This is a genomic window from Streptomyces sp. NPDC091412 (assembly GCF_044756885.1).
GTDB lineage: Bacteria > Actinomycetota > Actinomycetes > Streptomycetales > Streptomycetaceae > Streptomyces.
In genome coordinates, this window is record NZ_JBIVTV010000004.1 from 209050 (window position 1) to 251829 (window position 42780).

The 42780-nt window shown below is 72.5% G+C and carries 39 protein-coding genes, 3 tRNA genes and 2 pseudogenes (1 of these 44 only partly in view); 17 read left to right on the plus strand and 27 right to left on the minus strand.

The window, feature by feature from the left end; all coding sequences use genetic code 11:
- From ACIQMV_RS12265 to ACIQMV_RS12275, 3 genes are all read left to right on the plus strand, one after another.
- Window positions 1-1104, plus strand: the 3' portion of a protein-coding gene (locus ACIQMV_RS12265; protein WP_402592593.1) for an SPFH domain-containing protein. It extends 42 nt beyond the left edge of the window; 1104 of the gene's 1146 nt are visible here — the last part of the coding sequence; the start codon falls outside the window, past its left edge; its stop codon occupies window positions 1102-1104.
- 133 nt (window positions 1105-1237) lie between these two features.
- Window positions 1238-1843, plus strand: a complete 606-nt coding sequence (locus ACIQMV_RS12270) for a lytic polysaccharide monooxygenase (RefSeq protein WP_402592594.1) — start codon at window positions 1238-1240, stop codon at window positions 1841-1843.
- Window positions 1844-1941: 98 nt separating this feature from the next.
- Entirely contained in the window at window positions 1942-2403 is a 462-nt protein-coding gene (locus ACIQMV_RS12275; protein ID WP_402592595.1) for a DUF3592 domain-containing protein, read from the plus strand.
- 43 nt (window positions 2404-2446) lie between these two features.
- Here ACIQMV_RS12275 and ACIQMV_RS12280 read toward each other — a convergent pair.
- The 5 genes from ACIQMV_RS12280 to ehuB all read right to left on the minus strand — a co-directional run bounded on the left by ACIQMV_RS12280 (window position 2447) and on the right by ehuB (window position 5775).
- Window positions 2447-2520: transfer RNA gene (locus tag ACIQMV_RS12280), tRNA-Lys, on the minus strand.
- 132 nt (window positions 2521-2652) lie between these two features.
- On the minus strand, window positions 2653-3486 hold the full coding sequence (gene ehuA / locus ACIQMV_RS12285; protein WP_402592596.1) for an ectoine/hydroxyectoine ABC transporter ATP-binding protein EhuA: 834 nt from the start codon (window positions 3484-3486) through the stop codon (window positions 2653-2655).
- Window positions 3476-4120 (minus strand): ectoine/hydroxyectoine ABC transporter permease subunit EhuD, encoded by a 645-nt coding sequence (gene ehuD / locus ACIQMV_RS12290; protein WP_361415419.1) that lies wholly within the window; start codon window positions 4118-4120, stop codon window positions 3476-3478. The genes ehuA and ehuD overlap by 11 nt, the downstream gene beginning before the upstream one ends.
- On the minus strand, window positions 4117-4860 hold the full coding sequence (gene ehuC / locus ACIQMV_RS12295) for an ectoine/hydroxyectoine ABC transporter permease subunit EhuC (protein WP_402592597.1): 744 nt from the start codon (window positions 4858-4860) through the stop codon (window positions 4117-4119). The genes ehuD and ehuC overlap by 4 nt, the downstream gene beginning before the upstream one ends.
- A gap of 15 nt (window positions 4861-4875) precedes the next feature.
- On the minus strand, window positions 4876-5775 hold the full coding sequence (gene ehuB / locus ACIQMV_RS12300; RefSeq protein WP_402592598.1) for an ectoine/hydroxyectoine ABC transporter substrate-binding protein EhuB: 900 nt from the start codon (window positions 5773-5775) through the stop codon (window positions 4876-4878).
- Window positions 5776-5991: 216 nt separating this feature from the next.
- Here ehuB and ACIQMV_RS12305 point away from each other — a divergent pair, with 216 nt between their 5' ends.
- On the plus strand, window positions 5992-6486 hold the full coding sequence (locus tag ACIQMV_RS12305) for a DUF3830 family protein (protein WP_141360628.1): 495 nt from the start codon (window positions 5992-5994) through the stop codon (window positions 6484-6486).
- Here the strand turns inward: ACIQMV_RS12305 and ACIQMV_RS12310 are convergent.
- The gene (locus tag ACIQMV_RS12310) at window positions 6467-7870 is read right to left on the minus strand and encodes an amidase (RefSeq protein ID WP_402592599.1); all 1404 of its coding nucleotides are present in this window, start codon (window positions 7868-7870) and stop codon (window positions 6467-6469) included. The two genes, ACIQMV_RS12305 and ACIQMV_RS12310, sit on opposite strands and share 20 nt — an antisense overlap.
- 18 nt (window positions 7871-7888) lie before the next feature.
- Window positions 7889-8836, minus strand: a complete 948-nt coding sequence (locus ACIQMV_RS12315; protein ID WP_402592600.1) for a D-2-hydroxyacid dehydrogenase — start codon at window positions 8834-8836, stop codon at window positions 7889-7891.
- 209 nt (window positions 8837-9045) lie between these two features.
- On the opposite strand from ACIQMV_RS12315, the gene ACIQMV_RS12320 reads away from it, so the two are divergent.
- From ACIQMV_RS12320 to ACIQMV_RS12335, 4 genes are all read left to right on the plus strand, one after another.
- A complete protein-coding gene (locus ACIQMV_RS12320) occupies window positions 9046-9864 on the plus strand; it encodes a decarboxylase (protein ID WP_402592904.1) in 819 nt (272 codons plus the stop codon).
- Window positions 9861-10592 carry an aspartate/glutamate racemase family protein gene (locus ACIQMV_RS12325; RefSeq protein WP_141360631.1) on the plus strand — a complete coding sequence of 244 codons (732 nt, stop codon included), beginning with the start codon at window positions 9861-9863 and terminating at the stop codon, window positions 10590-10592. The genes ACIQMV_RS12320 and ACIQMV_RS12325 overlap by 4 nt, the downstream gene beginning before the upstream one ends.
- Before the next feature lie 186 nt (window positions 10593-10778).
- On the plus strand, window positions 10779-11933 hold the full coding sequence (locus tag ACIQMV_RS12330; protein WP_141366611.1) for a glutathione-independent formaldehyde dehydrogenase: 1155 nt from the start codon (window positions 10779-10781) through the stop codon (window positions 11931-11933).
- 196 nt (window positions 11934-12129) lie between these two features.
- Complete coding sequence (locus ACIQMV_RS12335) at window positions 12130-13239, plus strand: LLM class flavin-dependent oxidoreductase (protein WP_402592601.1); 1110 nt, start codon at window positions 12130-12132, stop codon at window positions 13237-13239.
- A 150-nt stretch (window positions 13240-13389) separates the two neighbouring features.
- On the opposite strand, the gene ACIQMV_RS12340 is transcribed toward ACIQMV_RS12335, so the two are convergent.
- On the minus strand, window positions 13390-15411 hold the full coding sequence (locus tag ACIQMV_RS12340) for an EAL domain-containing protein (protein ID WP_402592602.1): 2022 nt from the start codon (window positions 15409-15411) through the stop codon (window positions 13390-13392).
- Between the two features lie 595 nt (window positions 15412-16006).
- Here ACIQMV_RS12340 and ACIQMV_RS12345 point away from each other — a divergent pair.
- A complete protein-coding gene (locus tag ACIQMV_RS12345; protein ID WP_402592603.1) occupies window positions 16007-17326 on the plus strand; it encodes a M6 family metalloprotease domain-containing protein in 1320 nt (439 codons plus the stop codon).
- Window positions 17327-17396: 70 nt separating this feature from the next.
- On the opposite strand, the gene ACIQMV_RS12350 is transcribed toward ACIQMV_RS12345, so the two are convergent.
- The 7 genes from ACIQMV_RS12350 to ACIQMV_RS12380 form a co-directional block, all read right to left on the minus strand.
- A tRNA-Lys gene (locus ACIQMV_RS12350) sits at window positions 17397-17470 on the minus strand.
- A complete protein-coding gene (locus ACIQMV_RS12355) occupies window positions 17461-18099 on the minus strand; it encodes a bifunctional DNA primase/polymerase (RefSeq protein WP_402592604.1) in 639 nt (212 codons plus the stop codon). Before ACIQMV_RS12355 ends, ACIQMV_RS12350 begins: the two co-directional genes overlap by 10 nt.
- A gap of 132 nt (window positions 18100-18231) precedes the next feature.
- The gene (locus tag ACIQMV_RS12360; protein WP_141360635.1) at window positions 18232-18606 is read right to left on the minus strand and encodes a hypothetical protein; all 375 of its coding nucleotides are present in this window, start codon (window positions 18604-18606) and stop codon (window positions 18232-18234) included.
- Between the two features lie 426 nt (window positions 18607-19032).
- Complete coding sequence (locus tag ACIQMV_RS12365; RefSeq protein ID WP_402592605.1) at window positions 19033-20409, minus strand: AAA domain-containing protein; 1377 nt, start codon at window positions 20407-20409, stop codon at window positions 19033-19035.
- Window positions 20406-22010, minus strand: a complete 1605-nt coding sequence (locus ACIQMV_RS12370) for a hypothetical protein (protein WP_402592606.1) — start codon at window positions 22008-22010, stop codon at window positions 20406-20408. The genes ACIQMV_RS12365 and ACIQMV_RS12370 overlap by 4 nt, the downstream gene beginning before the upstream one ends.
- On the minus strand, window positions 22001-23173 hold the full coding sequence (locus ACIQMV_RS12375; protein WP_402592607.1) for a hypothetical protein: 1173 nt from the start codon (window positions 23171-23173) through the stop codon (window positions 22001-22003). Before ACIQMV_RS12375 ends, ACIQMV_RS12370 begins: the two co-directional genes overlap by 10 nt.
- Window positions 23085-24083 (minus strand): phosphatase PAP2 family protein, encoded by a 999-nt coding sequence (locus ACIQMV_RS12380; RefSeq protein WP_402592608.1) that lies wholly within the window; start codon window positions 24081-24083, stop codon window positions 23085-23087. The genes ACIQMV_RS12375 and ACIQMV_RS12380 overlap by 89 nt, the downstream gene beginning before the upstream one ends.
- A 200-nt stretch (window positions 24084-24283) precedes the next feature.
- Between ACIQMV_RS12380 and ACIQMV_RS12385 the strand changes: the two genes are divergently transcribed.
- Window positions 24284-24877, plus strand: a complete 594-nt coding sequence (locus ACIQMV_RS12385; protein WP_141360638.1) for a histidine phosphatase family protein — start codon at window positions 24284-24286, stop codon at window positions 24875-24877.
- Between the two features lie 321 nt (window positions 24878-25198).
- On the opposite strand, the gene ACIQMV_RS12390 is transcribed toward ACIQMV_RS12385, so the two are convergent.
- Window positions 25199-26632 (minus strand): hypothetical protein, encoded by a 1434-nt coding sequence (locus tag ACIQMV_RS12390; RefSeq protein WP_402592609.1) that lies wholly within the window; start codon window positions 26630-26632, stop codon window positions 25199-25201.
- A 340-nt stretch (window positions 26633-26972) separates the two neighbouring features.
- Between ACIQMV_RS12390 and ACIQMV_RS12395 the strand changes: the two genes are divergently transcribed.
- Entirely contained in the window at window positions 26973-27353 is a 381-nt protein-coding gene (locus tag ACIQMV_RS12395; protein WP_172632958.1) for a hypothetical protein, read from the plus strand.
- Window positions 27354-27438: 85 nt separating this feature from the next.
- Window positions 27439-28308, plus strand: a complete 870-nt coding sequence (locus ACIQMV_RS12400; RefSeq protein ID WP_402592610.1) for a spermidine synthase — start codon at window positions 27439-27441, stop codon at window positions 28306-28308.
- Between the two features lie 120 nt (window positions 28309-28428).
- Here ACIQMV_RS12400 and ACIQMV_RS12405 read toward each other — a convergent pair whose 3' ends face one another.
- Window positions 28429-28959 carry a hypothetical protein gene (locus ACIQMV_RS12405; protein WP_402592611.1) on the minus strand — a complete coding sequence of 177 codons (531 nt, stop codon included), beginning with the start codon at window positions 28957-28959 and terminating at the stop codon, window positions 28429-28431.
- A gap of 139 nt (window positions 28960-29098) precedes the next feature.
- Here ACIQMV_RS12405 and ACIQMV_RS12410 point away from each other — a divergent pair, with 139 nt between their 5' ends.
- Both ACIQMV_RS12410 and ACIQMV_RS12415 read left to right on the plus strand, forming a co-directional pair.
- Window positions 29099-29803, plus strand: a complete 705-nt coding sequence (locus ACIQMV_RS12410; protein WP_402592612.1) for a response regulator transcription factor — start codon at window positions 29099-29101, stop codon at window positions 29801-29803.
- Complete coding sequence (locus ACIQMV_RS12415; RefSeq protein WP_402592613.1) at window positions 29800-31203, plus strand: sensor histidine kinase; 1404 nt, start codon at window positions 29800-29802, stop codon at window positions 31201-31203. The genes ACIQMV_RS12410 and ACIQMV_RS12415 overlap by 4 nt, the downstream gene beginning before the upstream one ends.
- Before the next feature lie 81 nt (window positions 31204-31284).
- On the opposite strand, the gene ACIQMV_RS12420 is transcribed toward ACIQMV_RS12415, so the two are convergent.
- From ACIQMV_RS12420 to ACIQMV_RS12435, 4 genes are all read right to left on the minus strand, one after another.
- Entirely contained in the window at window positions 31285-32721 is a 1437-nt protein-coding gene (locus ACIQMV_RS12420; RefSeq protein WP_141360644.1) for a GH1 family beta-glucosidase, read from the minus strand.
- A 172-nt stretch (window positions 32722-32893) separates the two neighbouring features.
- Window positions 32894-33799: a carbohydrate ABC transporter permease gene (locus tag ACIQMV_RS12425; RefSeq protein ID WP_365427377.1), complete on the minus strand. Its 906-nt coding sequence runs from the start codon at window positions 33797-33799 to the stop codon at window positions 32894-32896.
- 11 nt (window positions 33800-33810) lie between these two features.
- Complete coding sequence (locus ACIQMV_RS12430) at window positions 33811-34821, minus strand: sugar ABC transporter permease (RefSeq protein WP_365427380.1); 1011 nt, start codon at window positions 34819-34821, stop codon at window positions 33811-33813.
- Window positions 34822-34826: 5 nt separating this feature from the next.
- The gene (locus ACIQMV_RS12435; protein ID WP_402592614.1) at window positions 34827-36194 is read right to left on the minus strand and encodes an ABC transporter substrate-binding protein; all 1368 of its coding nucleotides are present in this window, start codon (window positions 36192-36194) and stop codon (window positions 34827-34829) included.
- A gap of 369 nt (window positions 36195-36563) precedes the next feature.
- Between ACIQMV_RS12435 and ACIQMV_RS12440 the strand changes: the two genes are divergently transcribed.
- On the plus strand, window positions 36564-37619 hold the full coding sequence (locus ACIQMV_RS12440) for a LacI family DNA-binding transcriptional regulator (RefSeq protein WP_401774873.1): 1056 nt from the start codon (window positions 36564-36566) through the stop codon (window positions 37617-37619).
- On the opposite strand, the gene ACIQMV_RS12445 is transcribed toward ACIQMV_RS12440, so the two are convergent.
- Both ACIQMV_RS12445 and ACIQMV_RS12450 read right to left on the minus strand, forming a co-directional pair.
- Window positions 37588-38052 (minus strand): ankyrin repeat domain-containing protein, encoded by a 465-nt coding sequence (locus ACIQMV_RS12445; RefSeq protein ID WP_402592615.1) that lies wholly within the window; start codon window positions 38050-38052, stop codon window positions 37588-37590. The genes ACIQMV_RS12440 and ACIQMV_RS12445 overlap by 32 nt on opposite strands.
- Before the next feature lie 41 nt (window positions 38053-38093).
- Window positions 38094-38617, minus strand: a pseudogene (locus ACIQMV_RS12450) (CGNR zinc finger domain-containing protein).
- On the opposite strand from ACIQMV_RS12450, the pseudogene ACIQMV_RS12455 reads away from it, so the two are divergent.
- Window positions 38601-38724 (plus strand): annotated as a pseudogene (locus tag ACIQMV_RS12455) (phosphodiesterase); the annotation flags it as partial. The pseudogenes ACIQMV_RS12450 and ACIQMV_RS12455 sit on opposite strands and share 17 nt — an antisense overlap.
- A gap of 94 nt (window positions 38725-38818) precedes the next feature.
- Here ACIQMV_RS12455 and ACIQMV_RS12460 read toward each other — a convergent pair.
- From ACIQMV_RS12460 to ACIQMV_RS12475, 4 genes are all read right to left on the minus strand, one after another.
- Window positions 38819-38891: transfer RNA gene (locus ACIQMV_RS12460), tRNA-His, on the minus strand.
- A gap of 111 nt (window positions 38892-39002) precedes the next feature.
- The gene (orn, locus tag ACIQMV_RS12465) at window positions 39003-39611 is read right to left on the minus strand and encodes an oligoribonuclease (RefSeq protein WP_401774882.1); all 609 of its coding nucleotides are present in this window, start codon (window positions 39609-39611) and stop codon (window positions 39003-39005) included.
- Window positions 39612-39747: 136 nt separating this feature from the next.
- The gene (locus ACIQMV_RS12470; RefSeq protein ID WP_402592616.1) at window positions 39748-40965 is read right to left on the minus strand and encodes a helix-turn-helix domain-containing protein; all 1218 of its coding nucleotides are present in this window, start codon (window positions 40963-40965) and stop codon (window positions 39748-39750) included.
- A 378-nt stretch (window positions 40966-41343) separates the two neighbouring features.
- A complete protein-coding gene (locus ACIQMV_RS12475; protein WP_402592617.1) occupies window positions 41344-41730 on the minus strand; it encodes a hypothetical protein in 387 nt (128 codons plus the stop codon).
- A gap of 374 nt (window positions 41731-42104) precedes the next feature.
- Between ACIQMV_RS12475 and ACIQMV_RS12480 the strand changes: the two genes are divergently transcribed.
- Window positions 42105-42632, plus strand: coding sequence for a universal stress protein (locus tag ACIQMV_RS12480; RefSeq protein WP_141360652.1), 528 nt, complete (start codon window positions 42105-42107; stop codon window positions 42630-42632).
- Window positions 42633-42780 lie beyond the last annotated feature (148 nt).

Consider the following 42780-nt stretch of genomic DNA (forward strand, 5'->3'; position numbering starts at 1 on the left):
GAGGCGATGATGGCCCCGGACGGCTGGGCGGGCCGCTGCGTCCCCCGGCTCATCCACAACGAGGGGACCACGGAGATCCCCGTCCATCTGCTGTTCCGCGACGACGCCGACACGATCCCGCTGCCGGTCACACCCGCGGTGGTGGGCAGCAGGAAGGGCAGCGGTGAGCAGCCGCGGCTGGGGCACGGGCGCCGGGCGCCCGCGCCGGCCCGCTCGGTGCCGGAGATCGACTCCGACCTGGTGGAGCGCCCGGCGGTGGTGCTGCCCGGGGCGGCCGGGGTGCTGGCCGGGGCCTGCGGGGCGGCGGGCTGTGTGTTCACCTCGTGGTGGGCCGGGGTGCTGCCGGGCATCGCGGCGCACGTGCTGGGGCTGCCGGCGTCCGCGGGGGCCGGACTCGGCGGACCGCAGTGGGCCGCGTACGCCGGGGCGGGGGCGCTCGCCCTGTTCGGCTTCGGCGGGCTGGCCCGGGGCCGGACCGGGCGGGCCTGGGTGCTCGGCCTGTTCGGCCGCTACCGGGGGACCGTCCGGCGCACCGGGCTGCTGTGGCTCAATCCGCTGATGCCGCGCCGCCGGATCGACGTCCGGCTGCGGCACTGGCGCAGCGAGCCGATGCCGGCCGCCGACGCCGGCGGGGTCGCGCTGCGGGTGGTGGCGCTGGTGGTGTGGCGGGTGCGGGACACCGCGCGGGCCGCGCTCGGGATCGACGACCACGAGACGTACCTGCGCGAGTGCGTCGAGGCGGCGCTGGCCCGGGTTCCGATGGACCCGCCGGGCGGCGCGCGGGGGACGGCGGCCACCGCGGACACGCTGACCCGGCTGGTGAAGCGGGAGGTGGCGCCGGTCGGTCTGGAGGTGTTCTCGGTCCAGCCGGTCCGGGTCGAGTACGCGCCGGAGATCGCCGCCGCCATGCACCGGCGCAGCGTCGCCGCACTGGACGCCCGGCACCGGGCGAACGTGCTCACCTCGGTGGTGGACTCGGTGGAGGACACGGTGACCCGGCTGACCACCAGGGGTCTTGTCGACCTCGACGACTACGAACGCAAGCTGCTGGTACGGGACTTGACGGTGGCGTTCTGCGCGGGAGGCCGGGAGCCGGGGTCGTGACGGGGACGGCGTTACGGGGGGTGGGGGAGGCCGTGTCTTTGGTATGGACATGTTCAAGTAACGGCAATAGCCTGAACTTGGTCTAGACCTGCACAGCTCACTGAACCTCCCCCACGTCTCCAGGAGCGGCAGTATGCGCACCAAGGCCAAGATCTCCGCAGCCGTGCTCGGCCTCGCGACCGCCGGAGCCTTCGTGCTCTCCACCGGCGGCGCCAGCGGCCACGGCTACACCGACCTGCCCATCAGCCGGCAGAAGCTCTGCAACAACGGAACCGTCGCCAACTGCGGCGACATCCAGTGGGAGCCGCAGAGCGTCGAGGGCCCGAAGGGCTTCCCGGCCTCCGGGGCGGCCGACGGACAGCTCTGTTCCGGGAACAACACCCGGTTCAGCCAGCTCGACAGCCCCAAGACCCCCTCGGGCGGCGCCTGGCCGACCACCAAGGTCAACGGCGGCCAGAGCTACACCTTCCGCTGGCAGTTCACGGCCATGCACGCCACGACGGACTTCAAGTACTACGTGACCAAGCAGGGCTGGAACCAGAACCACGCCCTGGCCCGCGCCGACCTGAACACGACCCCGTTCCTGACGGTGCCCTACAACGGACAGCGTCCGCCGTCCACTCTCAGCCACAGCGGCACCCTGCCCTCCGGACTGAGCGGCCACCACGTCATCCTCGCGGTCTGGACGATCGCCGACACGGGCAACGCGTTCTACGCCTGCTCCGACGTCACGTTCTGAGCGCGGATCTGAGCATTCCCTGAGCCGCCGGGCCGGCCGGCGTGGGTAGATTCCCCCACGCCGGCCGATCACGGCGGCACCGGAGTTCGGGGGATCTCATGGAAGTGCTGTTCTACGTCGTGCCGCTGCTCATGATCGGCACCGCGGTCTTCCTGCTGACCAGAGTCGTCCGCCGTGCCCGGGAGGTGCGCAGCGCGTGGGGCAGCGGGCTCACGGCCGAGGCGCGGTGTCTGCGGACGTACACCACGACCAGCGGCGGCGGGGAGACCATGGTGAGCACGACGCTGCACCACGTCTACGAGTTCACCACGCGTGACGGCCGCAGCGTCCGGTTCGAGGAGAGCAACGGACCCGCGACGGTCGTCGAGGGCGACATCGTGACCGTGCACTACGTGGCGGAGCGGCCGGAGCGGGCGACGGCCCACGCCCCGGCACGCGGGAAGCTCGCGGCGGAATCGGGCTGCCTGGTGGCTTTCCTGGGCGTGTTCATCACCGGCTGCGTGATCTTCATGGTCGTCGTCCACGTCTTCTTCTCGACGGCGGACGCCTTCTTTCCGTGATCACGAGAAGGGCCCCTCGTGATCACGAGGGGCCCTTCATCCGTGCGCCGCCAGGGACTCGAACCCCGGACCCGCTGATTAAGAGTCAGCTGCTCTAACCAACTGAGCTAGCGGCGCATGACTCCCGCCGTCCGCTTCCCGCGGCCGGCGACGAAGAAAATACTACCTGGTCCTCGGGGGTGCTACGACCACCCCGGAGGCCGGAGGCGCCGGGAGGGCCCGAAGGCCGCCGGCGCCCCGGAGCGGCCCCTACCGCACGGCGCTCAGGAACTCCCGGGTGCGCTCGTGGTCGGGGTCGCCGAAGAGCTTCTCCGGCGGCCCGGACTCGATCACCCGGCCCGAGTCGAACATCAGCACCTGGTCGGAGATGTCCCGGGCGAAGTTCATCTCGTGGGTCACGCACAGCATGGTGATGTCGGTGGTGTGCGCGATCTCCCTGAGCAGGTCCAGCACACCGGCCACCAGCTCCGGGTCCAGGGCCGAGGTCACCTCGTCGAGGAGCAGGATCTCCGGCCGCATGGCGAGCGCCCGGGCGATCGCCACCCGCTGCTGCTGCCCGCCGGACAGCTGCGACGGATGGGCGTCGGTCTTGTCCGCCAGCCCGACGAGGTCGAGGAGTTCACGGGCCCGCTCCTCCGCCTCCTCGCGGCCGAGCCCGAGCACGTTGACGGGCGCCTCCGTGATGTTCTGGAGCACCCTCATGTTCGGGAACAGGTTGAACTGCTGGAAGACCATCCCGATCTTCCTGCGGATCCGGCGCAGGTGCTTCTCGTCCGCCGGGCGCAGGGTTCCGTCCGGGCCGGGCATGTGGGACAGCGGTTCGCCGTCCACGTGGATCACGCCGTCGCTGACGCGCTCGAGCGTCATCAGCAGCCGCAGGATGGTCGTCTTCCCCGAGCCGCTCGGCCCGATCAGCGTCACGTGCTCACCGCGCCGGACGGCGAAATCCAGCCGGTCGAGCACGACGTGATCGCCGAAGCGCTTGACCACCTGGTCGAAGCGGACCAGATCCGCGTGCGGCACGTCCGGAGTCGCGTTCTCGGGCGCCTGCGGCGGCGTCTTCTGCAAAGGGTCAGTGGCCAAGGCGCTTCTCCAGCTTTCTCATCAGAAGCGAGGTCGGGTAGCTTGCCGCCAGGAAGAACAGGCCCGCGAGGGTGAATGTCTCGGCGTAGGTGAAGTGGTCCGCGCCGTACTCACGGGCCTTGGCGACCATCTCCTGGACCGTGATGACGGCCAGGAACGGGGTCTCCTTGAACATCGAGATGCCGTAGTTGCCGAGCGCCGGCAGCACCTTGCGCACCGCCTGCGGCAGGATCACCGCCTGCCAGGTGCGGCGCGGCGACATGGACAGCGCCCGGCACGCCTCCCACTGACCCTTCGGCACGGCGTCGATGCCCGCCCGGTACACCTCCGACAGGTAGGAGGCGTAGTGGATGCCGAGCACCGCGACGCCGATGGTCAGCGGGTCCACCGTGTTGAAGACCGCGTAGGCGCCGACCAGCTGCACCAGCAGCGGGGTGGACCGGACGAACTCGGTGACCGTCCGCACCGGCACGGTGACCAGCCGGCTCGGCACCCGTCCGGCCACGGCCACGAGCAGGCCGAGGACGGCGGCCACCGCGGTGCCGAGGACCGTGGCCAGCAGCGTGGTCAGAAAGCCGTGCCACAGCAGCGGCAGCGAGTCGCGGACCGCGCCCCAGTCCCATGCGTAGCTCACGACGCACCTCCCGCCATCCCGGGCTCGCGCGCCGACTCGGCGCCGCGGCGGCGCAGCAGGGCACGGCGGCCCGTGTGCAGGCCGAGCCGGGACTTGGCGCGCCGTTCCAGGGCGTTCATCAGCAGGGTCAGCGCGTAGGCGAGGACGAAGTAGATCACCAGCAGAGTCAGATAGGCCCACGTGGTCGCGCCGGTGCGGTCACGCATCTGCTGGACCACCGTCGTCAGGTCGGCCGCGGAGATCAGCCACAGCAGCGGGGTGCACTTCAGCAGCTGGATCAGCAGGTTCGTGAACGAGGGGATCATCTGCACCCACGCCTGCGGCAGGATCACCCGGCGCATGCGCTGCGACGGCGTCATGTTCAGCGCGACGGCGGCCTCCCACTGCGCCCTGGGCACGGCGTTCAGCGCGCCGCGCACCACCTCGGAGCCGTAGGCGCCGTAGTTCATGCCGAACGCCACCACACCGCAGAACAACGGCGACAGTTCGTACCCGGACAGCAGCGGGAACGCGTAGTACAGCCAGAACAGCTGGACGTACAACGAGGTGCCGCGGAGGAACTCCACGACCACCCGGGAGACGCCGCGCGCGAGCAGGAGTCCGCTGCGTGCCGCGAAGCCGAACACGAAGGACAGGGCGAGCGCGACGGCCGAGCCGAGGACCGTGGCCTCGACCGTCACCAGGAGCCCCGACCACACGCTGGAGATGTGGTCGAAGAAGTACGTGTAGAAGTCATCCATGGACAGGCGTCCCCGTCAGCCCTTGCACAGGTCGGCGGTCTTCAGGCCCGCCGGCGGGATCGTGTCCCTGCCGAACCCGTACTCCCCGACGAGCCGCACGTACCGGTCAGGATCCGAGGTGATCTTCTTCAGCTGCTCGTCGAAGGCGTCCCGGAGCTCCTCGCTGCCCTGGCGGAAGACGGCGCCGCCCGGGCTGTACTGCTTCACACCGTCGACCACCGGCACGAACGAGTCGGTGACCTCCACCTTCGGGTTGGTCCTGGCCAGCCAGCGCAGCGAGATGCCCGTCAGCACGAAGGCGTCGATCCTGCCCTGCGCGACCGCGTCCGCGCCGTCCTGCGGCTTCTGCAGCGTCCGTATGCCGCTCCCGGAGATCCCGGCGGCGGTGACGTAGCCCTTCTCCACCGCGCCCGACATCACGCCGATGGTCGCCCCGGCCGACTTGGCGGAGGCGAGGTCGGTCAGGTTCTTCGGGTTGCCCTTCTTCACCATCATCGCGGTGGGCGAGACGAACTCGGGCTCGGAGAACAGGGCCTTTCGGCAGCGCTCCGGGATGATGGCCATGCCCGCACTGATCACGTCGTACTTGCCGGCCTGGAGTCCGGGGATCAGACCGTCCCACTCGGAGAAGGCCGGCTTCAGCTCGTCCACTCCCAGGGCCTTGAAGATCTCTCTGTGCAGCGTCGGCGCCTCGCCCTTGAGCTGCCCGCCCTCCTCGAAGCCGTACGGGGCCTCGTTGGCGTAGGCCACCTTCACATAGCCCTGCTTCCTCAGCTGTTCCAGCTTCGAGCCCTTGCCGTCGCCGCTGTCCGTCTTGCTGCACGCGGCCAGCAGCCCGGGGACGGTGAGCATGCCGCCCACGGCCGCCGTCCTGGTCAGAAAGCCCCGGCGGGACAGGTTCGGGAACTCGGACATGGACACTCACCCTCCAGGAGGGCCTCGTCGGCTCGGGCCCTTCGCAGACAGTGGTGGCGCCTGCCCGCTCTCCGTGGTCCATGCGAGTGGACTTGGGGATGTGATCCAAAGGTGTCCGGGGGGATACCGTTCCGTGTCCGGGCGCGAAGGTGCGGGGCGGGTGTGAACTCCAGCGCCTTCGGGCAGACGGCCCCTCAGAGGCCGCGAGGAGGCGCCATGGCGGAACGCCACGTCGAAGTCGCGCTGGAGAAGCGCGGAGTCCGCTGCACGGCACGGCTGCTGGACGACCGGGCACCGCGCACCTGCGCCGCGGTCTGGGACGCGCTCCCGCTGAGCGGGGACGTCTACCACGCGAAGTACGCGCGCAACGAGATCTACGCGCTCTTCGCGCCGTTCGCCCGGGCGGAGCCACCGCTGGAGAATCCGACGGTCACTCCGATCCCGGGCGATCTGTGCTACTTCTCGTTCGCCGGCACCGAACTGGGCACGCAGGCCTACGGCTACGACCGCGTACCCGCCGCCGGGCCGACGGTCGTGGACCTCGCCCTGTTCTACGAGCGCAACAACCTCCTGCTCAACGGTGACGTCGGCTGGGTGCCCGGCATCGTCTGGGGCCGGGTCACCGAGGGCCTGGACGCCATGGCCCAGGCCTGCAACGACCTGTGGCGCTCCGGCGCGGCGGGGGAGACCCTCAGCTTCCGGCGGGCGTGAGCCGGGTCGCCACCCCCGCGTCGTACAGGGCGTGGGCCGCCCGCAGCACCAGGTCGTCGCGGTGCCGCGCGGCCACGATCTGGAGGCCGACCGGCAGACCGTCCTCGTCCCTGCCCACGGGCACGGACGCCGCCGGCTGCTGGGTCATGTTGAACGGGTACGTGAACGGAGTCCACCCGGTCCAGCGCCGGTGCCCCGAACCCTTCGGCACCTCCGCGCCCGCCTCGAACGCCGTGATCGGCAGGGTCGGCGTGACCAGCAGGTCGTAGCTCCGGTGGAAGTGGCCCATGACACGGCCGAGTTCCATGCGGACGTCCACGGCGGCCAGGTAGTCCAGCGCCGACAGCCGGGCGCCGGCCGCGCAGATCTCCCGCAGCCCCGGGTCGAGCAACTCCCGCCGGTGGGGCCCCAGACGCTGGACGACACGGGCGGCGCCGCTGAACCACAGGGTGTGGAAGGCCTCCACCGGGTCGGCGAAGTCGGGGTCGCTCTCGGTGACGTACGCGCCGAGGTCCGCCAGCTCCGCCACCGCACGGCGCACCGCCCTGGCGACCGCCGGGCGCACCGGCACCTGGCCGCCCAGGGACGGCGAGTAGGCGACCCGCAGCCCCCGTACCCCGCCGGCCAGTGCCTCCGTGAACGATCCCGGGGGCGGGCCGAGCGCCGACCAGTCCCGCGCGTCGGGCACACCGATCACGTCGAGCAGCAGCGCCGCGTCCGCCGCGTCCCGGGTCATCGGACCCACGTGCGACAGCGTGCCGAAGGCGCTGGGCGGATACAGCGGGACCCGGCCGTACGTCGGCTTCAGGCCGAAGATCCCGCACATCGCGGCCGGGATGCGCACACTGCCGCCGCCGTCCGTGCCCAGCGACAGGGGGCCCGCGCCGAGCGCCACGGCCGCCGCGCTGCCGCCGCTGGACCCGCCGGCGGTGCGGGCCGGGTCGAGGGGGTTGCGGGTGACGCCGGTCAGCGGGGAGTCCGTGACGCCCTTCCAGCCGAACTCGGGGGTCGTGGTCTTGCCGAGGAAGACCGCGCCGTGCTCGCGCAGCCGGGCCACCGAGGGGGCGTCCTCGTCCCAACGGCCCTCCTCCGCCACGGTCCTGGAACCGCGCAGGGTCGGGTGGCCGCGCAGCAGCAGGATGTCCTTGACGGTGACCGGCACCCCGTCCAGCAGCCCCGACGGCCTTCCGCGCCGCCACCGGTCCTCCGACTCCCGGGCCCGCGCCAGGGCGTCCTCGGCGGTGATCCGGACGAACGCGTTCACCTCCGGCTGGATCCGCTCGGCCCGTTCCAGGGCCGCCCGGGTGGCCTCCACGGGGCTGAACTCGCCCTTGCGGTAACCGTCGAGCAGTTCTCCCGCGGTCAGCTCGGTGAGCTCGGTCATCGCGCCTCCAGACAGGGGTCAGTGTCCCGGTACGTATCCGCGCCGTTTGTCGACGACGTTCGGCAGCGGCTCGCCCGCCTCCCAGCGGCCGTACAGATCGACGAACTGGGCCGCCAGTTCGTCCCGCCAGCCGACCGTGTCACCGCTCATGTGCGGGGACACGACCAGGCCCGGCACCCGCCACAACGGGCTGTCGGGGGTGAGGGGTTCGTCCTGGAAGACATCCAGGGCGGCGCCCGCGATCCAGCGGTCCGTGAGCGCCCGGACGAGCGCCACCTCGTCGACGAGCTGCCCCCGGCCGACGTTGACGAAGCGCGCCGAGGGCTGCATGAGGCCGAACCGGCGGGCGTCGAACATGCCGCGGGTCTCCTCGGTCAGCGGGGCCGCCGCGATCACCCAGTCGGCGCGGGCGACGAGCCGGTCCAGGTCCTCCGGGCCGTGCACTCCGGCGCGCGCGGTGCGGCCGACGACCGCCGCCCGCACGCCCAGCGCGCCGAGCGTGCGGGCGATCGCCCGGCCGATCGGCCCGGAGCCCACGACACACGCGCGCGTACCGGCCACCCGCTGCGACTCGCGGTGCCGCCACCGCCCCTCGCGCTGGAAGTCCAGGGTCCGCGGCAGGTCCTTGGCCAGGGCGAGGACGAGCGCGGCGACGTACTCGGCGATCGGTTCGTCGAACACGCCCCGCGCATTGGTCACCACCGTGCCGGACGCCGCGATCTCGGGACACATCAGATGGTCCACGCCCGCGCTCGCCGTGTGCACCCAGCGGGGCCGCGGCCCCTCGCCCGGCCAGACCTCCCGCACCGCGGTGGAGGTGAAGTCCCACACGAGCAGCACGTCCGCCTCGGGAAGCCGTGCGGCCAGCCCGGCCGCGTCCGTGCGCACGATCCGGGCGCGGCCGGTGAGCCGGCCCAGACGCGGCGGCGGATCGGCGTCCAGGACGAGCAGGACGGGGACACTCATGGCGAGCCGTTTCTCGTAAGGGGCGGCCGTCTGACGTGCACGGATTGACCACGCTCGCACCCGAACCTACCTTCGTCAACACGGGCGCCCGTACGGACGGTTGCTCTCTGCTGCCCCACCGTGTCGTTCACCTGCCGTCAGTGCCGCCCTCCCGTCTCCCTCACGTGAGGCAGGTGTCTGCCATGGACGCCACGCACGACATGAACGGCATGGGGATCTCCTTCCTCGGCGGCCCGTGCCCGCAGCGCGGAGTCGGGGTCGTCGCCCCCTTCGACTTCGCGCTGGACCGCGAGCTGTGGCGGTGGGTGCCGGACGAGGTCTCGCTGCACCTGACCCGGACGCCGTTCGTGCCGGTGGAGGTGAGCCTGGACCTGGCGCGGCTGGTCAGCGAGCACCAGACGCTCGACGCCGCGGTGCGCACCCTGACCGCCGTCGCGCCCGAGGTCGTCGCCTACGCCTGCGCCTCGGGCAGCTTCGTCGGCGGGATCGCCGGCGAGCGCGCGATGTGCGCGGCGATGACACAGGCGGGCGCGGTGGCCGCGGTGACCACGTCCGGGGCACTGCTGGAGGCGCTCGCGGAGCTCGGCACCCGGCGGGTGGCACTGGTGACCCCGTACACGGTGTCCTTGACGCGATCACTCCAGGACTACCTGGCCGAGGCCGGCGTCACCGTCACCGGGTGCGCGTACATGGGGCTGACCCGGCACATCTGGAAGGTGCCGTACCGCGGGGTGGTCGACATGGCCCGCCGGGCCGCGCGCCGCAACCGCCCGCAGGCGCTGTTCCTGTCCTGTACGAACCTGCCGACCTACGACGTGATCCCGCAGCTGGAGGCCGAACTGCGCATACCGGTGATCTCGGCCAACCAGGTCACGATGTGGGCTGCGCTGCGCCGGCTGGGTACCCGAGCGGTGGGGCCCTACCAGGCGCTGCCGGCCGGTGTGCCTCCCGCGCCGCCCAGGCCGCGGCACGGTGACGGCGGCGCCTGGCCCGTACTGTCCGACGAACAGCAGGAAGGCAGGCCATGACCGCACTCGGATTCCTCTACCCGGGCCACTCCGCAGAGGACGACTATCCGCGCATCGAGCAGCTCCTGGGCAGCGACATCCGGGTGGACCTGGTCCACACCGACATCGGCGAGGACGCGCACCGGGCGGACGCGCTCTACGAGATGGGCTCGCCCGAGCGGCTCGCACAGGGCGTGGAGGGGCTGCGGCTGGCAGGCGTCGAGGCGGTGGTGTGGGCGTGCACCAGCGGCAGCTTCGTACGCGGCTGGCAGGGCGCGCACGAGCAGGTCCGCGCGCTGGCCCGGACGGCGGGCATGCCGGCCTCCTCCACCTCCTTCGCCTTCGTGCACGCGGCGGCCGAGATCGGCGCCCACCGGGTCGCGGTCGCCGCGACCTACCCGAAGGACGTCACCGGCCTGTTCACGGACTTCCTGCGCGCCGGGAAGGTGGAGGTGGCCGCCGCCCGCAGCGCCGGGATCATCACCGCGGCCGAGGTGGGCACCTGGGGCGAGGCGGAGATCCTGGCCCTGGCGCGGGAGGCGGACGTCCCCGAGGCGGACGCGGTCCTGCTGCCCGACACCGCCCTGCACACGGCGTCCCACCTGCCCGCCCTGGAGAGGCACCTCGGCAAGCCCGTCCTCACGGCGAACCAGGTGACCGTCTGGGAGGCGCTGCGGCTCACCGACCGCCGGGTCAACGCGCCCGCTCTGGGCGCGCTGTTCACGCGCGAGCCGATCGTCCAGATGTGACACCGGCGCGGTTGCGGTCCCCGTTGCGCGGGCGGAGGCTGGAAGTGTCCGGCGGTGCAGCGAGAACGCCCGGGGCCCGGGACGACCGACGCCCCCGCCTTCCTGTGTCATCCCCCTGGTTGGTGTCCCCCGGCAACGGCCCGTGGTCGCCGCCGTCGTCCAGCGTTCGACGCGGAGGTGACCCAGGTGAAAGCCGTCGTCTACGAAAAGCCCTTCAACGTCACGGTGAGGGACGTCGACGATCCCCGGATCCAGCACCCGAACGACGTGATCGTACGGGTCACGTCCACCGCGATCTGCGGTTCCGACCTGCACATGTACGAGGGCCGCACGGCCGCCAAGGCGGGAATCGTCTTCGGCCACGAGAACCTCGGCGTCGTCGAGGAGATCGGCGACGGCGTGACGTCGCTGTCCCAGGGCGACCGGGTCGTGATGCCGTTCAACGTGGCCTGCGGGTTCTGCAAGAACTGTCTCGCCGGGAAGACCGGGTTCTGTCTGACGGTGAACCCCGGCTTCGCGGGGGGCGCCTACGGATACGTGGCGATGGGCCCCTACACCGGTGGTCAGGCCGAGCGGCTGAGGGTGCCGTTCGCCGACTTCAACTGTCTGAAGCTGCCGCCGGGCGACGAGTTCGAGACCGACTTCGTGCTGCTCGCCGACATCTTCCCGACCGGCTACCACGGCTGCGAGCTCGCCAAGGTGTCGCCCGGTGAGTCCGTCGCCGTCTTCGGCGCCGGACCGGTGGGCCTGATGGCCGCCTACTCGGCGCTGCTGCGCGGCGCGTCGAAGGTGTTCACGGTCGACCGGGTGCCCGAGCGGCTCGCCAAGGCGGAGGAGATCGGGGCCATCCCCATCGACTTCACCAAGGGCGACCCGGCCGAACAGATCATGGAGATGACCAACGGCGAGGGCACCGACAAGGGTGTGGACGCCGTCGGCTACCAGGCCCAGTCGCACAAGGACGTCAGCCACGAGGAGCCCGCCGTCGTCCTCAACACGCTCGTCGAGACGGTACGGCCCACCGGCCTGCTCGGCATACCGGGGCTGTACGTGCCCTCCGACCCGGGCGGACCCGACGAGCACGCCAAGCACGGCCAGCTGCTGGTCTCCATCGGCAAGATGTTCGAGAAGGGCCAGCAGATGGGCACGGGCCAGTGCAACGTGAAGCAGTACAACCGGCAGCTGCGCGATCTGATCATCGCCGGGCGCGCCAAGCCCAGCTTCGTGGTCTCCCACGAGCTGCCGCTGGACCAGGCGCCCCAGGCGTACGAGAAGTTCGACAAGCGGATCGAGGGCTACACGAAGGTGGTCCTGCACCCGGGTCACGCGCTCGCGGCGTGAACGCGGGCTGAGACGAGCCGCCGCGGCCGGGGCCTTCCGCCCCGGGCCCCGTCCCCTCCCCCGGGGGCCGGGGCGGAGTCCCGCGGCGGCTCCTCTCGTGCAAGCGGGACGGGCGGGGGCGGGAAAGGAACAAACGGCAGCGGTGCCCTGTTGACGCCGGTCAGGAAAGTGAACGGTCAACCAGCAGGAGGCACCCGTGGCGGGAGACGAGATCAGGGGCACGGCACTCGGGACCGCCCCGGTACCCCTGTCCGTACTGGACCTGGTGACCGTGGGCGCGGGGCACACCGCCACCGAGGCGCTGCGCACCAGCGCCGCCCTGACGAGGACCGCGGAGTCCCGCGGCTACCACCGCTACTGGGTCGCCGAGCACCACTCGATGCCGGGCGTCGCGTCCTCCTCCCCGGCCGTGATCCTCGCCCACCTCGCCGCCCACACCGACCGGATCCGCCTCGGCTCCGGCGGCGTCATGCTGCCCAACCACGCCCCGCTGGTCATCGCGGAGCAGTTCGGCACCCTGGAGGCCCTGGCACCCGGCCGTGTCGACCTGGGTCTCGGCCGCGCCCCCGGCACGGACGGCGCCACCGCCGCCGCCCTGCGCCGCACCGACCACCTCGACCGGGGCGCCGACGACTTCCCGCAGCAGCTCGCCGAGCTGATCCGCTTCCTCGACGACGACTTCCCCGACGGCCACCCCTACCGCCGCGTCCACGCCGTGCCCGGCCCGGTCCAGGCGACCTCCCCGGGTGGCGTGCAGTCCCCGCACCGCCCGCCGGTCTGGCTGCTCGGCTCCTCCGGCTTCAGCGCCCGCCTGGCCGGCACGCTCGGCCTGCCGTTCGCCTTCGCCCACCACTTCTCCGCGCAGAACACCGTCCCGGCCCTCGACCTCTACCGCGATTCGTTCCGCCCGAGCGCGGTGCTGGACGCCCCGTACGCCCTCATCGGCGTCGCGGCCCTCGCCACCGAGGAGGAGCGCGAGGCGCGCCGCCAGGTGCTGGCCGCCGCCCTGAACATGGTCCGGCTGCGCACCGGCCGCCCCGGCCTCGTGCCCACCCCGGAGGAGGCGGAGGCGTACGAATTCAGCTCGATGGAGCGGGAGTTCGTCGACTCCTGGAACGCCAACGTGGTCCACGGCACCCCCGACGAGGTCCGCTCCGGCCTCGACGACCTGCAAAAGCGCACCGGCGCCGACGAGTTGATGATCACGAGCAACGCCCACAGCGGCGCCGTACGCCTGCGCAGCTACGAACTCATCGCGGACGCCTACGGACTGCCGGCGGACGTCCGGTCGCTGTCCGGCGACTGAACGGGCCCGGTACCGGCCGGTCGAACGGGCTTGGTTCCGGCTTCGGGCGTGGTCGCTCGAACGGGCTTGGTTCCGGCTTCGGGCGTGGTCGCTCGAACGGGCTTGGTTCCGGCTTCGGGCGCGGTCGGTCGAACGGGCTCGGTTCCGGCTTCAGACGCGGCCGTCCAGCAGCTCGGAGATGCGGTCGGGCGACACCGGCCGGGAGTACAGCCACCCCTGTCCGGTGTCGCAGCCGATCCGGCGCAGCCTGCTCGCCTGGTCCGTCGTCTCCACGCACTCGGCGGTGACGGTCAGCCCCAGCCGGTGGGCGAGCTGGATCATCGCCTCCACGATGACCTCGTCCGCGGGGCTCGGCCGGCTCGCCGCGCCCTCCGGCTCCTCGTGCTGGAACCCCCGTACGAAGGAGCCGTCCAGCTTCAGCGCCGACACCGGCAGGCGGCTCAGGTAGGCGAGGTTGGAGTATCCGGTGCCGAAGTCGTCGATGGCGATGTGCACGCCCATGTCGTTCAGGGACCGCAGGGCCTCGAGCGGCCGCCCGGCCGAGCCCATCACGGCCGACTCGGTCAGCTCCAGCTGGAGCAGGTGCGGCGCCAGCCCGGTCCGGGCGAGCACCTCGGCCACGTCCGCGACCAGGTCGGAGTCCCACACCTGCCGGACGGCCACGTTGACGCTGACGAAGATCGGCGGCTCGTCCGGGTGGTCCAGCTGCCAGCGGCGGGCCTGGTGGCAGGCGGTGGCCAGGATCCAGCGGCCCAGCGGCACGATCGAGCCGTCCTCCTCCGCCAGCGCGATGAACCGATTCGGCGTCAGCGTGCCGAACTCAGGGTGCCGCCAGCGGACGAGGGCCTCGACCCCGCGCAGCCGCCCGTCCTCCATGCCGACCAGCGGCTGGTACTCCAGGGCGAACTCGCCGCGTTCGACGGCCGCGCGCAGCGTGGAGACCAGGGCCTGACGGGTCATGCGGTGCGCGTTGCGCTCGGGGTCGAACAGTGTCCAGCGGGCCTTGCCGTCGGCCTTCGCCCAGTACAGCGTCGTGTCGGCGGCCTGCATCAGCGCGGTGGCCGACGATCCGGCCGCGTGCCGCTCGACCACGCCGATGGACGCCGACACCGACAACAGTCGGCCGGCGACCTCGAAGGGTTCCTGGAGGGCCGAGAGCACCGACTCGGCCAGCTCCGCGAGCTGCTCGGTGCCGGTCGAGTCCTCGACGAGCAGCGCGAACTCGTCGCCGCCCAGCCTGGCCACCAGCGGTGTGCTCGTCCGACCATGGCCGGCCTCGTCGGCGCACCGGGTCAGCCGTTCGGCCACCGCGGCGAGCAGCCGGTCGCCGACGCGGTGGCCGAGGGTGTCGTTGACCGCCTTGAAGCCGTCGAGGTCCAGGTAGCACAGGCCGACCCGGCCGCTTCCGCCACGCTCGTACGACTCCGTCTCCAGCGCGGCCGACAGGCGCTCGAAGAACAGGGTGCGGTTGGGCAGCCGGGTCACCGGGTCGTGGTTCTTCAAGTGCCGCAGCCGGGCCTGGAGTTCGCGCCGGGCGCTGATGTCGGCCACGGACAGCAGCACGCCCGGGGAGCCGGGGGTCAGGGGCGCGACCGTGACCTGGACCCACAGCCGGTGGCCGTCGGGGTGCTTGAGCCGGCGGGCGCAGCGCAGCCGGGCCTGCCGGCCGCGCAGCACCTCGCCGTAGGCGTGCCGGGTGCGGGCGTCGGAGGCCAGGTCCACCAGATCGGCGGCGGGCTGACCGGCCAGCTCGTCGGGGCCGGCGCCGAGGAGCGCGCCGAAGGTCTCGTTGGCGCTGACGACCAGGCCCTCGTGGTCGACGACGGCCATCGCCAGCGGCGCCGCGGAGAACGCGGACCGGAAGGGGCGCTCGGCGCCGGTGTCCGGGCCGGGGGCCGGGGCGGTGTTCAGGGCGGGGTTCGGGGCGGTGTTCGGAGCGGCGTTCAGGAAGGCGTCCGGGGTGGGGTCCGGGGCCGGTTCCAGGACGGGTTGAGGGGCCGGTTCCAGGGCGGATTCGGATGCCGGTTCCGGGATGGGTTCCGGGGCTGATTCCCGGGCGGGTACCGGGGTGGTGCAGGCCGGTGGTGGTGCGGACCCGAGCAGGTCCATGACGGCGGGCACGGATTCGGCCAGGACGGTGAATCGGGGGGCGGCGGGGGCCGGTTCCGCCATCGGAGTGAGGCCGTGGACGGGGAGGAACCCGGCGGGACCGGCGCCGGAGGGTGCGGGCGCGGTGGGGGCGACGGCCCGCTCGGCGGCGGCGGCCGTGGCCGGATCGGTACCCGGAGGCCTCGCGACATCACTCTCTGTGACAATAGGTCGGATGAGATCTGCCGCGGGCGTCGGCCCTTCGGACGTTCCGCTCACCGCTCGCTCCCGCAGTGCACTCGGTTCTTCTTATCGGTCTCGTCGGGTGGCCGACCGGGTGGTGGACGGCGGCCCGGCCCGTGTCCGCGCAGGAAGGTGCAGGGAAAGTGTGTCGATCATAGATGCCGTCGGCGAACCCCTTCCAGCCGCTCGCCGGTCCCGCGCGGCGACCGGCCGTTCGTCCGGATCGTTTCCGATCACGCCTGGACGGGTTCTTTATATGGCTGACCGCTTGTGACGTTCCGTGAGCGGTCCGGGGGCGTCGTATCCCTGGAACCGCGTCGGACCGTCCTGTCGTGAACTCGCTTCCCTCACCCTTCCGGTGCAGACAAACAGGGCGTACCCCTACAAACTCCCACAGGCTGGGTGCGGTGTCCCGCGAACCGCCCCGGAGGTCCCTGTGCCGTGTCAGCTGCCCCTGAAGGCGCTCGGCCACGACGTCCTCAGAGCGCTGAACCAGGTCGGGGTGCGCCCCAGGCTGCGCAGCACCGCGGCCGTGTTCACCACCATGTCGGCGGTCGCCGCCACCTCGATCCTGGGCGGGCCCTCGGTCGCCGAGCCGTTCTCCACCGCGCTCTGCGCCCTGCAACGCACGGACGCCCACCACTCGGAGGGTCTGGACACCTGGAACCCCTCCTACGTACGGCCGACCGGGACGCTGAACGCCGTCCTGGTGTTCCTGTCCTTCCCGGACTCCACCCCGCGCACCACCCCGGCCGAACTCACCGCCGACCACTTCCCGGCCACCAGCCGGTACTTCGAGCAGGCGTCGTACGGCAGGTTCACCCTGCGCCCCCACCCGCTGCGGCGCTGGACCCGGATGCCGCGCCCGTCCACGGCGTACGCCATGCACCGGGACTGGAACGCCCGGGACCGCACCGTGTATCTGCACGACGCGCTCGCCGCGGCCGACCCCGTGGTCGACTTCTCGCGCTACGACGTCGTCTACTTCGTCGCCGACCCGGACGCGCCCGGCGTCGACTCGGACGCGACGAAGGTCGTCAATCTGGACACCCCGCTGCGAGCCGACGGCAAGGAGATCCGGCGGGTGGTGACGGTCTTCGAACGGCACCCGCCGGACCGGCTGGTGCTCGCCCACGAGTCCGGGCACGTCTTCGACCTGCCCGACCTGTACCACCGGCCCGCGGACGGCAAGGGCGACTGGGACACCTACGTCGGGGACTGGGACCTGATGGGCAGCCAGTTCGGCCTCTCGCCCGACCTGTTCGCCTGGCACAAGTGGAAGCTCGGGTGGCTGGACCCCCGTCAGGTGACCTGTGTGCGAGGGGGACCGACCCGGCTGACCCTGGAACCGGTGGAGGTGGGCCCGGCGGGTGCGGGTTCGTCGGTGACGGCCACCGCCGGGTCGCCGCTGTTCGGGCTCGGCAGCGGAACGAAGCTGGTGGTGGTGCGCACCGGGAGCGACAGCGTGCTGGCCATCGAGGCGCGGGCGTCGGTCGGCAACGACGTGACCGGGTGCCGGCAGGGGGTGCTGGTGTACCGGGTGCGCGGCGGGGCGGACTCCGGTGGCGGCCCGGTCGAGGTGATCGACGCCCATCCGCACACCGATGCCTGCGAGGGGACCTCGGTCCAGCCCGCGCTGGCCGACGCCCCGATCGACGTGGGGGAGAGCTTCACCGTGCCGGGCGACGGGGTCCGGGTGGAGGTGGAGAACCGTACGGCGTCCGGCGCGTACACCGTCAAGATCACCACGGTGTGACGCCGGCCGGTACACACAGCGATGGCGAGACCGGTTCGCTCTCCGCGACCCTGTCTCGCCATCGTCATCGTGCGCCGCCAGGGACTCGAACCCCGGACCCGCTGATTAAGAGTCAGCTGCTCTAACCAACTGAGCTAGCGGCGCCTGCTGACGTCGTAGACCTTAGCATCCTGGTCGCTGGGAGGAAAAATCGATATCCGCACCGCCGCGCGGGCCGCCCGCACGGCCGCCCAGAGCATGATCTCCGGGCCCGGCAGCCAGGGGTGGCGGGTGTCCGGAGCGACGAGCCAGCGGGAGGCCGGCCGTGCGGGCGGGGTGTCGTCGGACAGGGCCGGAAGGGTCACCGCGTCGCCCTTGCCGTGGCACAGCAGGGGCGGGATGCCCTCCTTGCGGCCGGCCTCCCGGCCCCGGGACCCCCACTCCTCCCACTCCAGCAGCGAGGGCAGCCGGTGCGCGGTGCCCGGCGCGCCGAACAGCAGCATCCGTCCCCGGTGGACGGCCACCGGGCCCGACCCCGGACCTTCGTCCCACAGCCGGTCCAGCATCCGGCGGCCGAAGATCGCGGGCACGTTCACCATGTCGAAGACGGTGCCGCAGGGCAGTACGAGCGGTGCGTCCGGCCGCTCCCGCCAGAGGGCGAGCGTGCTGCGGGGGTACGCGCCCGCCGAGGCCAGCCAGGCGGCGCCGTCCGCGGTGACGCCCGAGGCGTCGGAGCGGCGGCCTGTCCACTGGTCGAGGTGGTCGACGAAGGGTTCGTTGCCTGTGCGGCTCATGGCGGATATATCTACCCGCTGTGAACGGGCGATTCCACAGGGTTGCGGGAAACCGGGACGCGGAAGGGCGGGTCGGGGTATCTTACGCGCTCGGCATATGCCAGAGCCGGGGGAAGCGCGAGGCGCGGGGGGTCAGACGGGGTCGGCCGGGTTGGCGTGCACGCCGTCCTCGGCTCCGCTCAGCAGGTCCCGCCCGAACTCCACCATCTTCTTGGCATAGTCCTCGGTCCAGTCCGCCCGCTCGGCGATGGCCGCCGGGGTCAGCCGGTCGAAGCGCCGCGGATCGGAGAGCTGCGCCGCCGCGATCGCCTGGAACTCCACCGCCCGGTCGGCCGCCGCGCGGAACGCGAGCGTCAGCTCCGTCGCCCGCGCGAGCAGCGCCCGCGGATCGTCGATCGACTCCAGGTCGAAGAAGTGCTCGGGGTCGGCGGCCGCCTCGGCCGGCTCGAAGAGCAGGGGCGCGGGGCGTAGCCGCGGATCGTCACGACGCGGCGTTGGCTCCGCCATGTCTCGACCTCCTCGTACGGTTCGGATGACACCGCCCTGTGAAAGGGCCACCCTCCATTGTCTCCCGGGAACGCAAGGGGGCGGGGGCAGCCCGCCCCGACCCACCCGTCAACTCCTCTGCCCCGCCGGGCCACCGGCGACCGTGACCGGCGCTCCGGGCACGCCGGGCCACTCGGTGTTCTCGCAGGTGGGCGAGTACCGCGTGGTTGGCCTTCCAGCCGTCCGGGCTGTGTTCGTCTGCCGCGTTCGGCGGTGTGCCGGACTCCGTCCGGGGGGAGGCCGTGTGGTGGTCACGGTCGCCGGGCCACTCGGTGTTCTCGCTGGTGGGCGAGTACCGCGTGGTTGGCTTTCCAGCCGTCCGGGCTGTGTTCGTCTGCCGCGTTCGGCGGTGTGCCGGACTCCGTCCGGGGGGAGGCCGTGTGGTGGTCACGGTCGCCAGGCCACTCGGTGTTCTCGCAGGTGGGCGAGTACCGCGTGGTTCGCCTCCCACCCGTCCGGGAACTTCACCGTCACGCCCAGTTGGACCGGTTCCGTCGACGGGTGGTCGTCCAGGAGGTCGGTGACCCCCGCGCGGCAGACCACGACGCAGGCGTGCCGGTGGCGGGAGGCGAGGACGCACAGGCGGCCGGTCTCCAGGTGGAACGCGGTGGCGTCGGGGCGTCCGGAGAGCGGGTGCAGCACGACCGTGACGTCGAACTCACGGCCCTGGAGGCGGTTCGCCGTGTCCACGGTGACATCCGTCACGCCCAGTTCCGCCAGCGTCGCGCGCACGGCGGCCGCCTGGTCGCGGTGCGCCGTGCCGACGGCGATCCGGTCGGCGGTCAGCGGCGCCGGGTCCGGCGACCGCTCCGAGACGGCCGCCCCGCCCCGCTCCAGCAGCCGCCGTACGACCGCCGCCACCGCCCGCACCGCCTCCGGGTCGGTGCGCGGAGTGTGCCGCGCGGGCAGCTCCAGCAGGCCCCAGCCGGACTCGGCGGCCTCGTCGAGCACCCGGTCGGGACCCGAGTCGTCCGAGGGGACCGCGAACGTCAGCCGCCGGTCCCCGGCCGACGTGCCGCTGCGGAACGGCGTGTACGGGTAGAACGCGTCGGAGACCAGGGGCGCCGCCGACGCCGGAAGCCGCCAGGACACCGGCAACCGGTGCTGGGGCAGCTGCGGATTGTGGGCCAGCAGCGTCGTCACCGCGGACGCCGACGGGTCGTAGGACAGGCCCGCCCACTGCTCGCTGCCGACGATCGCGAACGGGTCCAGCTGACCCGGATCACCCACGAACAACGCCCGCTCGAACAGCCCGGCGACCGCGAGCAGGGCGTCCGAGCGCATCTGGTACGCCTCGTCGACGATCGCGTGCCGCCACGGCTCGTCGACCTTCACATGCGCCCACTTCGCGGCGGTCGACAGGACCACGTCGAGTCCGGCGAGGTCGGCCGCCTTCGCCGACTTCCGTACGTTCGGCAGGCCGTCGAGCGCCTTGTCGTACGGGTCGGCGTCACTGCTGTGCAGCCGGCCCACGGGCAGTTCGGGATTCTTCTCCGCCAGCCGCAGCACCAGGTCGTCGACCTGGGCGTTGGTCTGCGCGACCACCATCAGCGGCCGTCCGGCGGCGGCCAGCTCCAGCGCCGCGCGCACGACCAGCGTCGACTTCCCCGCGCCGGGCGGGGAGTCGACGACGACCCCGCGGTCCGAGCCGTGCAGGGTGTCGCGGAGGATCGCGTCGGTCGCGCGGGCGGCCGCCGCCCCGGGGTCGAAGGGCGCCCGGAGGCCGCCGGGGCCGATCGCGGGGTCCTGGGCGGGGGCGGTCACAGATGATCCTCCTCGGTCACGGGGTCCGGGGCCTCCGGCGTGCTCTCCTCGCCCGGCGGGCCGCCGTGCGTCCATGGGGTCTGCTCCGGGTCGGGCAGCTTCGCGCCGCCGCGCTGCTCGTGCTCGAAGAGCGTGAAGCACACGCGGTCGCCCTTCTCCGGCACGGAACCGGGCGCGGGTTCCTTGCCGCGGCCCATCCTGTCCAGGATCCGCAGGACGACGAGCGTTCCCTCGGCGGTGTCCTCCTCGCAGGCGACGAACTCGGCCGACTGCGGCTTGCCGTCCAGCGAGCGGTACGCCCTGGCCCGCTCGCCCAGGTGCGGCCGGTCGTCGGTGCGCACGGTGACCAGCGGCCGCGGACTGGGCCGCTTGCCCTCGCTGCAGGCCGGGACGACGTCCGTGACCTCGCCCGCGAACGCCTCTCCGGCCAGCCGCCGCCCCGCCATGACCAGCGGGTCGTCCAGCGCCTCCTGTGCCTCCAGACGGGCCTGCTCCCGTTCACGCGTGGCCAGCTTGTTCGCCGCGGTGACCGCGTCGTCGCGGCGCGGCTGCGGCGGCTCGCCGGCCCGCACCCGGTCGCGGTGGCCGGTGAACGACCAGCGGTCGCGCGTCCAGCGCTCCTCGACGTGCCCGCCCTCGGGCAGCGCCCGCAGCAGGTCCAGGCCGCGCCAGACGTTGTCCCAGGTGGGGACGGCGCACTTCTCGACCAGGTCGCGGATCCCCTGCTCGGCCGCGGTGACGGCGCCCAGCCGCTCGTCCGCCTCCAGGCCGTCCTCGGCGGCGGCGAGGGCGGTACGCGCGCGGTCGTAGCGCTCGATAGCGGGCGCCAGCAGCCTGTTGTCGAAGGCCGGGTCGGTGGCGGGGCCCGCGGGCGGGCACTCCAACTGGCCGTCGGCGGTGTGCGCCAGCTCGGCCCGCAGCGCGGCTCCGGCGCCCGACGCGCCGTCCGGCGGGTCGATCCACGCCAGCAGCGCCCCCAGGTGCTGGTCCTCCAGGCCGGACTGGCCGGTCGTCCAGTGCTGGGCCAGCAGGTCGGTCATCGCCGGCAGCAGCGAGGAACCGGGCACCCGGGCCCGCTCCCCGAAGTGGGTCAGCCACCGACCGAGCAACGGCACGCGCGGCGGCGCCGGATGCGGCGTCTCCGGGTCCTGCTCGGCGGTGCGGCGGAAACGCATGGAGCGTCCGAGCAGCCGTACGAAGTCGATGCCCGCGCGGCTCGGCACGATCAGCTGGGGCGCGTCCGCGCACAGCTCCACCTCGACCTTGACCCGCTTGCCGCTGTTCGGATCGGTCTCGCTGCGCTCGGCGGCCTCGACGGCGTCGGCACAGGAGTCGATGTACGGCAGGACCACGTCGGCCAGTTCGGCGAGGAACGCGAACCGCAGGTCGCGGTCGCGCGGCTGCGGGACGGCCAGCAGCCGCGGCGCGTCACGGTCCGTGCCGACCAGTGCCCCGAGCGGGGCGCCCGCCTCACCGGCGGTGGTGAGCGGCACGAACACCAGCGGCCGCGCGGACAGATGCCGGTGCCGGACAGTCGCGGCGGGCTGGGCCCGACCGGTCCGCACCGCCTCCATACGGCCCAGGGTGGCGATCAGCGACACGCCGCCTCCCGCCCGGCCTGCTCCAGGGCCTCGGCCCGCAGCGCGGCGGCCCGGCGCAGCGCGGCCACCGCCGGGTCGTCCGGATCGCCCGCCTCGCCGTGGGCGGCCGCCAGCACGTCCTCGACCGTCGACAGCCCGCCCAGGTCGGCGCGGGCCGAGCGGCCCAGCGCGGTCACCGCGCCCTGCGCACGGGACCGGGCGCGGCAGTGGAAGGCCAGCTCGCACGTGGCCAGGCACTCGGGCGCATACGTCGCCGGGACCGCCTCCACCGCTGCCGTCAGCTCCTCCGAGGGCAGCTCGGGGGAGAAGCACACGCCCTCGGGCAGGGCGTCGGCGATGTCCTCGACACGGGTCAGCCGGGTCAACTGGCGGGCGGTCACCGCGCGCTGCTTGCGGACGTCGACGGCGGACGCGGTGGGCAGGTTGGAGAAGTCCTTGGGGCACACCAGGAGCACCCGCTGCCGTACGCGCGGGACGGGGTCGAGGCGCGCGGCGACGTCCTCCAGCGCCAGCACGTAGACCGCCGACTGCCGGGCGGCCGCGCCCACCTTCGCCGGGTCGGCGGAGCCGTCCAGCATCGGGAAGGACTTGATCTCCACCACCGTCCAGCTGCCGTCCGGGTGCACCACCACCGCGTCCGGCTCCAGGTAGGCGGGTGAGCCCGCCACCTCCAGGGCGAGCATCGGATGGTCGAGCAGCGTCCAGGCGCCCGCCCGCGTGGCCTCGCGCAGCGCCAGCGCCGTACGCGCCGTACGCCCCTCGGGGCCGACGGCGCTCAGGTCGGGCACCCGGCTCTCCCTCGGCGGTTCCGCGCCCGGGTCCAGCCTGGTGTGCGCCAGCCTCAGCAGCTCGGCGCCGCCGTCCGCCTTGACGCGTGCCTCGAACGCGTTGCCCCGCATGAAGGCGAACTGCGACTGCCCGAACACGGCGGGCGCGCCCAGCGCTTCCGCGAGCGCCGCCTTGTCCACGCCCGCGCCGTCCAGGATCGCGCGACGGCCGCAGCCGGGGTTCGCGGCCAGCGCGGCCAGGGCCCGGGCGTCGAGGGCGCGGGCCGGTACGCCGGGCCCGCGCAGCTCAGCGAGCCTTCCCCAGGCTCTCGACTTCGCTCGGGCGGGGGAGACCCCAGGCTGGAGCGCCGTCTCCCGCGTCCTCGGGGACGGCACCCGGTTCGGCTCCGGGCCCGAACCGTGTTTCGCGCTGCCGTGGAATTCGCTCACCCGCCGAAGTCTGGCATCCGCCACTGACAATCGGGGAGCCCGCGGCACCGGAGTCCCCTGTGACGGCCGTGGCGGGGGGCGTCAGCAGTGCCTTGGCGCGGTCCGCGCCTCGCATCACGAACGGCGCGAGCAGCATCCCGACGCCCATCACGGCCACGCCCGCGACCGCGTCCAGGAGGTAGTGGTTGGCGGTGCCCATCACGACCAGCGCGGTCACCAACGGATAGGCGACGCCCGCGACCTTCGCCGTGCGCGTGCCGCCGTGGCGCCACAGCATCACTCCGCACCACAGGGCCCAGCCCACGTGCAGGCTCGGCATGGCCGCGTACTGGTTGGTCATACCGCCCAGGCCGCGCGGCGCGCTGGCCTCGCCGCCCCACCAGCCGTACGAGCTGTACTGGGCCATCGTGTCCACGAACCCGTGGTCCGGGGAGAGCAGGCGGGGCGGGCAGGTGGGCAGCAGGGTGAAACCGATCAGTCCTATGAACGTGGACGTCATCAGCCAGGTGCGGGCCGCCCGGTAGTGCGTGGTGCGCGCCCTGAACAGCCACACCAGGATCACGGGGGTCACCAGGTAGTGCAGCGACGCGTACCAGAAGTCGGCGGGGACGCCCAGCCACGGCTCACGGGTGAACAGGCGGTTGAGGGGGTGCTCCGCGTTGAGGTGCAGCAGCTTCTCGACGCGCAGGATCGCCAGGCCGTGGTCGACGGCCGTGGAGACGTCGCCGCGGGCCAGCAGCCGGCCCGCCGAGTAGCAGCCGTACACCAGCAGGATCAGCGGCAGTTCGGTCCACCAGCGCAGCCGGGTGCGCGGGGCCGTCTCGGTGCGCCGTGCCGGTGCCTCGGTCTGCGGCATCCGATGCCCTCCCCCTTCGTCGCTGCGCTGCCCGGCGGTGCCCGGACGGTCGTGCCACTTTACGGTGCCCGACCCGACCACCTCGGGGTGCCCCCGGCCCTGATAGACGCACAGACCGCCCCCCGGGTTGCCCCCGGACGGCGTGCGCGATGATGGAGGGATTCCGTCCGAAGATCTGAGTTTTTTCCGGAAGGTTCTCCATGGCACCGCGCATCCTGTTGGCCCGGCACGGACAGACCGAGTGGTCGCTGTCCGGCAGGCACACCGGCAGGACCGACGTTCCCCTCCTGGAGGAGGGCCGGCGCGGCGCCAAGCTGCTCGGGGAACGGCTCCAGCGGGCGCCGTTCGACGGCCTGCCCGGGGTCGAGGTCCGCACCAGCCCGCTGGCACGCGCGCGTGAGACGTGCGAGCTCGCCGGGTTCGGCGACCGCGCGATGTGCTGGGACACGCTGATGGAGTGGGACTACGGCGCGTACGAGGGCCTGACGCCGCAGGAGATCCAGGCCGAGCGGCCCGGCTGGCTGATCTGGCGCGACGGCGTCCCGCGCGGGGAGACGCTCGCCGAGGTGACCTCCCGTGCCGACGAGGTGGTGGCCTGGGCGCGCGGCGAGGACCGTGACGTGCTGGTCTTCGCACACGGGCACATCCTGCGCTCGATCGGCGCGCGGTGGCTCGGCCTGCCACTCGACTTCGCGGCGCGCATCCGCCTCAACCCCACGTCGCTCTCGGTACTGGGCTGGGCCTACGGAGAGCCGGCCATCGAAAACTGGAACGACGTGGGCCACCTCTCGTGACCGTCGGCCCCGCTGCCGCTGCCGCTGCCGCTGGTGAGGCAGGGGGGCCGGGGGCCTCCGCCCGAAGAGCCGTGGGAGGGACCACGCGGCCCGGGTGGTCCCACTCGCCTCCGCGACGCGACGTCGGTCGCTCGGCTTGCCCGCGCGCGGGGTCTTGGCCGCGAAGGGCCGGGGGAGGCACGCCACGGTGCGACTGGGCCCATGCGGCCCCACGGGCGCGGCCTCGGGCGTCTGACTGACCCGGGCGCGGGGCTCTCACCCGAAGACCGTGGGAGGGAGCGCGCGACGTGACAGGGCGCGCCCGGCCGGCCCGTTGCCGCGTCACACCGGTCGAGGGGCGCTCGCATGCCTCTCCAGGAAATCGGACACCCCGCTCGCCCGGCGGTGCGGCAGCAGGACCCGTGCCGTTCCCGCCAGCATCGTCTGGATGCGGGACGACTGGACCTGGTCCAGCAGGTCCAGGACCCGCATTCCGGCGGCGGCCGCCTCGTCCGGCCGCCCCCCGCGCGCGAGGTCGTCGGACAGCTCGGCCGTGTAGAGCGCGATGTTCCGCATGAAGTGGGGATCCTGGAGCCGCGCGGCACGCCGCGCGTGCCGGGCCGCCCGCGGCCAGTCGCCCAGCGTGGACCAGCACTGCGCCTCGAGCCCCGCCAGCTCGGCCTCGCCGTAGAAGCTCATCCACTCGGGGTCGGCGTCCGAGGCGCCCCGCTCGTACAGTGCCTGCGCCCGGGCGAGCGCCCGCTCGCAGCCGGTGCGGTCGGCGAGCCCGGCCCAGCCGCCCGCCTCGCGCAGCGCGAGCAGCGACATCAGCCGCGCCGAGCCCAGCCCGCGTCCGACGCGCTGCGCGGCCTGCGCGGCCCGCACCGCCTCGCGGGGCCGTCCCGCGTCCCGCGCGAGGAACGCCGTGTTGCAGAAGGCGTGTGCCTCCAGGGCCGGGTCCCCGGTCATGCGCGCGGTGGCCAGTGCCTCGGCGTAGTGCGAGCGCGCGTCGTCGAAACGCCCGGAGTCGTGGGCCAGCCAGCCCACCGAGATGGCCAGTTCACCGGCGCCCGAGTGCAGCCGGTCGGCGGTGGTCTGCCGGGTCGCGCCGACGTCGAGCAGCGCGTAAGCGGCGCGCAGCGGAGCGGCCGCGCGGCGGTAGAGACCGTCCGCTCCGTGCCGGTCGTCGAGCAACCGGATCCGGCGGACGGCCTCTTCGACGGCCCCGGCGTCGCTCGCGCCGGCCCGGTGCGCGGGGCGATCCGCGGCCGAGGCGTTGAAGGCAGGTCCCAGGGGGCCCAGCGAGGCGGCGGCCACCGTGGCGCCCCCGCGGGTCATGAATGCGCGACGCAGCACGTCGCTCTCCTCGTGGTTCTCGTGGTCTTCGTGCGGGTGGTACGGGTCGTGCAGCTCGTGCGGATCCGGCGAATCGGTGGAGTGGTACGGGTCGTACGCCTCCCGTTCCTCGTGCGGCGCGCGGGAGGCGCGCCCCCGAACGGCCGACCGGGGTGCGAACCCCAGGTCGGTCAGCGTGCGGCCGGGGAACATGTGCAAGAACACACGTTCATAGGCGTAGTTGGGGCATCGGATCTCACCCGCCTCCACCCGGCCGATGTAGCGCGCGTCACAGCTGACCCGCTCACCGATCTCGTGGGCGGCCCTCCGTACCGCCGCGGCGAACTCGGCCGGCGAGCGCTGTCCGCGCAGCTGCCGGAAGGCGAGATTCGGTCGTGGCGGGCGGGGGGACTGAGACGAGGTCACCGTCGACGACGTCATGGCCGGGCCCTCTCGTGCGAACCGTCGAACCATGCCGGACACAGGGGGAAGTCGGCCGAGTCGTCCGGTCGGCGGGTCACCCGTCGCCCGAGTCGTCCCGGTCGCATGGATGACGCCCTGTTTCCGGCGAGCAAGAAAGTACCTGCTGTGTCCGTCCGGACACGCTGTGTTTGGCTACAAACCGGATATCTCATCCGTGATCTGCCATGAAGTGCCACCCTTCACGGCGGACTTCGCCCGTAGCCGTTGACGCCCTGCCGCGTTGAACCCCGTGGACCGGGAGCCGCCAGGCTCCCGACCCGCTCGTTCACGAGGAGGGATTTTCGTGATGGAGGCCGGGATGGAAACCCCGCGGAGTGTCGATTCCTGTACGCAGGCCACGTGCGACGTGGTCACGGTGCCGGCCCGGCAGGGGCTGGAGGCGGTGGACATCCTGCGCCGCGGGCCGGGGGACGCGGTGGGGCCCGTACTGCACGACGACGGAGGCGGCACGCTCGGCTTCGTGGTGCCGGCGGGCACGGCCGCGGCTTGGGACGTGCCCGGGAGCACCTGCACCGGGACCGACGGACGGGGCCTGCGGCTGGCCCCGGAGCCGCCGGTGGAGGGCTCGGACTGGCTGGTCCCGCCCGACGAGGCCGACCTCGCGACGGACCCCGCGGTGCTGCGGCGGGCCCTGGGGGAGGCGGCCCGGATGATCGAGGCCGCGGACAGTTGCTGCTGACCCCGGCGCCCCGCCCACCGGAACGCTCGCCCACGGCTCCCGTCACCTGTGGGTGGCACACCGCACCGCTTGCGACAATGGGCGGATGGGAAGGTCCAGGAGCGCCCGTCGCGGGCGAGGAGCCGTCGAAGCCGTCACCGAACAGGTCGACGGCGGGCTCGCGCAGCTCATATCCGACCGGGAGCGGGCACGGGGCTGGACCCTGCTGATCGACGGCGCCCCGCAGTCCTACGTCGACCTCGACGACCCGGCGTACCTCTCCTTCGAGTACCAGCGGCGGCTCGGGCACGTGATCGACCTCGCCGCGCCCGCCGGCCGGCCCGTCCACGCCGTGCACCTCGGCGGCGGGGCGTTCACCCTCGCCCGGTACGTCGCCGCCACCCGGCCCCGCTCCACCCAGCAGGTGGTCGAACGCGACGCGGCCCTCGTCCAACTGGTGCGCCGCGAGCTGCCGTTGGATTCCGGAGCCCGTCTTCGGGTGCGGTCGGTGGACGCCCGCGAGGGCCTCGCCAAAGTGCCGGACGGCTGGGCCGACCTGGTCATCGCGGACGTGTTCAGCGGCGCCCGCACACCCGCCCACCTCACCTCGACGGAGTTCCTCGACGGGGTGCGCAGGGCACTGAGGCCGGGCGGTGTCTACGCCGCGAACCTCGCCGACGGCCCGCCGCTGACCCATCTGCGCGGCCAGATCGCCACCACCGCCGCCCGGTTCACCGAACTCGCGCTGGTCGCCGACCCGACCGTGCTGCGCGGCCGGCGTTTCGGCAACGCCGTGCTGGTGGCCTCCGACCTGCCGCTGCCGGTCGCCGAACTGACCCGCAGGGCCGCCACCGACCCGCACCCGGGCCGCGTCGAACACGGCCGCGCCCTCACCGACTTCACCGGTGGGGCGGTACCGGTCACCGACGCCGCGGCGGTCGCCTCACCGGCCCCGCCGCCGTCCGCCTTCCGCTGAACCGGCCGGATCGGCGGAACTGGGCGTACCAGGCGTACCGGTGTACCGGTGTACCGGGCTACCGTGCGGGCCGAACCGGGCGTACCGGGCTACCGTGCGGGCCGAACCGGGCGTGCTCCTCTAGTAGTCGCCGATCTCCACGTGCGGCGGCCCGTCGTGCCAGGCGCAGATGACCGACACCCGGTCGGCGTCCGAGGTGAACTCCACGCGGATCCACGTCTCCGTCTTCCACACCTGCATCGACCAGCCCGTGCCCGGAGTCGCCGAGACCAGGTTCGCCGAGAACTGGCCGAGGTCGAAGACCACCCGGCCGCCCTCGGTGTCGTAGCTCTTCACCTGGCCGGAGGTGGTGGGGGAGGGGGCGGGTGCGCTCGCGGGGCGCGTCGGCCGGGAGGGGCTCGGAGTCACCGTCCGCTCGTCGGCCGGCTTGCTCGGACTGGCCGAGGGACTCCTGGACGCGGTCGGCCGAGGGGTGGGCGAGGCGGCCGGTGCCGACTCCTGCCTGGTCGCCTCCACCGCCGTGATGGGCAGGGCGCGCGGCGGATCGTAGGCCGTGCCCGCCATCACCGTGTGGACGCCCCACCATGACAGGGTGGCCGCCGCGCCCGTGGCGAGCGACCAGGCCAGCAGGTGTACGAGTCCTCTGAGCATCGTCGCCATCCTGCCTCACCCGTCCCCATGGTGTCGCGGGAACGCGATCGGGGTGAGGTTGTCCACAAGCGGCCGGGGCTTTCCCGGAGTTGTCCACAGGCCCCCGCCGGGAACGCCCCCATGGCGTACGGTGCGGCGCATGGCACGTGTTCTCGTGGTCGAGGACGACCCGTTCGTACGCTCGGCGCTCATCCGGCACCTGACCGACGCCTCGCACACCGTGCGCAGCGTCGGTACGGCGCTGGAGGCGCTGCGCGAGGTCGCCCACCTCCGCTTCGACGTGGTCGTGCTGGACCTCGGACTGCCCGATCTGGACGGCTCGGAGGCGTTGAAGATGCTGCGCGGCATCACCGACGTGCCCGTCATCATCGCCACCGCCCGGGACGACGAGGCGGAGATCGTCCGGCTGCTCAACGCCGGGGCGGACGACTACCTGACCAAGCCGTTCTCCGTCGAGCACCTGTCCGCGCGCATGGCCGCCGTACTGCGCCGGGCCCGCTCCGCCGCCGGGGAGCACCCGCCGTCCCCCGTGCTCCGGGTCGGCGGCCTGACCGTCGACCCGCTGCGCCGCCAGGCCGAGCTGGACGGGGTGCGGCTGGACCTGACCCGCCGTGAGTTCGACCTGCTCGCCTTCCTGGCCGGGCGGCCGGGAGTGGTCGTGGCGCGCAAGGAGCTGCTGGCCGAGGTGTGGCGGCAGTCCTACGGTGACGACCAGACGATAGACGTCCATCTGTCCTGGCTGCGGCGGAAGTTGGGCGAGACGGCGGCCCGGCCCCGCTATCTGCGCACCCTGCGGGGCGTGGGCGTGAAGCTGGAGCCGCCCGGAGCGGAGCAGCCGCGATGAGATGGGCACTGGTCAAGGTCTGCCTCGCGGTCACCACGATGGTCGTGATCGCCTTCGCCGTTCCGCTCGCCCTGGTCATCAAGGAGATGGCCCGGGACCGCGCCTTCTCCAACGCCGAGCGCCAGGCCGCCGCGGTCGCCCCCGCCCTGTCCATCACCACCGAGCGCGAGCAGTTGGAGCGGGTCGTCGCCTCGGCCGGCTCCAACGCCCGCATGGCCGTGCACGTACCGGCCGTCGACGGCGCGGCGGCCGTCGAGATCGGCCGCGCCCGGGCCACCGGCGAGGACATCGCGACCGTGCGGGCAATGGGCCGCGCCTCCACCGCCGAGGTGCCCGGCGGGTCCACGCTGCTCCAGCCGGTCGCGCTGAGCTCCGGCGCCATCGCCGTCGTCGAGGTCTACGTCCCCGAGTCCGAGGTCCGCAACGGCGTGGGCACGGCCTGGGCGGTGCTCGCCGGTGTGGGCGCCGCGCTCGTCGTCGGCTCGGTCGCCGTCGCCGACCGGCTCGGCGTACGGATGGTGCGGCCCGCGCAGCGGCTGGTCGAGGGCGCGTACGAACTGGGCGAGGGCAGGCTCGGCGCCCGGGTGCCCGAGGAGGGGCCGAACGAACTGCGGCTCGCGGCGGTCGCGTTCAACTCCATGGCCGACCAGGTCGTCCAACTGCTGGCGAACGAACGCGAACTGGCGGCCGACCTGTCCCACCGGCTGCGTACACCGCTGACCGTGCTGCGGCTGAACGCGGCCTCGCTCGGGGCCGGACCCGCCGCCGAGCAGACCCGGACGGCGGTCGCCCAGCTGGAGCGCGAGGTCGACACGATCATCCGCACCGCCCGCGAGGCCAAGCCGCAGACGGCGGCCGCCGGTCCGGGCGCCGGGTGCGACGCGGCTGAAGTGGTCCGGGAGCGGATGGAGTTCTGGTCGGCGCTCGCCGAGGACGAGGGCCGCAAGTGGCGGGTGGCCGGGGCCGAGCGGCCGGTGCGCATACCCGTGGCCCGCGCCGACCTCGCGGCCGCGCTGGACGCCCTGCTCGGCAACGTCTTCCGGCACACCGCCGAGGGCACGGCGTTCGCGGTCGACGTGCACAACGGCGACGACGCGGTGATCGTGCTCGTCTCCGACGCCGGGCCCGGCATACCCGACCCGGAGGCTGCGATGCTGCGCGGGCGCGGATCGGGGAACGACGGCTCCACGGGGCTCGGCCTGGACATCGTGCGCCGGCTCGCGGAGTCCACCGGCGGAGACGTCCGTATCGGCTCGTCCGTGCTCGGCGGCACGGAGGTGCGGATCTGGATCCAGCTCGACCCGCGCTCCCCGGTGCGCTCGGGCCACCGGGGAGCGGTGCGCCGCCGCCGGCCGGGGAGATCCGCCGCGCGCCCCGCCCGTCCCCGGTCCCTTCCCTGAACACCCGCGTCGTGCGCGGCAAAGCGCCCCGGCCGGTTCACCCCCGATCCGGCCGGGGCGCGCTGGGAGCCGGACGGGCCGTCAGGCGGCGTCCGGCGGCGGCAGCTCCCCGGTGCGGGCCGCCCTGCCGTACCAGTGGGCGCTGGACTTCGGGATCCGGGCGAGGGTGCTGTAGTCGACGTAGACCGCACCGAACCGCTTGCCGTACCCGTAGGCCCACTCGAAGTTGTCCATCAGGGACCACAGGTAGTACCCGCGGACGTCGGCGCCGTCCGTGATGGCCCGGCGCACCGCCGCCAGGTGGGAGTGCAGGTAGGCGATGCGCTCCGGGTCGTGCACGCGGCCGTCGGCGTCCACCTTGTCGTCGTAGGCGGCGCCGTTCTCGGTGACGTACAGCGCCACTCCCGGCGCCTCCTGGGAGTAGCGCATGATCAGCTCGTGCAGGCCGCTCGGGTCGATCGTCCAGCCCATCTCGGTGCGGTCGCCCGGCGTCTGGTGGAACGCCACGTCGTCCGCGCCGGGCCACGGCGAGTGCGCGCTCGCCCCGTGACCGTCGGCCCGCGGGCCCTCCAGCGTCGTGTCCGCCGCCGACACCAAGGCCGGCGTGTAGTAGTTGAGGCCGAGCGCGTCCAGCGGCTGGTGGGCGGTCTGCAGATCGCCGTCCAGGACGTAGGACCAGTCCGTGATCGACGAGGTGGCCTCCAGCAGCGTGGCCGGGTACGCCCCGTGCAGCATCGGGCCGTGGAAGACCCCGTTGGCCAGGTCGTCGATCTTCCGGGCCGCCGCCAGGTCCGCCGGGTCCTGCGAGACGGTGCGGACCACCGAGGAGTTGAGGCTGACCGCGACCGAGTTGCGGGCCGGCATCACCGACCGCAGCGCCTGCGCGCCCAGGCCGTGCGCCAGGTTCAGGTGGTGGGCCGCGCGCAGTGTGGCCGCGGGCTCGGTGCGGCCCGGCGCGTGCACCCCGGAGCCGTAGCCCAGGAAGGCGGTGCACCACGGCTCGTTGAGGGTGATCCACTGCTCCACCCGGTCGCCGAGCGCCTCACCGACGATCTGCGCGTACTCCGCGAAGCGCAGCGCGGTCTCGCGCTCCGGCCAGCCGCCGGCGTCCTCCAGTTCCTGCGGCAGGTCCCAGTGGTAGAGGGTGACCGCCGGCTTGATCCCGCGTTCCAGCAGTTCGTCCACGAGACGGCGGTAGAAGTCCAGGCCCACCTGGACGGCGGGGCCCCGGCCGGTCGGCTGCACGCGCGGCCAGGAGACGGAGAAGCGGTAGGCGTTCAGGCCCAGGTCCGCCATCAGGGCCACGTCATCGCGGTAGCGGTGGTAGTGGTCGACAGCGATGTCACCGGTTTCGTCACCGGCGGTCTTGCCTGGGGTATGGCTGAAGGTGTCCCAGATGGAGGGCGTACGGCCGTCCTCCCGCACCGCCCCCTCGATCTGGTACGCGGAGGTCGCGGCGCCCCAGAGGAAGGCGGGCGGAAAGGTCACCGGGGTCACCGGCTGTGCGGACTCAGGCATGGAAGCGCTCCCATAGATGGTCGTGAAAGACCGACGGTTCGAAAGGGGAGGTGGACAGGGGTCGACGTGGACAGAGGGACGAGGGGCCGGGACCACGGTGACCCGGCCCCCGGAAAGGCGGGGGTGTGCGCGGCGGCCGGGCCGTCGCGCGCGCGAGGACGGGCCGCGGGCGTCAGCCCTTGACCGCGCCCTGCATGATGCCGCCCACGATCTGCTTGCCGAAGATCGCGAAGACCAGCAGCAGCGGCAGCGTGCCGAGCAGCGCGCCCGCCATGATCAGGGACTGGTCGGGGGTGTAGCCGCGGCCCAGACCCGCGAGGGCGACCTGCACGGTCGGGTTGCCGGTCTGGGTCAGCACCAGGAAGGGCCACAGGAAGTCGTTCCAGGTCTGCACGAACATCAGCATCCCCAGCACGGCCATCGCGGGACGCGCCGCCGGGAACACCACGTGCCACACCACGCGCCAGCTGCTCGCGCCGTCCACCCGGGCGGCCTCGATGATCTCGTCCGGCAGCGCCTGGAGCAGGTACTGCCGCATGAAGAACACACCGAACGCGCTGACCAGCGACGGCAGGATCACCGCTTGCAACTGGTCGGTCCAGTCCAGCTTGGCCACCATCATGTACAGCGGGATGATGCTGAGCTGAGGCGGCACCATCATCGTGCCGATCACGATCAGCATCAGCGCGCCCCGGCCCCTGAAGCGCAGCTTGGCGAAGGCGAAGCCGGCGATCGTGGACAGGAACACGACCGTCGCCGCGGAGATACCCGCCACGATCGTGGTGTTGACGAACGCCTTGCCCAGGTTGGCGTCCGTCCAGGCGACCTGGAGGTTGTGCATCAGGTTCGAGCCGAACCAGAAGGGCGGCGGGGTCTGCGCCAGCCGGTTGTTGTTCCGGGACGCGGCGATCGCCGTCCACACCAGCGGGAACAGCGATCCGATGGTGAACAGTGCCAGGATCACGTACGCGATCGGGCCGGCGTGCAGCTGCCCGCCCGCGCGGGCGGCCTTGGGCCGGCGCGTCCGGCGGGGCCCGGCGGTCGGCGTCTCGGGTTCGGTCAGGGTCGTCGTCGTCACGGCCGGTCTCCTTAACTACTGGCGCGCAGCCGGCGCGAGATGACGTAGTTGACCACGCCGATCACGATCAGGATCAGGAACATCGTCCAGGCGATCGCGGAGGCCCGGCCCAGGTGCTGGTTCACCCAGCCCTGCTCGTACAGGTACAGGCCCAGCGTCTGGAACTGGTGCTCGGCACCGCCGGAGGCGCCCTTGTTGGCGTCGAACAGCAGCGGCTCGCCGAAGACCTGGCTGGCGCCGATGGTCGAGACCACGGCGGTGAAGAGGATGGTCGGACGCAGCTGCGGCAGGGTGACGTGGAAGAACTGCCGGAACCGGTTGGCACCGTCCAGGGCCGCCGACTCGTACAGGTCGTTCGGGATGGCCTGCATCGCCGCGAGGTAGATCAGCGCGTTGTAGCCCGTCCAGCGCCAGATGATGATCGTCGAGACGGCTATCTGGGAGGGCCACTTGTCGTTCTGCCAGTCGACGTGGTCGAAGCCGACCGAGTGCAGCACCCAGTTGATCATGCCGTAGTCGCGCCCGAAGAGCAGCACGAAGACCAGGGAGGCGGCGGCGATCGAGGTCGCGTACGGCGCCAGCATCGCGACCCGGTAGAAGGTCGAGGCGCGCAGCCGGTAGTTCAGGATGTGCGCCAGACCCATCGCCATCAGCAACTGCGGGACCGTGGAGATGATGCCGATGGTCAGGGTGTTCCGTGCCGCGTTCCAGAAGAAGTCGTCGTCGAAGATCCGGGTGTAGTTGCGCAGCCCCGCCCACTCCATGTCGGTCGGCGCCGTCAACTCCACGGTGTGCAGCGAGGCCCACGCCGTGTAGAGCAGCGGGAACAGCCCGAAGGCGACGAACAGGAGGAAGAACGGCGAGACGAACGCGTACGGGCTCCACCGCATGTCCCGCTGCCAGCGGCGGGACAGCCGCGCCCGGCGCCGGTGCTCCGCGTCGGCGGTGTCGGTCCCCGCCGGGCGGCCCGGGGCCGCGCCCCCCTCCTCGGGGGGCGCGGCGGTGTCGTGCCGGGTGGCCATACCGGTCACTTCTCCAAGTTGTTGTCGATGGTCTTCGTGGCCGTCGTCCACGCGTCGGCGGGCGACTTGCCCTTCGTCACAAGGAAGACGCCGTTGTCCGTCAGACCCTGCTGGATGATCTGGTCCTTCGGGCCGATCACCTGGACCGGGATGGACTTGGCGGCCTCGGCGAAGATCTTGCCGATGGGCGCGTCACCGGTCATCTCGTTCTTCGCGCCGGTGACCGACGACATCTCGTAGGCGGCCGGCGCGCTCGGGAAGCTGCCCTGGACGGCGAACAGCTTCGCCTGCTGCTCGGGAGCCGTCAGCCAGGCGATGAACTCCGTCGCCTCCTTCACGTGCTTGCCACTCTTGGGCACGGCCAGGAAGGAACCGCCCCAGTTACCGCCCTTCGGCGGCACGGCCACGTCCCACTTGCCGGCCGCGTCCGACTTCGACTTGCCCTTGATGTAGCCGAGCATCCACGGCGGGCAGGCCATGGTGGCGAACTTGTTGTTCGCAATCGTCTGGTCCCAGGTCGGCTGGAACTGCGTCTGCGACTGGAGCAGCCCCTCCTGGGCGGCCTTGGCGGTCAGGTCGAAGGCGGCCTTGACGGCGGGGTTCGTCTTGTAGATGACGTTGCCGGAGGAGTCGTAGAACTTCTCCTCCTCACTGCTGAGGATCGCGTTGATCAGACCGCCGGGGGAGTCCATGAAGTAGGTGCCCTTGGGCGCCTTCTTCTTGAACGTCTCGCCCGTGGCGACGAACTTGTTCCAGTCACCCGCCCACAGCTTGGCGACCGCCTCGCGGTCGGTGGGCAGACCGGCCTGCTGGAAGAGGTCCTTGCGGTAGCAGAGCGCCATCGGGCCGATGTCCGTGCCGAGGCCGATGGTCTGGTCGTCCTTCGTGGTGGCCTGCTGCCACTTCCATTCCAGCCAGTTGCTCTTGTCCACGCCCGAGGCCTTGGAGAGGTCCTCGAACTTGCTCGCCTGGGTGGCGACGACCTCGGCGATGTTGCCGACTTCGACGGCCTGGACGTCCATCAGGCCGCTGCTGGTGGTGAGGTGGTTGACGAGCGCCGGGTAGTAGTTCTCATTGCGCTCGGTGACGTTTTCCTGAATCTTGATGTCGGGGTGCAGCTTCTCGTACTCGGTGTAGAGGCCGGCCTCCTTGAAGCCCATCGTGCCGAAGAGGCCCATCGTGATCGTGACCTTGGCACCACCGCCGTCGCCACCGCCGGTCGACGAGCCGGACGTGTCTCCGCTGTCGCTGGAGCAGCCGGCCAGCAGCCCGGCGCCCAGCGACGCGGCTGCCGCCAGGACCACCGCCTTGCGGGCGATGGGGGTCCCCCCACTCGAACGAAGTCGAGAATGGGGGAGCAAACGTGCTCGCATTGCGTCCTCCTGTTGCCCTGACGTGCCGACCCCCCGGCCAACTGCATGTTGGGCCCGTTTTGTACTCGCTGCGGCTCGGGCGGGGAACGTGCGGGTTGTGTATGTGTCAGGTACTGTGGGAGCGCTCCCACCAGTGATGTGTTGAAGAGTCGCGGGTTCGAGCGGGGGTGTCAAGGGTGTGAGCGAGGACAAATGCGTTCGGTTATCGGCCTGTTAACTAACGCGGGAGGGGTGAGGTCCTCGACCCGGGTATGCGGAGTCGTCGCGTCCCCCGGGGTCCGCCGCGGCGGCCCCCGGGCACGGCGTCCGCGCTCGGGAGACTGTTACATTCCAGGCCAAGGCGGTTTCGACGGCGGAAGGGCGGAGCCAATGACAGGCCACGGAGCGCGGGGCCGGAGCGGCGGTCGGCCGACCCTCGAAGAGGTCGCCGCGCGGGCCGGCGTCGGCCGCGGCACCGTCTCGCGGGTGATCAACGGCTCGCCCCGGGTCAGCGACGCCACCCGGGCCGCAGTCGAGGCGGCGGTGGCCGAACTCGGCTACGTCCCCAACACGGCCGCCCGCGCCCTTGCCGCCAACCGCACCGACGCGATCGCCCTCGTCGTGCCCGAGCCGGAGACCCGCTTCTTCGCCGAGCCGTACTTCTCGGACATGCTGCGGGGTGTCGGCGCCGGACTGTCGGACACGGAGATGCAGTTGCTGCTGATCTTCGCCGGCAGCGACCAGAAGCGGCAGCGGCTGGCCCAGTACCTGGCCGCGCACCGGGTGGACGGCGTGCTGCTGGTCTCGGTGCATGCCGACGACCCGCTGCCGGACATGCTGGCCCAGCTGGAGATCCCGGCCGTGATCAGCGGTCCGCGGTCGGCGGGCGAGACCCTGACCTCGGTGGACTCCGACAACTACGGAGGCGCCCGCTCCGCCGTGGAGCACCTGATGGCCCGCGGCTGCCGCACCGTCGCCCACATCACCGGCCACATGGACGTCTACGGCGCCCAGCGCCGCGTCGACGGCTACCGCGACGCCCTGCGGGACGCGGGCCTGGAGGTGGACGAACTCCTCGTGGCCCAGGGAGACTTCACCGAGGGCGGCGGCCGCCGCGCGATGACGCGCCTGCTGGAGCACCGCCCCGACCTGGACGCCGTCTTCGCTGCCTCCGACGTCACGGCGGCCGGCGCCCGCCAGGTGCTGCGCGAGGCGGGCCGCCGCATCCCCGACGACGTGGCCCTGGTCGGCTACGACGACTCCGCCATCGCCCGCCACATGGATCCGCCCCTGACCAGCGTCCGCCAGCCCATCGAGGAGATGGGCCGCGCGATGATCGACCTCCTGCTGAACGAGATCGCCGACCGCCGCCCGGCGGTGTCCCGGGGGCTGGAGCGGCGGCAGCTCGTACTGCCTACGGAGCTGATGGTGCGGGCGTCGTCGTAGCGGGCCTCGGACCGCCGGGCCGGGTGGCTCCCGCCGCGACGAGAAGGGCGACGGTCTCGGCATGGGAATCGGCGACCGCCCACTCCAGGGGAGAGCGGCCCGTGCCGTGATCCTCACGGAGATTCGGATCGGCTTTGTGCGCCAGGAGCGTGCGCACCGTCTCGGTGTGCCCCCAGCAAGCGGCCGCGCACAGGGGCGTGCCTTCCGCTCCGCGCCCGCTCTCGGTGTCCGGCCGGGCCCCGGTCGCGAGAAGCAGTCGGACCATCTCGGCGTCCCCCTGTACGGACGCCGCGTAGAGCGGGGTGGTGCCCTCCCTGTCCGCTCGCTCCGGATCGGCACCGGCCCGCAGCAGCGCCTCCGCGCGGGCGGTGTCGCCCAGCATGGCCGCCGAGACGAGGTGCCCGGAGAGCTTCTTGCGCTGCCGTCGGTTCATGGCTGCCGAGGTTACCGTCGCGGCGCGCGGTTCCGGGCCGGTCAGGAGGAAGCGGAACCACCGTCGGTCCCCATGCGCTGACGCCTGTAGTGGCGAGCGGCTCGGGCGCGGTTTCCGCACGACGGCTTGCACCACTCCTGCCGCCCGTGGCCCTGGACGAAGTAACGCACGCAGCGGGGCGCGGTGCAGGCGCGCAGACGCTCCCGCTGCGGCCCGCTCAGGAAGTCGATGGCGGCACGAGCGAGGGTCGCGACAAGCCGGACCTTCGGATCGCTCTCCGTGGAGAAGATCCGGGCTACGGGGGTTCCTTCGCGAGGCCAGTCGAGCCGCGGGCGACCGGTTCACGGGCGGCGACCGCGTTGAGGTGGGCCAATGCCTGGTCGGCCGGGCATCAGCCGACGGGCATCCGCCGGACTGGGGGGGCGGGGCTGACCGCGCGGGCGAACAGGGCTCGCGTCGCCCGCCGCAGTTCGACGATCTGGAGCCTGAGGTCCTCGTCCGTCGCGATGTCCTCGACCGGGACACGGCCGGTCAGCAGATCGCCCTGCGCCTGGACACTGCGCATGCCCTGGGAGGGCGACTCCCCGGCGGATCGGGACCAGCCGCCCGGCCTCGCCTTCCCCGTCCCTCGGCGACGACCGGCGCCTGACCACCCACTACCGCATCGTTCTCCGACGCTCACGTCCGGCCGAGCGGCCCCTGACACAGCGGAACATGCAAGAGGCCGGTGATCTGGATTATCCAGGTCACCGGCCTCTTGGTGAAGGGTGAGTGACGGGACTCGAACCCGCGGCATCCTGGACCACAACCAGGTGCTCTACCAGCTGAGCTACACCCACCATGACCGGTCCGAGGGATTCTGCGGTTTCCCCGACCGGCCGAGAAGAAGTCTACAGGGTCGGAAGGGGTGCTCGCGCACAGGTTTCGCGGCGCCCCTTCGCGGGGCCCCGCTATGCCTGCTGAGCAGGCAGGACGTGCTTCGCCGCGATCGTCTTGGCGGTGTCGGAGTCGGGACCGGGCTGCGGGACGAAGACGGCCTCGCGGTAGTAGCGCAACTCCGCGATGGACTCGCGGATGTCGGCCAGGGCGCGGTGGTTGCCGTTCTTCTCCGGGCTGTTGAAGTACGCCCGCGGGTACCAGCGCCGGGCCAGCTCCTTGATCGAGGACACGTCCACGATCCGGTAGTGCAGATAGCCCTCCAGCGTCGGCATGTCGCGCAGCAGGAAGCCGCGGTCGGTGCCGACCGAGTTTCCGCACAGCGGGGCCTTGCCGGGCTCCTTGACGTACTCCCGTACGTAGGCCAGGACCTGCTCCTCGGCGTCCTTGAGCGTCGTGCCGCCGGCCAGCTCGGTGAGCAGGCCGGACGCGGTGTGCATCTCACGCACCACCTCCGGCATCGTCTCCAGCGCCGAGTCCGGCGGCCGGATGACGATGTCGACTCCCTCGCCGAGTACGTTCAGCTCGGAGTCGGTGACGAGGGCGGCCACCTCGATGAGCGCGTCGTCGGACAGCGAGAGGCCGGTCATCTCGCAGTCGATCCACACCATGCGATCGTTCATGTGTCTCACCTTACGGCGCCCCGCCGCGACCCGGACCGGCCGTGCGGTGCCCTTGTCGGGCAACGGCCGGCGCGGACCCGCGCCCGGACGGCCGGGCGGACGGGACCAGGAGGCCCGTCCACCCGGCCGCCGGGGGTCAGGAGCCGCCGCGCTGGCCCGGAACGCTCGCCGACAGGGCCGCCGTGCGGCGCGCCTGGTGGGGCACCTGGCCGTCCGGGTGGAAGGAGGACAGCGGCGACGCGGGCCCGACCGGGGCCGCCGCGGAGTGCGGTCCCGGGCCGCCCGGCATGCCGGCCGTCCCCGACACGAGGTCGCCGTCTCCTGGGCGCTCGTGCTGTGGCCGCCGCGCCCGGTAGGCCGCCCGGTACGCCGCCGGGGACGAGCCCAGCTGCCGCCGGAAGTGGCCGCGCAGTGCCACGGGGGAGCGGAAGCCGCAGCGGCCCGCCACCTCGTCGACCGAGTAGTCGGACGTCTCCAGCAGCCGCTGCGCCTGGAGCACCCGCTGGGTGATCAGCCACTGCAACGGCGCGCTGCCGGTCAGGGAGCGGAAGCGGCGGTCGAACGTACGCCGGCTCATGTACGCCCGCGCCGCCAGCGTCTCCACGTCGAACTGCTCGTGGAGGTGCTCCAGCGCCCAGGCGACGACCTCGGCGAGCGGGTCGGCGCCGATCTCCTCCGGTAAAGAGCGGTCCAGGTAGCGTTCCTGGCCTCCGCTCCGGCGAGGCGGGACCACCAGTCGCCGGGCCAGCGCGCCCGCCGCCTCGTTGCCGTGGTCCGAGCGCACGATGTGCAGGCACAGGTCGATCCCGGCCGCCGTACCCGCCGACGTCAGCACGTCGCCGTCGTCGACGAACAGCTCTCTGGGATCCACGTGCACCGACGGATAGCGCTTGGCCAGCGTCGGCGCGTACATCCAGTGCGTGGTCGCCGGCCGGCCGTCCAGCAGCCCGGCCGCGGCGAGTACGAACGCCCCGGTGCACAGGCCCACGATGCGGGCCCCCTCCTCGTGCGCCCGGCGCAGCGCGTCGAGCGCCTCCTCCGGCGGCGGCGAGGTGATCGAGCGCCAGGCAGGCACGACGACCGTGCCCGCCCGTGAGATCGCCTCCAGGCCGTGCGGTGTGGTGAGTTCCAGGCCCCCTGTGGTCCGCAGCGGGCCTTCCTCGCCGCCGCACACCAGCAGTCGGTAGCGCGGTACGCCGGCGTCCTGGCGGTCAACCCCGAACACCGACAACGGTATGGAACTCTCGAAGATGGGGCCGCCGCTGAACAGCAGCACCGCGACGATCTCCTTGCGGCGTCGCCCGGACAGCTTCCGGGCCGCGGTTTCCGGCGCGGCAGTGGAGTCGTGGCTCATACTGCTAAGCCCCCCTCGGTGGTCGCGGCTCCTCGGTTGTGTCGCTCCTGCACGTTTCCCCTCGGTCCTGCACGAGTCCCCCGCCGTAAGACAGTCAAGATCGAATCTACTGCGTCCCGCCGTGCCGTGTTGACCAGTTCGTCACCCGGCACATTGTCGACATGGCAACTTGGCGTGAAGCATTCGATCACGAAGCGTTGCACTCGGGGAGCGTGCAGGGAAGTGCGCCTCGTCGTGGTGGCCAATCCCCGTAGGGTGCGCGGTCCTGCGGAGACCCTTTCCGTGCAGGTCGAACGGGGGGTGAGGGGTACTTCGGCCGGGGAATGCACGGATACGAGAAGTTGGCTGAAAAGCTACGGCCGCGTGCGCAAAAACCGGTCAGCCGACCGGTGCCGTTCCGTCCGGGTGCCCGCCGCCCTGGTGCGCCCCGTTCCCCGTTCCGTGGTGGCGGTCCTGGTACGGGGCGCGCTCCTCGGCGTGCAGCCGGGCCGCCACGCGCTCGGAGTGGCGCAGCAGTGCCCGGCAGGCCCCGGTGACGGCCCCGAGGCCCAGGGCGGTGCCGGCGGCACCGGTGAACGAGGTGCCGTACCAGAGCAGGACCACGGGGACGAGTGCGCAGCTGAAGACGGCCCAGCGCACCATCTCGTCCACGGCGCCGCCCTCCCCGCCGGCCGCGGCGCGCCGACCGCTGTTCTGTGTGATGCCCGGTGCGGTGTCCTGTGCGGGGAACGGGTGTCGGTCGGGGAGGGTGCGGGGTCCGGACAACGGCGTGCTCCCTACGGCGGCGGTTCTCCGGGATCAACGCGTGTTCGATCGGTCGGTCACTGTGCGGTACCGCGCGGGTCCCACGCGGCCGTACGGCACCCCGCCCGACCCCCCGGCGGCGCCCCGCCGTTACCGTGATCCCGCCCGTCCCGGAAGGTGAATCCCGTACAAACCGCCTGTACGGGGCACCAACCATTGCCTTGCGGGCGTGGCTCGTGCATGCTCCGGTGAACCGCCACGGAGAGTGCGCGGGATCTGGGCTAAGGAGGCGTGCCGCCGTACCCTTGGGGGTATGGGGACGGGAAGACCATTCCCGGACACAGCTTCGCCGCAGACTGTCGTCCCCGACAAAGGATCACATCGCCGAGACAGCCATGGCCGGTCACGAATTCTTCGAACCCGCGGACCGCAAGCGACCGCTCGCCGACCCCACGGCGGCCGATCCCCTGGCGGCGGAAGAGTCACGCCATCCCTGCGATCCGGCGTTCAAGCACGGCGTCGTCGTCGGCTTCGACGGATCCACCTCCAGCGAGCGCGCCCTTGCCTACGCGATCGGCATGGCGCTGCGCACCCACTCGGGGCTGATCATCGTGCATGTCGCCAACCGGCTGCCCACCACGGTGTGGGCGGGCTGCGAGCCCCCCGTCTTCGTGGACGTGCCGGACCACCGCACCGAGGTCCTCGGCCTCGAACTCGCCTGCGCGGAGTACCTGGCGGAGGTGCCCTGGATCCTCGTCGAGCGCGGCGGCGACATCTGCCACGAACTCGAAGAGGTGGGCAAGGAGTACGAGGCGGACGCGATCGTCGTCGGCTCCACGCACGGGCTCGTGGGGCGCCTGTTCGGCTCGGTCGCGGGCCGGCTCGCCAAGCGCGCGCAGCGGCCGGTCGTCGTCATCCCCTAGGGCCTTTCGTTTGGATCATGCCGGGCTCGCGGGGTCTGGCACCGCTCCCCCAAGCTCTTCGAGCAGGGGGTACCCCCAGCCGCGTTGTCGTCGGGGGGCACGGCGACGCCCCACCGAACCCCAACCCCACACCCAAGACCGCCCCCCC

What these genes read in the sequence shown, in the direction of transcription:
- ACIQMV_RS12270 (WP_402592594.1), top strand. Translation starts at nt 1,238, where the DNA reads ATGCGCACCAAGGCCAAGATCTCCGCAGCCGTGCTCGGCCTCGCGACC.
- ACIQMV_RS12275 (WP_402592595.1), top strand. Translation starts at nt 1,942, where the DNA reads ATGGAAGTGCTGTTCTACGTCGTGCCGCTGCTCATGATCGGCACCGCG.
- ehuC (WP_402592597.1), bottom strand. Translation starts at nt 4,860, where the DNA reads ATGGATGACTTCTACACGTACTTCTTCGACCACATCTCCAGCGTGTGG.
- ehuB (WP_402592598.1), bottom strand. Translation starts at nt 5,775, where the DNA reads ATGTCCGAGTTCCCGAACCTGTCCCGCCGGGGCTTTCTGACCAGGACG.
- ACIQMV_RS12305 (WP_141360628.1), top strand. Translation starts at nt 5,992, where the DNA reads ATGGCGGAACGCCACGTCGAAGTCGCGCTGGAGAAGCGCGGAGTCCGC.
- ACIQMV_RS12310 (WP_402592599.1), bottom strand. Translation starts at nt 7,870, where the DNA reads ATGACCGAGCTCACCGAGCTGACCGCGGGAGAACTGCTCGACGGTTAC.
- ACIQMV_RS12315 (WP_402592600.1), bottom strand. Translation starts at nt 8,836, where the DNA reads ATGAGTGTCCCCGTCCTGCTCGTCCTGGACGCCGATCCGCCGCCGCGT.
- ACIQMV_RS12320 (WP_402592904.1), top strand. Translation starts at nt 9,046, where the DNA reads ATGGGGATCTCCTTCCTCGGCGGCCCGTGCCCGCAGCGCGGAGTCGGG.
- ACIQMV_RS12325 (WP_141360631.1), top strand. Translation starts at nt 9,861, where the DNA reads ATGACCGCACTCGGATTCCTCTACCCGGGCCACTCCGCAGAGGACGAC.
- ACIQMV_RS12340 (WP_402592602.1), bottom strand. Translation starts at nt 15,411, where the DNA reads ATGGCGGAACCGGCCCCCGCCGCCCCCCGATTCACCGTCCTGGCCGAA.
- ACIQMV_RS12355 (WP_402592604.1), bottom strand. Translation starts at nt 18,099, where the DNA reads ATGAGCCGCACAGGCAACGAACCCTTCGTCGACCACCTCGACCAGTGG.
- ACIQMV_RS12360 (WP_141360635.1), bottom strand. Translation starts at nt 18,606, where the DNA reads ATGGCGGAGCCAACGCCGCGTCGTGACGATCCGCGGCTACGCCCCGCG.
- ACIQMV_RS12380 (WP_402592608.1), bottom strand. Translation starts at nt 24,083, where the DNA reads ATGCCGCAGACCGAGGCACCGGCACGGCGCACCGAGACGGCCCCGCGC.
- ACIQMV_RS12385 (WP_141360638.1), top strand. Translation starts at nt 24,284, where the DNA reads ATGGCACCGCGCATCCTGTTGGCCCGGCACGGACAGACCGAGTGGTCG.
- ACIQMV_RS12390 (WP_402592609.1), bottom strand. Translation starts at nt 26,632, where the DNA reads ATGACGTCGTCGACGGTGACCTCGTCTCAGTCCCCCCGCCCGCCACGA.
- ACIQMV_RS12395 (WP_172632958.1), top strand. Translation starts at nt 26,973, where the DNA reads ATGGAAACCCCGCGGAGTGTCGATTCCTGTACGCAGGCCACGTGCGAC.
- ACIQMV_RS12400 (WP_402592610.1), top strand. Translation starts at nt 27,439, where the DNA reads ATGGGAAGGTCCAGGAGCGCCCGTCGCGGGCGAGGAGCCGTCGAAGCC.
- ACIQMV_RS12405 (WP_402592611.1), bottom strand. Translation starts at nt 28,959, where the DNA reads ATGCTCAGAGGACTCGTACACCTGCTGGCCTGGTCGCTCGCCACGGGC.
- ACIQMV_RS12410 (WP_402592612.1), top strand. Translation starts at nt 29,099, where the DNA reads ATGGCACGTGTTCTCGTGGTCGAGGACGACCCGTTCGTACGCTCGGCG.
- ACIQMV_RS12415 (WP_402592613.1), top strand. Translation starts at nt 29,800, where the DNA reads ATGAGATGGGCACTGGTCAAGGTCTGCCTCGCGGTCACCACGATGGTC.
- ACIQMV_RS12420 (WP_141360644.1), bottom strand. Translation starts at nt 32,721, where the DNA reads ATGCCTGAGTCCGCACAGCCGGTGACCCCGGTGACCTTTCCGCCCGCC.
- ACIQMV_RS12430 (WP_365427380.1), bottom strand. Translation starts at nt 34,821, where the DNA reads ATGGCCACCCGGCACGACACCGCCGCGCCCCCCGAGGAGGGGGGCGCG.
- ACIQMV_RS12435 (WP_402592614.1), bottom strand. Translation starts at nt 36,194, where the DNA reads ATGCGAGCACGTTTGCTCCCCCATTCTCGACTTCGTTCGAGTGGGGGG.
- ACIQMV_RS12440 (WP_401774873.1), top strand. Translation starts at nt 36,564, where the DNA reads ATGACAGGCCACGGAGCGCGGGGCCGGAGCGGCGGTCGGCCGACCCTC.
- ACIQMV_RS12445 (WP_402592615.1), bottom strand. Translation starts at nt 38,052, where the DNA reads ATGAACCGACGGCAGCGCAAGAAGCTCTCCGGGCACCTCGTCTCGGCG.
- orn (WP_401774882.1), bottom strand. Translation starts at nt 39,611, where the DNA reads ATGAACGATCGCATGGTGTGGATCGACTGCGAGATGACCGGCCTCTCG.
- ACIQMV_RS12470 (WP_402592616.1), bottom strand. Translation starts at nt 40,965, where the DNA reads ATGAGCCACGACTCCACTGCCGCGCCGGAAACCGCGGCCCGGAAGCTG.
- ACIQMV_RS12480 (WP_141360652.1), top strand. Translation starts at nt 42,105, where the DNA reads ATGGCCGGTCACGAATTCTTCGAACCCGCGGACCGCAAGCGACCGCTC.